This is a genomic window from Aureimonas sp. AU22 (genome assembly GCF_001463745.1).
Lineage (GTDB): Bacteria > Pseudomonadota > Alphaproteobacteria > Rhizobiales > Rhizobiaceae > Aureimonas.
In genome coordinates this window covers 1-56,676 of the sequence record NZ_BBWJ01000019.1, presented here as the reverse complement: position 1 = coordinate 56,676, position 56,676 = coordinate 1, and the positions used below count along the sequence as shown (strand labels likewise).

Here is a 56,676-nt window from a genome sequence, read left to right as displayed (position 1 = left end):
GTGTGGTAGCGGTCCGACAGGTCCTCCGCGAGGACAGGCCGAGCGCCGCCGGTGCATTCCGTCACGTCCTTGCCGGTCATCTCGATATGGATGCCGCCCGCGTGCGTGCCTTCGGCGCGATGAACGTCGAAGAAGCCTTCGACCTCCGAGAGGATACGGTCGAAGGGCCGGGTCTTGTAGTCGTTCACGGTGATCGTGTTGCCGTGCATCGGATCGCACGACCACACGACCTTGCGACCTTCCTTCTGCACGGCGCGGATAAGGCGCGGCAGGTGTTCGCCGACCTTGTCGTGGCCGAAGCGGGTGATCAGCGTCAGCCGTCCCGCTTCGTTCTGCGGGTTCAGGATGTCGATCAGGCGAAGCAGTTCGTCGGACGAAAGCGACGGGCCGCATTTCAGGCCGATCGGGTTCTTGATGCCGCGGCAGTATTCGACATGAGCGTTGTCCGGCTGGCGTGTGCGATCGCCGATCCAGATCATGTGGCCGGAGGTCGCGTACCATTCGCCGCTCGTCGAATCGACGCGCGTCAGCGCCTCCTCGTAGCCGAGAAGCAGAGCCTCGTGGCTGGTGAAGAAGTCGGTCTCGCGCAGCGACGGGTGGCTTTCGGAGTTGATGCCGATCGCCCGCATGAAGTTCATCGTCTCGGAGATGCGGTCGGCCAGCTGGCCATAGCGCTCCGCCTGCGGGCTGCCGGACACGAAGCCGAGCATCCACTGGTGCACGTTGTCGAGATTGGCGTAGCCGCCCTGTGCGAAGGCGCGCAGGAGGTTCAGCGTCGCCGCCGACTGGCGATAGGCCATCTCCTGGCGCTCGGGCGCGGGCACGCGAGAGGTCTCGTCGAACTCGATCCCGTTGATGATGTCGCCCCGGTAGGACGGCAGCGTGATCCCGTCCTTCGTCTCGTTGCCGGACGAGCGCGGCTTGGCGAACTGGCCCGCGATACGGCCGACCTTCACCACGGGCGAGGACGCCGCGAAGGTGAGGACGACGGCCATCTGCAGGAAGGCGCGGAAGAAGTCGCGGATGTTGTCGGCGCCGTGCTCGGCGAAGCTCTCGGCGCAGTCGCCGCCCTGAAGGAGGAAGCTGCGGCCTTCGGCGACTTCGGCGAGCGCCTTCTTCAGCTTGCGCGCCTCACCTGCAAAAACCAGCGGCGGAAAGGAGGCCAGACGCTTCTCGGTTTCCGCGAGCGCCGCGAGGTCGGGATACGCCGGCACTTGCTCGATGGGCTTTGCGCGCCAGCTCGACGGGGTCCAATCCTTGGCCATGACTTCTCCTCTACCGATCGACGGCCCGGTTCCTGTTTCTCGTTCGGGCGAAAAGGCTCGAGGCGGCGAGGGCCGCCCGAGCGATCGGTCGCGGCTTACTGCCACGAACCCATGCGTTTGTCACCAAAGGGTTGACGGCTGCGCGTCAGCCGGCGTCCACGATCCGTGCGCCGCGCTCTCGTACGAGCCGGTCGAAAAGATCGGCTTCCGCCGGAGACACCGTCACCGGGCGCGGATAGCGCGGGTTCGAACGATCGGCCGATATGGCGGTCTCGAACCCTTCCGTTTCCGCGACAAAGCGTGCGACCCCCTCCTCCCCGTAGAGCGACAGGAAACCCTGGAGAACGGCGTCGAGATAGGATTGGAGGATCGTCGCGCCTGCCTCGGCCGCATCCGGCTCCGCCGGCGAGGCCTCGTAGATGAAGAGCGGCACATCTTGGGATGCGGCGTTCTCGATGCGAACATGGCCGGGCATCACGACGCGGCGCGCATAGCCCGCTTCCCGTTCATCCACCGCCGGAAGATGATCGGCGCGGTCGTAGACCACGACACCCTGCGTCTCGAAATCCTCGTGCGGCCGGACCGACAGCAGCGCGGGCATCGGTGCCGCGCGCGGCATCCAGAACCGCCGCCAGCCGGTGACGGACGCCCGTCGGATGCCGAGGAACTTCGTGCGCAGCGTCGCGCGATTGACCAGCGAGCCGTAGCCGAAATAAGCGACGACCCGACCATCGGCAGCCAGCGAGGCGAGGTCCGGATCTTCCGGATGGACGGCGATCCCTTCAGCGGTTTCAGGCATCGATCCGCTGCCCGTCGCGCAGTCGGTAGCTCGGATCGTAGAGCGTGACGAGTTCCTCGGCCGCGCTGGGGTGCAGCGCCATGGTGCGGTCGAAGACGTCCTTGGTCAGCCGTCCCTTCACGCACACGCCCAGGATCTGGACCGTTTCGGCGGCGTCGGGTCCGAAGATGTGCGCGCCGACGACGCGGCGCGACGCAGCGTCGACCAAGAGCTTCATCAACGTGCGGTCCTCGCGACCCGACACGGTGTTGCGCATCGGGCGGAACGAGGTGCGGTAGACTTCGACCTCCGCGAAGGCCTTGGCCGCCTCGGCCTCCGTCATGCCGACCGTGCCGATCTCGGGCTGCGAGAAGACGGCGGTCGGAATGTCCTTGAGGTCGGGCTTGGTCGGCACGCCGCGGTAGACCGTATCGACGAAGCACATGGCCTCGTGGATCGCGACGGGGGTCAGCTGTACGCGATTGGTGATGTCGCCGAGCGCCCAGATATTGTCCGCTGTGGTCTTGGAGTAGTCGTCGACCCGGATCGCGCCCTTCTCGTCCAACTCGACGCCCGCCTTGTCGCAACCGAGATCGAGCGTGTTGGGCATGCGGCCGATCGCGAGCATGACCTCGTCGGCGTCGAGGACGGTGCCGCTCTTCAGCCGGGCCTGGAAGCGGTTGTCCGCCTTCTGGTCCACCTCAACGATCGTGTCCTCGCACAGGACGCGGATACCCTTGCGGACCATCGAGTCCTGCAGTGCGTCGCGGAGGTCGTCGTCGAACCCCTGCAGGATCTTCTTGCCGCGATAGACCAGCGTCACGTCCGATCCGAGCCCGTTGAAGATATGCGCGAACTCGATGGCGATGTATCCGCCGCCGAGGATGACGATCGATTCAGGCAGTCGCTTGAGGTGGAACGCCTCGTTGGAGGTGATGCAGTGTTCGGCGCCCGGCAGCCCCGGGAACGGGTTGGCGCGCCCGCCGGCCGCCAGGAGGATGCGTTCCGCCGTCACCACTTTGTCCGTGGCCAGGAGGCGGATCTCGTGTGGGCCTTCCAGCACGGCCCTGGTCTTCAGGATCTCGGCGCCGGCGTTGGAAACGTTGCGACCGTAGATCTCTTCCAGCCGATGGATCTCGCGGTCCTTGGCTGCGATCAGCTCGGCCCAGTCGAAGCTCCGCTCGCCGAGCGTCCAGCCGAAGCCCTTCGCATCCTCGAACTCTTCGGCGAATTTAGAGGCATAGACCATCAGCTTCTTCGGAACGCACCCGCGAATGACGCAGGTCCCGCCGAACCGATACTCCTCGGCGATCGCGACCTTGTGGCCGAGCGCGGCAGTCTTGCGGGCCGCGCGCACGCCGCCGGAGCCACCACCGATCACGAAGAGATCGAAATCGTATCCGCCAGACGCCATGACCGCTCCTGTTGCATGGAAAAAGGGGCGACCGAAGCCGCCCCTTGCGTTCGATTATAGGGCCGTGATGTCGGCCGTCACTGCGTCGAGGACGCCGTCGCCGGAGGCGCGAGCTTGGCCGCCGCGTTGATCGTGGCGTTGCGCAGATCGCGCACGATGCCGCTCGCCCAGACGTCGGCGGCCGCCATCATGTCGCGCGAGGCGGTCGGCCCCTGCGCCAGAAGCTTCTTGCCCGCTTCGGTCTGGTAGAACTGGCCGATCTCGCGCAGCTCCTGCTCGGTGAAGAGCTTGGCGTAGATGCGGGCGATCTCGCTTTCCAGATCGCCGCGGCGCGGCGCCAGCTTGAGCGCCTCGTCGTCCACCATGTTGGAGATTTCGGCCTGCAGGTTCGGATTGTTGATGATCAGCTCCGCCTTGGCCTGCGTCGCCGCGTTGAGGAGGATCTGATCGAACTGCTCGGTCGTGTCGAGCGCGTCCACCGCTTCCCGCGCGGCCGCCAGGTGCGAGGGGCTGACCTCCTGCGCGAAGGCCGGAGCCGCGGACAGGCCGAGCAGCGCGACGGAAACGCACAGTCCGCGACGCAGTGTTTCGCTAGGAAGCTTCAAGTTCCCACTCCATTCGTCTTGATGAGGCTCTTGCGGCCCAAGTGCCAAACTCTGAAATCCATCGCAAGCCCCACAGGGCCTCCCACGGCCCGGTCAGCGCGGCGCGACGTGTTCGATCCCGTCCGGTCCCGCCAGGAGGGCGGCGTTCGCCAGCCCGAGGAACAGGCCATGCTCGACCACGCCCGGAATTGCATGAAGGGCGGCCGACAGCGCTTCTGGATCGGGAATACGGCCAAAAGATGCGTCCACGATGAGGTGGCCGCCATCGGTGACGAACGGGCTCTCGCCGATCTTGCGCAAAGCGAGACCACCCGTCAGGCCGAGGAGGTTTCCGGCCTTCTCGATGGCGATCAGCGAGGAGACGATGCCGAAACCGTTCACCTCGATCGGCAACGGAAAAGCGCCAAGCGTCTCGACCTTCTTGGATACGTCGGCGATCACGAGCATGCGTGCCGAGGCAGCCGCGACGATCTTCTCGCGCAGGAGCGCCCCGCCGCCGCCCTTCACGAGGCGCAACTGCCCATCCAGCTCGTCCGCGCCGTCGACGGTGAGGTCGAGTTCCGGCAGCTCCTCCAGCGTTGCGATGGGAACGCCGAGTTCGCGGCACAGCGTCGCGGTGCGCTCCGAGGTCGCCACGCCCACGATGCGGAGCCCCTCGCTCACGCGCCGTGCGAGGGCCCGCACGAATGCCGCGGCGGTCGAGCCCGTGCCGATGCCGAGACGCATGCCGGTCTCGACTTCGGCCGCCGCCGCCTGCCCGACCTGTTCCTTCAACGACGCCGCGTCCATGACTGCATTCCTCTCCAGATCCGTGCCCGGCTCTAGTCGATCACGGCGGCGAGGCAAAGCGGCGACGGCGTCGGCGCATGCAACTCTTTGTTGGTGAATCGTGCCTTAACCTGTGGCCCGAATGCTCCAGCGCGGGGTGGAAGCGCGGTTCAGGCGCGGTGAAACCTCGTTCGCCGGCCTCGGTCGCTTGACCCGGCATCAACGCTCGCCAAAGTCCACGACGATGAGTTTCGCACGTTCCGTTCCCCTCGCCCGCCCCGCCCTGCTCGCACCCTCGCGCGGCCATGCGGCGACCCGCGAGCGGCCGCTGGAAGGGGCGACGGTGGTCTTCGATCTCGACGGCACGCTCGTCGACACGGCGCCGGACCTCACTCGCGCGCTGAACCACTGCCTCGCCTTCGCCGACCTTGCGCCGACCACGCTCGAAGCGGTGCGCCCCCACGCCGGACACGGCGCGCGCGCGATGCTGACATCAGCCTATCAACGCGCCGGCCGATCCTTCGACGCCGACGACCTCGACCGGCAGACGGCACGCTTCCTCGCCTATTACGGCGACCATATCTCCGTCGCCTCCACGATGTTCCCCGGCGCGCTCGACACCCTCGATCGGATGACGGACGCCGGCGCGACGCTGGCCGTCTGCACCAACAAGACGGAAGCCCTCGCCATCAAGCTCCTGCGTGAGATGGGTCTCGCGGAGCGTTTCGCCGCGATCTGCGGGGCGGACACGTTCATTGCCCGGAAGCCCGACCCGATCCACCTGTCCGGCACGATCGCGCTGGCCGGCGGCCGGGCAGAGTGCGCCGTCATGATCGGCGACACCGATACCGACATCGAAGCGGCCAAGCGCCTGGGCCTTCCGTCCATTCTTCTCGGCTTCGGCTACGACGCCGACCGTGCGGCGCGCGAGAAGGCGACGGCCATCGTTTCCCATTTCGACGAGATCGACGTCGCCCTCGTGGAGCGTCTCGTCCGATAGCGCCGGAGCGGCAACGAGCGGATTGACGAGCCCGGCGTTGCCCACTATAGGCAGTCTCGTTCGCAGACGGCACCGACCGGCGCGACGGGCGATTAGCTCAGCGGGAGAGCACTGCATTCACACTGCAGGGGTCACTGGTTCAATCCCAGTATCGCCCACCATTCCCCACCTTTCCACGAACTGCCGATGACGCGACGGGCCGGGATCGAACCGTCCCTTTCCGCGTATCCTATTTCCAGGACGGCTCCTCGAGGGGGATTGCCGCGATGTCGGCGGTCCAGGCCTTGTGCGACGCGTCGGATGGCGCGCGCCAATCGCCGCGCGGCGACAGGCTGCCGCCGGCCGAGACCTTCGGGCCGTTCGGCATGGCGGTGCGCTTGAACTGCGCGGTCTGGAAGAATCGCACCAGGAACCGTTCCAGCCAGTGACGGATGGTGGCGAGATCGTATGCGTTCTTCGCCGCTTCCGGGAAGTTCGCGGGCCAGCGTCCGGCCGCTGCATCGCGCCATGCATGCCAGGCCAGAAACGCCACCTTGGACGGAGGCTGGCCGTAGCGCATCGTATGGAACAGGAAGAAGTCGTTGAGTTCGTAGGGGCCGATCTTGGCCTGCGTGCTCTGGATGGCCCCGCTCGCGTCGGCCGGCACCAGCTCGGGCGAAATCTCGGTGGCAAGGATCGCTTCGAGCACTTCGCCTGTCGCCTCGTCGAACTGGCCGCTCGCGACTGTCCAGCGGATCAGGTACTGGATCAGCGTCTTCGGAACGCCTGCGTTGACGTTGTAATGGCTCATCTGGTCGCCGACGCCATAGGTGCACCAGCCGAGCGCCAGTTCCGACAGGTCGCCCGTGCCGATCACGAAGCCGTTGCGCTGGTTGGCGAGGCGGAAGAGGAAGTCGGTTCGAAGCCCCGCCTGCACATTCTCGAAGGTGATGTCGTAGACGGGTTCGCCCTTCGAGAAGGCGTGGCCCATGTCGCCCAGCATCTGGCGTGCCGTCGGGCGGATGTCGATCTCGCCGGCCTCGATGCCGAGCGCGCGCATCAGCGTCCAGGCGTTCGCCTTTGTCTCCTCGCCCGTCGCGAAGCCCGGCAGGGTGAAGCCGAGTATCGCAGTGCGCGGCAGGCCCAGCCAGTCGCAGGCCTTGGCGGCGACGATCAAGGCATGGGTCGAATCGAGACCGCCGGAGACGCCGATCACCATCTTGTCGCCAGGCGTCGACTCGAAGCGCTTCACCAGGCCGTGCACCTGAATGTTGAAGGCCTCGTAGCAGTCGGCGTCGAGGCGATCCTGCGCGTTCGGCACATAGGGGAAGCGCCGAACGGGTCGGCGCAGGCCGACATCGGCAAAACCCGGTTCGTGCGGGAAGCGGACGCGCCGGAACTCCTGCTCCGGGTGCCCGTCGAAAGCGGCCGCGTCGTTGAAGGTCGGGGTGCGCATGCGCTCCAGACGCAAGCGCTGGAGGTCGACGTCGGCCACGGTCAGCTGCGGCTCACGGGCGAAACGCTCGGATTCCACGAGAAGGTCGCCCATCTCGTAGATCACCGCCTGTCCGTCCCAGGACAGATCGTTGGTGCTCTCGCCCGCACCAGCTGCGGAATACATATAGGCCGCCATGCAGCGCATCGCGTGCGCGGCGGTGAGGACATGCCGGTCGGCCGACTTGCCGACGACGATCGGAGACGCCGAAAGATTGCAGAGCAGGAGCGCACCGGCTAGCGCCCCTCGGATCGAGGGCGGGTTCGGCGCCCAGTAGTCCTCGCAGATCTCGATATGGAAGACGAAGTCGCGCAGATCCTCGGCCTCGAAGACGAGGTCCGTACCGAACGGAACGATCTCGCCGGCAATGGCGAGGTCCTCGCCGACGATGCCGTACCCGGAGGCGAACCAGCGCTTCTCGTAGTACTCCCGATAATTGGGCAGGAAGATCTTCGGCACGATCCCGAGGATGCGACCGCGCGCGATCGCGAGTGCGCAGTTGTAGAGACGGCCGTTGCGGCGGAGCGGGGCGCCCACGAGGAGCACCGTGGGCAGCTCGGCGCTGGCATCGCGGATACGGCCGACTGCCTCCTCCACGCGGTCCAGCAGGGCGTCCTGCAGGTGCAGGTCATCGATGGCGTAGGCCGAGATCGACAACTCGGGATAAACCAGGAGATCGACCCCCTCCCCAGCCGCCCGTCGCGCTTCCACCAAGATCGCCTCGGCATTCGCCGCGGGATCCGCCACGTGCACGCGCGGCGTCGAGACCGCGACGCGAATGAAGCCGTGGGCATGCAGGGCTGCGAAACGGCGTGCGCGTTCTTCCGGGTTGGTCAGCGACAAGGCCAAGTCGATCTCCGATACTCGAACGCGGCACTGGGCTCCGCCCGGCCTCTTCGGAAAAGGTTAAGTCCGATTCGGGCGGGCCGTTCCACCCATTCCGCCCACCAGCCATCCGCCTGTTTTGGGCGGAACCGCCGGGCTGACGTCCGCGCCCTCACGACTGGGAGAGACGGGATGAGAGGCGATAGGAAACTTGGTCACGGTCCGTTTGTGGGGAACTTCGCCACTCCGAAGTCGGCGTGCAGCTCAACGTCCGAAGGAATACAGGACGTCATCCTCGCATTGTACCGCCGACGTTACGGGCAGCCGCTTGAAACCGCGTCGATCGAGAGCGCGATCGAGGACCGGGTGCGCGGTCAGGCGTCGATGTAAGGCGCCGGTTCCGGAGACGGAAGGCGCTGGAATGCCGCGAGCCGGTCGAGGGCCTTCGTGCGGGAGGAGGCCAGGTGACGCGCAAGGCTCTGCGTGGCGGCTTGCACCTCGCCCCGCCGAAGCGCCTCGATGACCTCGACATGCTCATCCATGAACCGATCCAACGCGGCGGTCGCGCCCAGTGCGCGCTGGACGTGCTTGCCGGAGAGCATGACCGTCCGGCTCCGGCGCAACGCTTCGCCGATCTCCGGATTCGTCGCAAAGCCGAGGCAGGCGACATGGAGATCCTCCTCCAGTCGGTCGAGTGTCGCCGCGTCGAGATCGGGCCACTTGCCGGACGCCTCGCAATGCCGCGCGTTCACCGTTGCCAGGAGTTCAGGCGGGATGCGCGGTGCGGCCTGCGCGAGGGCCACCGGCTCCAGGAGCAGGCGCAGTTCGTAGAACTGGTCGACGCGCTCATGCCCCAGCGGAACGATGGTCCAGCGGGAATTGTCACCCTTCTCCAGCAGTCCCACCGCCTGCGCACGCAGAAGGATGTCCCGCGCGACGCTGCGGCCGATGTCGAGATGGCGCGACAGGGCCAGTTCGTTGACCCGAAACGCCCCGCGCAGGGAATGAAGGATCAGCTCCCTTTCGACGCCGTAGTAGAGGGCATCCGCGGTTCGCTCGTGGATCGAGCCGAGGGCGATGGCCGAAAGGTTGAGCATCGCGGGTGTGACTGCGGCGCGGTTCGGCGCAGCGTTGCCGACGACGAGGCCCCGACCGTCGAACCGTCGCACGAGACCATCGGCTTCGAGTTGCGCCAGCGCCTGTTTCACCGGCGAGCGGCCGGCGCCGAACAAACGCGAAAGCGGCACCTCGGACAGGACGAGACCCGGCGGGAGGCGACCCGCGTCCATCGCAGAGCGCAGGACCCCGGCGATGCGTTCGTATGTCGGTCGCCTCGCGCTCCCCTCGCCTTGCGGCATGTCGTTCAGGTGATCGCGCCGAGTTGCCAGGGAACGAACTCGTTGTCGCCGTAGTCGTAGATCTCGCTCTGTGTGCGCTTGCCGGACGCCACGGCGAGGATCGTCTCGAACATGCGGGTGCCGGATTGCTCGATCGTCTCCTCGCCGGTGACGATGCCCCCGCAATTGACGTCCATGTCGTCGCTCATGTGCTCGTACATGGCGTTGTTGGTGGCGACCTTGATCGTCGGCACCGGTTTCCAGCCCGACACGGAGCCGCGTCCGGTGGTGAAGACCAGCATGTTGCAGCCGCCGGCGATCTGGCCCGTCACGGCCACCGGGTCGTAGCCCGGGGTGTCCATGAACACGAAGCCCGTCCGGTCGATCGGCTCGGCATATTCGTAGACCGCCTCCAGCGGCATCGAGCCGCCCTTGGCGACGGCGCCGAGCGACTTTTCCAGGATGGTGGTCAGCCCACCGGCCTTGTTGCCATGAGAGGGATTGTTATTCAGCTCCGCGCCGTGACGGGCGGTGTACTCGCGCCACCACTCGATCCGGTCCACCAGTTTCTGGGCCACGGCCGGGGTCGAGGCCCGGCGGGTCAGGAGATGCTCGGCCCCGTAGATCTCCGGCGTTTCCGCCAGACACGCCGTGCCGCCGTTGCGCACGAGAAGGTCGGACGCATAGCCGAGCGCCGGGTTGGCCGAGATGCCGGAGTAGCCGTCCGAACCGCCGCATTCTAGCGCGAGCTTGAGCTTCGAGAGCGGCTGCTCGGTGCGCTCCACGGCGTTGATCGTGGGCAGCATCTCGTTGATGATTGCGCTCGCCTCTTCGACCGTTCTGCGCGTGCCGCCGAGCTGCTGGATCGTCATCGTCCGCATCAGCGGCCCTTCCTCCAGCCCGTATTTCTCGGTGATGAAGGAGATCTGGTTGGTCTCGCATCCCAGACCGATCATCAGGATGCCGCCGAAGTTCGGGTTGCGCGCATAGCCCGAGAGCGTGCGCGCGAGGTAGGTGTAACCCTCCGTCTTCAGATTCAGCGCGCATCCCTGGCCATGCGTCAGTGCCACCACGCCGTCGACGTTCGGGAAACCGTCGAGACCGCCCTTGCGGTTGAAATGGTCCGCGATCGCGCGCGACACCGTGGCCGAGCAGTTCACCGACGAGACGATGCCGATATAGTTGCGCGTGCCGACCTGCCCGTCGGCGCGGGGATAGCCCATGAAGGTGCGTCGCTCGGCTTCGGGCAGAAGCGGCGTCGGCCGCGCATCGGCGGCGAACTCGTGATGCACGTCGCTATCCAGCATGCCGAGATTGTGGAGGTGGACGTGGTCCCCGGGCGCGATCGGCCTCGTCGCATAGCCGATCACCTGCCCGTATTTCAGGACGCGCCCGCCCTCCTCCACGGTCCCGATCGCCACCTTGTGGCCGCTCGGGATTTCCGCCATGGCGCGGATTTCGCCTACGCCCACATGCTCGCCGACGGCGATGGAGCGTCGCGCGACGACGACATTGTCGCTTTCGTTGAGACGGATGGTGGGCGAGACGTCGAGGACAGCCGACATAGCAGACTTCCGGCGCTTGGAATGGTTATTGTCGGCAATGATCATTTCAAGCCGCGGCGGTTAAGTCAATTCATTGCGGGATGACGCACCGGGCGTCGCCTCCCGATGAGATGCATCGAGTTCGGGGGGCACGAAACCAGCGCTTAACGATGACGCGAGAATGGGGGCTCGGCCTAGGGAACCATTCACGCCCGCACGCGACAGTTGCGGGAACGACACTGGACCGTCGATCATGATTCTCTCCATTCCAACACTGCAGTTTACGGACTTCGTCGTCTTCCTGACGTGCGGTGTCGTGCTCGGCTGCTGCTGGCTGCTCCGGCGGGACAAGGTTCATCACCTGTTCTTCGGAGCGAGTTTTCTCGTGTGCGCCGTCATGTCGGTCTGGTTCGTCGACTTCGGCCGCTACGGGAGCGTCTGGTCGCCCCTAGGCTGGTCCACGGCCGGAATGCTGTTCTGGGTCGGCCTGCGCTTGTTCGACGGGCGACCCGCGATGACCAGGTACATGGCCATCTTTGCGGTCCTTCCGACTGGTGTCCACGTGGTGCTCGATCTCGCCGGTTTCGGCGCCGAGGCCATCAACACCGGAAGCACCATCGCCTACGCCGTACACGAGGCTGCGGTCGCAGCTTACGTCCTGTCCACCGGCACCGGCCAATCGCCGATCCGCAAAGTGATCGGCGGTTCGTTGGCCATGATCGGCGTGGTGATCTGCCTGCCGTTGCTGCCCGTATCCATCTGGTCGCCGGAGGTGCCCATCGTCTCGATCTTCGTGGTCGACCAGGTATCGTCGATCCTGCTGACGACGGCGATCCTGGCGCTGGAAGCGGAAAAGGCGCACGCCGCCCTTGCCAGGCAAGCCCTCCACGATCCGCTCACCGGCGCCCTCAATCGCGCGGGCCTGATGCGGACCACCGAAACCGATGACCGCGCCAGCGGCGTCGTCGTGGTCGATCTCGACCACTTCAAGCGCATCAACGACCGCTACGGACATGCGGCGGGTGATCATGTGCTGGTGAGATTCGCCAAGCGCGCGGAATCGATCCTTCCGGTCGGCGGTCGCTTGGCGCGTTTCGGCGGCGAAGAGTTCGTGATGATCCTGCCGGGCCACGACCGAATCGCATCGACGCTATTCGCGGAACGCCTGAGGCTCACGGTCAGCCGGATGCCGATCGATTGGAACGGCGACGTGATCCGGCTTTCGGTGAGCGTCGGTGTCGCTTGGGCCGACCGCGGTATCAGCGTTCCGGCGGCCGTCGAACAGGCCGACAAGGCGATGTACGCAGCCAAGGCGAACGGACGCGACCAGGTGCGGGTGGCCTGACGATTGGATGCGGAGACGGCGCGATCGAATGCGGCCGCTCCTAGACCTCCAGACCTAGCTACGCGCGAGCTTCGGCTGGGTCTTGGCGGGCGTCGTGCTTGGCCAGCAAGGTCACATGACACCGGCGAGGCTCATGCCTTCGCCGATAGGCACATTTCACGACTTCGAAGGGGTCCAGCGGAAAACAGCGGTTCCGCAGCGCGATGCGCGCAGGTACCCTCAAGGGCGGTTGCCCGGCTCTTGCCGGTCGCACCCGCTCTGTTCGATGGGCCGCTGGAAACGGATCACGGTGACTGCCGGATATTGGTCGGAGCGAGAGGATTCGAACCTCCGACCCCCTGAACCCCATTCAGGTGCGCTACCAGGCTGCGCTACGCTCCGACGAGAGTTTCCCTAATCAATGCGAGGCCCCGATGCAAGGGCGAAGACGGTGGGAACGCCGTCAACGCACCTGATCGAGGAGACGCTTGAGTTCCAGAAGCTCGAGGATGACCCCATTCAGCCGATCCACACCGTCGCGCGACAGCGCGGCGCTGGGCGATCCCCCGTGTGCGTCGCGATCCCGACGCAGGAGGTTCGACAAGCCGCTCCGACGCTGCTCCGGCACCGGTTGATCCGACGCGTCGTCTTCCGGTTCCTCGTCGAGCACGTCCGGCACGGCGTTCGGCTCCACGCGTTGCGCCTTGCCGGCCTGTAGTCGATCGAGGCCGGACAGGTCGCCGGCCCCGATCGCCATGACAGCGCGGTGGCCGCTCTCCTTCAGGATTCGCTGGACGCCGCGGATCGTGAAACCGCGGACGTAGAGAAGATACCGGATGCCCTTCAGAAGCTCGACGTCGTCCGGGCGGTAGTACCGTCGGCCGCCGCCTCGCTTCATGGGCTTGATCTGGGGAAAGCGCGTTTCCCAGAAACGCAGGACATGCGGCGGGAGGTCGAGTTCTTCCGCCGCTTCGCTGATGGTGCGGAACGCGTCCGCGCTCTTCTCGGTCATCGGGCGAAGGATGCCGTCACTCGGCCGCTCTCAGCGCAGGCTGCTCGTCGGCACCGCGTTCCTCGTGGGCTTCCAGGATTCGATCCTTCATGACGTTGGATGGCTTGAACACGGCGACGCGGCGTGGAGAGATCGGCACTTCCTCACCGGTCTTCGGATTGCGCCCGACCCGCTCGTTCTTGGCTCGTACGAGAAACGAACCGAAGGAGGAGATCTTCACGGCTTCGCCTCGTGCGATCGTCGCGCAGATCTCTTCCAGGATCGACTCGACCAGATATGCCGACTCGGATCGGGAAAGCCCGATCTTGCGGAAAACCGCTTCGGCGAGATCGGCCCGCGTCACCGTCCTGTCTCCCATGCGAAACCCCTGCTGAAACCGAACCGGAACCCCCGCCCCGAGCGACGAAGCGCTTCGGTTAGCCACCCGGAAAATACCGAAAAGGCAGGGTGAATCAAGCGCGTCCGTCACCAGCGGACGACAACCGCGCCCCATGTGAAGCCGCCGCCCATCGCCTCCAGGAGGACGAGGTCGCCGGCGCGAATGCGTCCGTCGCGAACAGCGTGATCGATCGCCAGCGGGATGGAAGCGGCGGATGTGTTGCCGTGCTGATCGACCGTGATGACCACCTTCTCGATGGCGATGCCGAGCTTCTTGGCCGACGCCTCGATGATGCGCCGGTTCGCCTGATGCGGCACGAACCAGTCGATATCGCCTGGTGTCAGGGAAAGCGCTTCGAGCGATTCCTCGACGACATCGGTGATCATGCCGACGGCGTGCTTGAAGACCTCCCGTCCCTCCATCCTGAGATGGCCGACGGTGCCGGTGGAGGAAGGGCCGCCATCGACGAAGAGCTTGTCGCCATGCGAGCCGTCGGCGCGCAACCGGGAGATGAGCACTCCCGGACCGCTCGGATCGCCTTCCTGTCGCTCGAGCACGAGCGCTCCGGCCCCATCGCCGAAGAGCACGCAGGTCGTGCGATCCGACCAGTCGATGATGCGGCTGAAGGTTTCAGCGCCGATGACCAGCGCGCGCCGCGCCATACCGGCCTTGAGGTAGAGGTCGGCCGTCGTCAGCGCGTAGACGAACCCGCTGCAGACCGCCTGCACGTCGAAGGCGAAACCCTTCGTGATGCCGAGGCGACGCTGGATCTGCGTGGAGGACGCGGGAAACGTGTTGTCCGGCGTGGCCGTCGCGAGGATCACGAGGTCGATGTCCTCGGGAACCAGTCCGGCCGCATCCAGCGCCCGGCGCGCCGCCGCCTCGCCGAGCGAAACCGTGGTCTCGCCGTCGCCGGCGATATAGCGCTGACGGATGCCCGTGCGCTGTTGAATCCACTCGTCGCTGGTGTCGATCCGCGCCTCGAGATCCTTGTTGGTGACGACTGCGCGCGGCAGCGCCGAGCCCGTGCCGCGCACGACGGAACGAAACAGGCTCATGGCACGACCTCTTCCAGGGGGCCGGCCGCGTCGGGCCCGGGCGGCTGCGACACTTCGCTGGCGTAAACCCGACCGAGATCGCTCTCGATCTTGGCGAGAAGACCGTTGGCCGCCATCGCGTAGGCGACGTCGATCGCGGCCGCCGTGCCCTCGGCATCGGAGCCGCCGTGGCTCTTGATGACGACGCCGTTCAGACCGAGGAAGACGCCGCCGTTGACCTTGCGGGGGTCCATCTTGTCACGCAACCGGTCGAAGGCGCTCTTTGCGAGGAGATAGCCGAGCTTCGCCATCCAGGTGCGGGTCATCGCCGCGCGGAGGTATGAGCCGATCTGCCGCGCCGTGCCCTCGGCGGTCTTGAGCGCGATGTTGCCGGTGAACCCTTCGGTGACGACGACGTCCACCGTACCCTTGCCGAGGTCCGTCCCTTCGACGAAGCCGCGATAGTCGAGACCGGCGATCGGGGTTTCCTTCATCAGGCGCCCCGCCTCTCGGATATCCTCCTGGCCCTTCACCTCCTCGACGCCGATGTTGAGGAGACCGACGGTCGGGCGCTCGATCTGGAACAGCGCGCGCGACATGGCCGCGCCCATCACGGAAAAGTCGATGAGCTGCTGGCTATCGGCGCCGATCGTCGCGCCGACATCGAGGACGATGCTTTCGCCCCGCAGGGTGGGCCAGATCGCGGCGATCGCGGGGCGCTCGATGTTGGCCATCGTTCGCAGACAGAACTTCGCCATGGCCATTAGCGCGCCGGTATTGCCGGCCGAAACGGCGACGTCCGCCTCTCCGGTCTTCACCGCCTCGATGGTCTTCCACATCGACGACTTGTACCGCCCCTGCCGCAGCGCCTGCGAAGGCTTGTCGTCCATGCGGATCGACACGTCGCAATGATGAAAAACGGACCGCTCGCGCAACTTCGGGAGCGCGTCCAGCACCGGCCGGACAGCATCCTCCTGACCGAAGATGGCGAACCGCATGTCGGGATGGCGCTCCAGCGCCATTTGCGCGCCAGCGAGCACGACGGAGGGACCATGGTCCCCGCCCATCGCGTCCAGTGCGATCGTTATGGTGGTTTTCGACAACAAAGATAACCTGCCTTCAGATCAGTGCGTTGCCCGTCCCGATGGGCGCGACGGACGAGCGGACCTCAACCGTCGGACCCTTTCAGGCGGCCGAGTGCGGCGAAGGGCGAGACCTTGCCGCCGGAAGGGTCGGGATCGGTATCGAGTTCCGAGAACTCGACGTCCCGCGCCCTCGGGTAGGGGTCGAGCGACAGGCCGACAAGTTCCTCGATGAACGGTCCGAGATCGATCGTGTCGCCGCGGAACGTTTCGGGGATATCGGCGCCGTCGGGGTCGAGATGGAGTTCGCCGTCGCCTTCCGGCTGGATGCGGGCGAGCTTGGAGGTCTCGGGCACGAAGACGAGCTCGACCTTCTCGTCCACCACCTCGCGGACGGGATCGAGGGTCACCACGCAAGCCTGATCGAGCGACCCCGTGATGCGTCCGTCGACGGCGATCCCGTCGCGCTTCCAGCGCCGCACGAGAAGATCGGCCACCAGCTCGCCGATCGCGAGGATGCCGAGCCGTTCGGCGACGCCCGCCCGTTCCGTCTCCGTCGCTTCCAGGCGAACGGGCATCCCGGCCTGCGGCAGGCGAGCGACATGCACGATCAGTTTCAGGGGCGCGGCGCTGTCGGCCTTCGTCATGCGACCTCCGTCACGGGCGGCTCCAGCAGGCGTCCGGCAAGGATGTCCTCGGCCGATAGGTTGGCGTAGCGCGCCTGCTGCCTCAACATATGGTGTGCGAGACGCGGTGCCGCATCGGGCCGCCCGCCGACGGCCTCCGTCAGGACGGTGCGGGCGAGAACCTCGGCGAGCCGATCCTCGTCCGCTTTGGCGAACGCGGGCTCGCAGTCGCGCACGCGAGTATAGAAGCGGGCGGCGAAGCGGCGCATGCGCTTTGGAACGGCGAGGTAGCTGATCCCGATCTGGCGCATCGAGTGATCGAGATCGGTCATGAAGCGGTCGACGAGGTCCTGCGAAAGATCCTTCAGTCGTGGCTCGCCGGCGCACCGCCGCACGAGCACGATCATCTCCAGCGACAGGGACTCGAACCGTCCTTCCAGCGTGTCCGGCAGACCACCTTCGACGAAGCGCGCGGGGTCGCGGGCCGAGGCGACAACCTGGTCCCAGAGCTGATCGACGATCTGCCGATTTCGGCGATCCCGTCGCAGACGGGCCAGAATTCCCACGTCGTTCTCCTAGCGTTTCGCAGGTCGGGTTCGCACGCATGAGGCCGGATTGCAACGGTTGGCAAGGTGCTTTACCAAGTCGCAACCTTCGGGGCGGCGGCGGTGCCTCACTTTCCGACCATTCCGCACCTACGGAACGCAAAACCGATTCCTTCGGGAGGAGTAGCATCCGCGTGATCGAGATCCATCGTCCGTTGCGCCGCGTGGTCCTGGCGACCAGCGTCGGCGCCATGATCGTTCTGGCGGGGTGCCAGACGGCGGAAGTCTACAATCAGGGCTACATCGTGGACGAGCAGGCTCTCGCTCAGGTGCCGGTCGGCTCGAGCCGCGATCAGGTCCTCCTCGCGCTCGGCTCCCCCTCCACCACGGCGACCTTCGATAACGAGGTGTTCTACTACATCTCGCAGAAGCGCGTTCGCCCCGTCGCCTTCATGAAGCCGCGCCTCGTCGACCAGCGTATCCTTGCGGTCTATTTCGGCCCGGACAACACTGTCCGCCAGATCGCCAATTACGGCCTTCAGGACGGCAAGGTCTTCGACTTCATCTCGCGCACCACGCCAACGGGCGGTCGCGACTCCAGCTTCCTCGGCTCGATCCTGTCGGACGACGGTCCGGGTACCGGCAACATCCTGGACTCGATGGGCAGCATGGGCCGCTCGGGCGGCGTATCGGCGGGACGCTGATTGAAGACGCAGAAAAGGCCGGCATTGCCGGCCTTTTTCATATCCGCTGGGAAGGGGACGACGCCTGCGCATCAGTCCTTTTCCTTCGGATCCTGACCACGCCCCTCGCCGCGCGAGCGACGGGCCACGCGGTCGAGCACCGCGTTTACGAGGCGCGCCTCGTCCTCGTCGTAGAAGGCCTTGGCGATGTCGACGTATTCGCTGACGATTACCGCCACGGGCACGTCCTTGCGGGCCGTCACCTCGTAGGTGCCGGCGCGCAGAATGGCGCGCAGCGTCGTGTCGAGACGGGCGAGCGGCCAGTCGGTGGTCAGCGACGAATGGATCAGCGGATCGATGAAGGTCTGGCCGCGCACGACGCCCGACACGATGTCGCGGAACCATGCGGCGTCGGCCTCGCGATAGGTTTCGCCGTCGACCTCCTGTCCGAGCCGGAAGGCCTCGTATTCGGCGACGGTCTCGAGCAGGCCGGTGCCGCCCACATCCATCTGGTAGAGCGCCTGCACGGCCGCGAGACGGGCGGCGCCGCGCTTGTTGGCGGGGCGGAAGTTGCGAAGGGCAGCCTCGGCCATGTCAGGCTCCGAGACGCTTGCGCATGGCGATCATGGCGAGCGCGGCCGCGGCGGCGTCTCCGCCCTTGTTCTTGCGATCCGTCATCGCCCGCTCCAGCGCCTGTTCCTCGTTCTCGACCGTCAGGATGCCGTTGCCGATCGCCAGACCCTCGTGAACCGAGAGATCCATCAGCGCCCGGCAGGATTCATTGGCGACGATATCGAAATGATAGGTCTCGCCGCGGATCACGCAACCCAGTGCGATGAAACCGTCGTAATCGGTTCCGCCCTCGTCCGCGCCCGACAGCGCGAAACCGACGACGGCCGGGATCTCCAACGCACCCGGCACCGTGACGACGTCGTAGGTCGCGCCGGCCGCGTCGAGATGGGCCTTGGCCCCTGCCAGCTGATGGTCCGCGATGTGGTCGTAGAAGCGGGCCTCGATGATGAGCAGGTGCGGAGCGGACATGGCGACTTTCCAAAACGGTACGGAACGCAGATCACCGACGCGCGGGGCGCTGGATCATGCGATGCAAGCGAACGGGAACTTGGGGCGCGGTGGCCTTCGAACTACTCGGCCTGTCCGGGCCCGAACAGACGCTCCGCATAGCGTGCAATCTGATCGACCTCAAGGTTCACGTGGTCGCCTTCGCCCTTTTCACCCCAGGTCGTCACCTCCAGCGAATGCCGGATCAGGAGAACATCGAAGCGGTGACCGCTGACGCCGTTGACCGTCAGCGACGTGCCGTCGAGGCAGACGGACCCCTTAGGCGCGATGAAGCGCGAGAGCGTCGGGGGCGCTTCCAGGGTGAACCGGACGGCCTCCCCCTCCTCCGTGCGCGCGACGATCCGCGCCTGACCGTCGACGTGACCGGAGACGAGGTGGCCGCCGAGTTCGTCGCCGACCTTCAGCGCACGTTCGAGATTCAGTCGCGAACCCTCCGCCCATTGCGACGCGGTGGTGAGACGGAGCGCTTCCTCCCAGGCCTCGACTTCGAACCAGCGATCGTTGGCGTCCTCGGCCGGCAGGCGGGTCACCGTCAGGCAGACGCCCGAACACGCGATCGAGGCGCCGATGGCGATGGTGGCCGGCTCGTAGATGGTTTCGATGCGGTAGCGACGCCCGGCATCCAGCATCCGCACCGAAGCGATCCGCCCGACGTCCGTTACGATCCCGGTGAACATGCGTCGTTCCTTTCCCATTCGGTCCAAACATCGGTCCCGAACCGCTCGCTCCGCCCGAGACGGAACCCTTGCGGTTTCAGGACACCGGCGGGCGCCGGAATGCCGAGCTCGCCGATGACCAGTTCCGAGCGCAGCGCGACGATCCGGTCCACCTGCCCGGCCCAGAGAAAGGCGTTGGCAAGCGCCGGGCCGCCCTCCACCATTACGGTCTGGATTCCGACCGACGGCATGAACCGCAGCATGGCCCGGAGGTGATCGGCATCGTAGCCTTCGAGCGGCAGGAGGCCGCAGCCGGCCTTGCGGTAGGGGTCGGCCGCGGCATCGGCCGCATGCGTCGTCGCGATCAGCGTCGGCACCGCGTCGGCCGTCTGCACCAGGCGCGCGCCGAGCGGCAGGCGAAGCTGGGGATCGACGACGATGCGGATCGGCGAACGGGCTTCGAGGCCCGGCAGCCGGCAGGTCAGGAGCGGATCGTCGGCGATCGCGGTCCCGACGCCCACCATGATCGCATCCATGCCGGCGCGCATCAGATGAACCTGGCGGTTGGCGATCGGTCCGCTGACACCGACGCGGTCGCCCCCCAAACGCCCCACCGCGCCATCGGCCGAAATGGCCATCTTCAGCGTCACATGCGGGCGGCCGCGGCAGAGGCGGGACAGGAACCCCTCGAACGGTCGCCCGGCGTCTTCGCCCTCGAACAGTTCGCGAACGTCGACCCCGGCCCCGCGAAGGGTGGCGATGCCGCGGCCGTTGACACGCGGATCCGGGTCGGCGGCGCCGATCACGACGCGCGTCACGCCCGCCGCGACGAGGGCATTCGCGCAAGGGCCGGTCCGTCCTTGATGGGCACAGGGCTCGAGCGTCACATAGGCCGTCGCGCCGCGCGCCGCCGTCCCGGCGTCTCGCAGGGCGACGCGCTCGGAATGCGGGCGCCCGCCGAGCGCCGTGACGCCACGCCCGACGACCTCGGCGCCCGCTCCCGTCCCCTGCACCAGGATCGTTCCGACCGAAGGGTTCTCGGCCGTCAACCCGACATGCCGCAGCGACAGGCGACGCGCGGCGGCCATGAAACGCCGGTCGTCGGCGTCCTGCCGTGACGATGGCTCAGCCACGGTCGTCCGTCGGGGTTTCGGGCTCGGCGGCGAGTTCGACGATGACGGACTCGAAGTCCCGCGCTTCGCGGAAGTCGCGATACACGGAGGCGAAGCGCACGAAGGCCACGTCGTCGAAGCCGCGCAACGCTTCCATCACCAGCCGCCCGATCGCCTCGGAGGGAATGTCCGCCTCGCCAGTCGATTCGAGTTGCCGCACGATGCCCGAGATCATGCGCTCCACCCGCTCTTCCTCGACGGGGCGTTTGCGAAGTGCCGTGTGGATCGAGCGAGCGAGCTTGTCCCGCTCGAAGGGAACGCGCCGTCCGGACTTCTTCACCACCATCAGGTCGCGAAGCTGGACGCGTTCGAACGTCGTGAAACGCCCGCTGCAATCGGGGCAGACGCGCCGGCGCCGGATCGCCCCGCCATCCTCGGCGGAGCGCGAATCCTTCACCTGGCTGTCCTGCGACCCGCAGAAGGGGCAACGCATGGGACGCGATCAGCCGAGATTGGCGTAGATCGGGAACCGCTCCGTCAGCGCCAGCACCTTCTGCTTCACGCGCGCCTCGGTGGCGGCATTGCCCTCGTCGGAGTTCGACGCCTTGAGGCCGTCCAGGACCTCGACGATGAGCCGTCCGACCTCGCGGAACTCCTCCGTGCCGAAGCCGCGCGTCGTCGCGGCCGGCGTGCCGACGCGGATGCCCGAGGTGATGGCTGGCTTTTCCGGATCGTTGGGCACGCCGTTCTTGTTGCAGGTGATGGCGGCGCGGCCGAGCGCGGCTTCGGTCGCCTTGCCGTTCAGCATCTTCGGACGCAGATCGACCAGCATCAGATGCGTGTCGGTGCCGCCGGAGACGATGTCGACACCACCCGCGCGAAGCGTCTCGGCCAGCGCCTTGGCGTTGTCGGCGACGGCCTTGATGTAGGTGCGGTAGCCCGGCTGCAGCGCCTCGCCGAAGGCCACGGCCTTGCCAGCGATGACGTGCATCAGGGGACCGCCCTGCAGGCCCGGAAAGATCGCCGAGTTGATCTTCTTGGCGATGTCCTCGTCGTTGGTGAGGATCAGGCCGCCGCGCGGACCGCGAAGGGTCTTGTGCGTCGTCGAGGTCGCGACATGGGCGTGCGGGAACGGGCTGGGATGCTGTCCGCCCGCCACGAGGCCGGCGAAATGGGCCATATCCACCCAGAGATAAGCGCCGACGGAATCGGCAATCGCACGGAACCGCGCGAAGTCGATGATGCGCGAATAGGCCGAACCGCCGGCCACGATGATCTCCGGCTTGTGCTCGTGCGCCAGACGCTCGACCTCGTCGTAGTCGATCAGTCCGGTGGCGAGATCCAGGCCGTACTGGACCGCGTTGAACCAGCGCCCGGAAAGGTTGGGCTTGGCGCCGTGCGTCAGGTGGCCGCCGGCATCGAGGCTCATGCCGAGGATGGTCGCGCCCGGCTTGGTGAGAGCGAGAAGCACGCCCTGGTTGGCCTGGCTGCCGGAGTTCGGCTGGACGTTGGCGAAGCCGCAGCCGAACAGCGCCTTGGCGCGGTCGATCGCGAGCTGCTCGACGACGTCCACGAACTCGCAGCCGCCATAGTAGCGCCGTCCGGGATACCCTTCCGCATACTTGTTGGTCAGCACCGAGCCCTGCGCTTCCAGGACGGCGCGCGAGACGATGTTCTCCGAGGCGATGAGTTCGATCTCGTGCTGCTGGCGATGCAACTCGTTACGCATGGCGCCGAAGAGATCGGCGTCGACCGAAGCGATGCCGTCCGTGAAGAAGCCGTTGGGGGCGAACGTCGAATCCATGGCTTGAGCCTGCGACATGACCGGGTGCTCCTCGCTTCGGCGGCGTCTAGCCGCGATTTGGCGGCGCCTTAACACGTTACGTCCCGCTGTGCACGCGGGAACGAAAACGCGAAAGGCCCGGCGTCGCCGCCGGGCCCCTGTTTGTTCGAAAGCCGATGTCGTCAATAAGGCAGATCGGCGTAGGCCTGCTCGCCCGAAGCATAGGCCGTGGGCCGCGCGTCGGTCATCACCAGCTGGTCCGCGCCGTCGCGGGCATAGATGTCGTCGCGGAACTGCACCACGGTCGGATCGGTCGCCCAGGCGGTGAGGTAGGTGAAGTGCAGCGGCACCGGGTTGTTGAAGTTCACGTCCTGACGGGTGCGGGCCGCGATCGTCTTCTCGATCGCCGCGCGGTCCCAGCCCGGCGTGTCGCGCGCCAGCCAGACGATCAGGTCGCGCACGTTCTGGACGCGCACGCAGCCCGACGATTCGAAGCGCATGAGCTGCGAGAACACGCTCTGCTGCGGCGTGTCGTGCATGTAGACGGCGTACGGGTTCGGGAAGTTGATCTTCACCGACGACATCGCGTTCATGCGGCCCGGGTTCTGGCGGAAGAGGTACTTCACCGCCTCGTCCGTCTGCCAGTTGATCGTCTCGGGCGGGATCACGCTCCCGTCGGCCGCATAGATGATGATGTCGTTGCGCTGCAGATAGGTCGGGTCCTTCTGCATCAGCGGGATGATGTCCTTGCGGACGATCGACGCCGGCGCGTGCCAGTACGGGTTGAGGTTGAGGTTGGTGATCTTGGAGTCGAGGATCGGCGTCTGGCGGTCGATCTTGCCGACCACCGCGGTGTGACGCTGCACGACGCGCCCGTTCTCCACCGCCTCGATCGACGCGGCGGGAATGTTGACCATCACGAAGCGGCCGGGATCGACCTGGATGGCCGAGAGGCGCTGGATGTTGGTGTTGAGCTGCGTCACGCGCACGTCGGCCGGTACGTTGAGGGCCTTGAACGTGTACTCGCCGACGGCGCCGTCGGCGGGCAGGCCGTGGCGCGCCTGGAAGCGCTTCACTGCGGCGTCGACATAGGTGTCGAAGGCCTGCGAGGCGCCGGCCGAGCGGTCGAGATCGCCCGAGACGACGAGGCGCTCGCGCAGATACGGCACGGCGGCGTTCTGCACGCCGAGCTCGAGCTTGGAGGAGTCGGGCACGCGCTGCCAACCGCCGGACATGGCGATCTGCAGGTACTGGCCCGCCGCCTGCTGCATGGCGTTCAGCGTCTTGGACGAGAACACCGGCTGGTTCGAGGCGACGTTGCGGACGCTGGCCTGGCGGGTGTCGAACTGGTCGTTCCAGCCGCCCCGGTTGGGCGCCGCCAGCACGCCATCGATCGCCGACTGGGCGCGCGCGGCCCCGGCGAAGGCGCCTGCCCCCAGAATGCTGGCCGCGCCGGCCACGAAGCGCCGGCGGCTGATACGGATCGAACGGTTGTCTGCGCCCTCAGTCATTCTCAAACCCCTTGGCAAGTCTTGCCCACTTGCGCCGCAACATAGGGGCGGCTTGGTAAACCAAAGCGTAACGGGCAATCACGGAACCGACAGGGATTGGACCCCTGGCGCCTGGAAACCCGAATGGCCATCGGATTACGGCGAAAAGGGGGACCGAAAAGGCCAAAGCCCTGACGGGTCGAGATGTTTCGGGTCGGCTGTTGCAAAAAACCCCGCGAGCGGGACGACGCTCGCGGGGTCATGGGACGATCGCGGACCGGAGGCGACGCGATCAGCCGATAGGACCGGTCTAAAGCCGATACATGATCGAATCGTTCCAGAACCGGTCGAGGCGCTGGAGAGACTTGTTCAGCTTCTGGAACTCGCCCTCGTCGAGGCCGCCGACCTTGTCGATCGAGCCGATGTGGCGATCGTAGAGCTCGGCGACGATCTCAGCGACCTCCAGGCCGGACTTCGTCAGCGACACACGGACGGCGCGGCGGTCGACGCGCGAGCGCTGATGGTCGATGAAGCCGAGCTCGACGAGCTTCTTGAGGTTATACGAGACGTTGGAGCCGAGGTAGAAGCCGCGGGTGCGCAACTCACCGGCGGTGAGGACGGAATCGCCGATGTTGAAGAGGAGCAGGGCCTGAACCGCGTTGATGTCGGTCCGACCGGCGCGATCGAACTCGTCCTTGATCACGTCCAGCAACCGGCGGTGGAGACGCTCCACCAGTTGCAGCGTTTCCAGGTACAGCATCTTCAGCTCAGGCTTGTCTTCACGCACAATCTCTGCAGCGCGCTTGGCGACCGTATTCTTCATGATCGATCCCACTGTTGCTTTCCGAGGTTCTTCATGACCTCGTCTTGTCCAGCAACTTACGCGGCGCGTCTAAAATTCGTTTTAAAACGCAGGCTTAACGGGGAGTTTAAGAATTGCGATTGCGATTTTGCTGAACGCGCAGTGAACGCCGGGAGGCAAAAGCAACCGACTTCGGCTCAACGATCGCCGCGCAAACGCTTGCGTCTCTCGAAGGCGCCGACGATCCGGAGCGCCGCCAGCAGGGCCAGTCCGAAGGCGTGACCGCCCAGGATCAGCGGCTCCCCTCCGAAGAGATGCGGGAAGCCCAACCGCATCACGGCCTCGCAGGCCGCCACCAGGATCCAGATCACGCCGCCCCATGACGTCGCGAGCCACAGGCCCGTGCCGGCAACCGGGTAGAGCACGGCGAGGGTCGGACAGGCGATCCGCCACCAGACCGGCATGAGGTCGAAGCGCCACAAGGCGCCATCGAAGACGCCGATCAGCCGGATCCAGTAGACGAGGCCCATGCCGAACATGGCGAGGCCCGCGATCCGGCAAAGCCAGACGACTAATGCGCGGTTGAGCGATGCTTCCCGGTCCCGTTCGAAGATCTCCAGCGTCATGAACGCCGGGGCGGCGCACCGAAAACGGCGCGCGCGAGTTCGAGGGGTGAAGGGGTCATGCCATGTCCTGATCGAGGCTCGAGCGTAACCTTTGAAGGACGCCGCACGATGGACAAAGGCTAGGCACCCTCGCCCGCCGCGTCAATGCGATGGGCTCGCACCCGAGCTTTCGGGGTTGTGCAAGCCTCGATGCCGGGGGCATAGCAGCGCCATGAAGGACGGAAAGGACAGGACCATGGCCGAGCGCAACGCGATGACCGGCAGGATCGACCGCGCCACCGGCGGAACGCGCCTGCGCCGCCTGCGGCAGAACGATTGGACCCGTCGTCTGGTGCGCGAGACCGACGTGCGAGCCGACGACCTCATCTGGCCGATCTTCGTGCGCGAGGGCGACGGCGAGGCGCAGCCGGTCGCCTCCATGCCGGGCGTCTCCCGTTATTCCGTCGCGGGCTGCGTCGAGGCTGCGCGGCGCGCGGCCGATCTCGGTATTCCCGTCGTGGCGCTGTTTCCCTACACGGACGCATCGCTTCGGAACGAGACCGGCAGCGAGGCTCTCAACGAGAACAACCTCGTGTGCCGCGCGACGCGCGCCATGAAGGAGGCGGTGCCCGAGGTCGGCATTCTCTGCGACGTCGCGCTCGATCCCTACACGAGCCACGGCCATGACGGCATCGTGCGGGACGGCGTCATCGTCAACGACGAGACGGTGGAACTCCTCTGTCGCCAGGCGCTCGTTCAGGCGCGTGCCGGCTGCGACATCATCGGCCCGTCCGACATGATGGACGGTCGCGTGGCCTGCATCCGCGAGACGCTGGACACCGAGGGTTTCGGCGACACGATGATCATGTCCTACGCCGCCAAATACGCCTCCGCCTTCTACGGCCCGTTTCGTGATGCGGTCGGGTCGGCGGGCGCTCTGCGCGGCGACAAGCGCACCTACCAGATGGACATGGGCAACGCGTTGGAGGCCCTGCGCGAGGCGGCGCAGGACGTCGCCGAAGGCGCCGACATGATCATGGTCAAGCCCGGCCTGCCCTATCTCGACATCCTCGCCCGCCTCGTCGACGAGTTCCGCATGCCGACCTTCGCCTACCAGACGTCCGGCGAGTACGCGACCATCATGGCGGCCGCGCAGAACGGCTGGATCGATGGGGACAAGGCGATGTTCGAGTCGCTGCGCGCCTTCAAGCGGGCGGGCGCCTCCGGCATCCTCACCTACTTCGCGCCGAAGGTCGCGGAAGCCCTGCACCGGGGCTGAAACCCGCCATTGCGCGTGCAGCAAACCGGCACCATCTCCTGTCTCGAACCGGAATTTCCGGCAGGAATTGGAGAGACGAGACGATGAGCGATGCGACGGTCCTGAACGCCGCACCCCGGACCTGGCTGGACGAGCCGCGAGCCTACGAGGGTGTGCGCACGCGCCGCGTGCTGTCCTTCCTCGTGGACTACACGATCGTGCTCCTCCTCTGCATCCCGTTCGGTCTCATCGTGGGCGTGCTCGGCATCCTGACATTCGGCCTCGGCTGGATGCTCTACGGTGCTCTCTTTCCGCTCGTTGCCCTGCCCTATGTCGCCTTCACCCTGGGCGGAAAGTCCCAGGCGACGCCGGGCATGCGCCTCTTCGGGCTCCGGCTCGAGCGCCTCGACGGGCGACCGACCGACCCGGGTCTCGGCGTCGCGCATTCCGTCCTGTTCTGGGTCGCCGGTGCGCTGACCTCGGGCTTCATCGTGGTGCTCGGCCTCTTCACGGCGCGCAAGCAGCTGATCCAGGATCTGCTGCTGAACACTGTGGTCGTACGACGCACCTGACGGGATAGTTGAGGAATTTTTCGATCGCCGTGTCCGCGAGAGCTTTTCAAGCTGCGCGGCGGTCACCACACTGATGTGGCGCGTGCGGAAGAAAGCCGCGCGCGACACGAGGCGCCAGACCGCATGACCGCTCATCCGCAGAGCCCGCAGTTCTTCCTCACGGCGCCATCGCCCTGCCCCTATCTCGACGGCCAGTTCGAGCGGAAGGTCTTCACCCATCTCGTCGGCGCGCGCGCGTCTGCCCTTCTCGACCTGCTCACCCAGGGCGGATTTCGCCGAAGCCAGAACATCGCCTATCGGCCGGCCTGCGAGCGTTGCCGCGCTTGCGTGTCGGTGCGCATCCTCGTGGATGAATTCGAACCGACGCGATCGATGCGCCGCGTGATGCAGGCGAATGCCGATCTGTTCGGCCACATGGAAACCGCCGAGCCGTCGTCCGAACAGTTCGCCCTGTTCCGCCGCTATCTCGAAGCCCGGCACGCGAATGGCGGCATGGCCGAGATGAGCGCCGGCGACTACGCCATGATGGTGGAGGACAGCCAGGTGGACACGCGGCTGATCCAGTATCGGCGCAAGGGGCCGGACTACCGCATCACCGGTCGCTCCGACGAGCCGCTGATGGCGGTGGCGCTCAGCGACGTCATGGCCGATGGCATGTCGATGGTCTACTCGTACTATCGTCCGGACGAAGTGGACCGGAGCCTCGGCACCTACATGATCCTCGATCATATCCGTCGCACGCGCGAGCTCGGCCTGCCCTATCTCTACCTCGGCTATTGGGTCGAGGGGTCCCGCAAGATGCAGTACAAGATCCGCTTCCAGCCGCAGGAGCACCTGATGGCCAAGGGGTGGGAGCGCTACGCGGCGGGCTGAACAGAGGTCAGACGTGCGCCGAAAGGGCGCGGAGGCGATCCTTGTCGGCTTCGAACGTCAGCGCCAGTTCGGCTCGCGCCAGAGCCTCGCGGGAATGCCGGCGGGCGGCTTCGACGTAGTCCGGATTGCCGAGACGCGACAGGGTGAGCAACGCCTTCTGGAGGCGCGTGCCCACCTCGACCACCGTCGCGCCGTCGCGCGCCATCGCCAGAAACGCGTCGTCGAAAAGATCGTCCGCCCGTAGCGGAGGCACGAAGACGTTGTCGATCTCATCTGTGATCTCGTCGGCGGGTTCGACCCAGGCTGCTAGGACGCGCAGCAGACGGCTGATCACATCGACCGCGGTCCCGAGATCGTTGGTGGCGGGCGACAGCGCTCTGCTGCCGACCTCCGTGAGGACGCAGATACCGAAGCGTGGGTCCTGGTCGAAGGACCTCCGGTCGCCGATGGTGAAGCAGTCCCTCAACGCCGCCTCGTCGATCGAGCCCCCGTTGACCGCTGCAATCGGTTGCGTCGGATCGGCAAGTTCGCCGGGCAGCCGCAGAACGAAGACGCGGGCGTTCGCTTTGGTCGCGAGTTCCGATAAGGCCTCGACGTCGATGTGCTGGACATATCCGATGGCCGTCGGAGCCAACCGGTTCGCGCTTTCGGGCACGTCCTTCGTGCGGTCGAGCAGCGGTCTTGCCCCGAGATGCGGGCGGCGCCGGCGCTCCCGAATGGCAGAAAGCGCCGCCTCCTCCACCCGCTGCGTCGTCTCGGTCACGCGGCCGAGACGCGACAGGTGGTCGATCCAGCGCAGCAGGGTGACGATGATGAAGACGATCACGAGGATCGTCACGCCGAAGAGGATCGCCCGCCCCCGCTCGCCGTACGTGCCCGTCGAAAGGGCGATGATGCCGACAAGGCTGAACAGGAACGTGCCGATGAAGGTCGACAGGACGTTCTGCGTCGTCGAATCCTCCATGATGAGGACGTTGGCGCGCGGCGTGACGTTGCTGGTCGCCGCCGAATAGGCCGAAACCATGGTGGAGAGCGAGAAGGTCGTCACCGTGAGCATCGACGACGCCAGGATGCCGAGAATGTTGTCGACCGCGTCCGACCCGATCTTGGTGGAGATGTTCAGGGGAATGAACGGGCTCGCCCAAGTGCCGAGCAGCGCCGTTACGACGCCGAGCAGCGAGAACAGACCGGCCCGAAACCAGATCCGCCGCGTGATCCGCCGGACGATCCAACCCCACCGTCCGATCATGCGTCGTTCCTTGCTTCGTCCAACCGTCGCCGCCGCAGCGCTTCGGCCACGTAGTCGCGTGACAGGCTGTGGTAGAGCGGCTCGCCCGACACAAGGCGCGCCGTGCCGAAGCCAAGGAGCGCGGTGAGCATCACCGGGACGACGTTGGTCTGGTTGCCCGTCATCTCGATGATGATGACGAAGGCCGTCATCGGCGCCTGCACGACGCCCGCGAAGTAGCCCGTCATGCCGAGGATCGCCGCGAGCCCAGCGCCGCCGCCGATGACGAGGCCGATCGTCGAGCCGAGCCCGGCGCCGACCGCCAGCGAGGGCGCGAAGATGCCGCCGGGGATACCGGACACCATGGACGCCAGGCCCGCCGCGAACTTGCCGACGAAAAAGAGCGGCGACAACGTGCCCCCTTCGATCGCCGCGCGAGCCTGTTCGTATCCCGTGCCGAACGTCGTTCCACCGGATGCGAAGCCGATCAGCGCGACGACAAGCCCGCATAGGGCCGCGGCTCCGACGACCCGTCGCGGCGCTCCCTTCGTCCAGCGGCGGAGACGTCGCAGCAGCCGCAGCGCCCCGGCGCTGAACAAGGCACCGAGCGCGCCGCCGAGGACGCCGCAGACGACCACGAGCACCCAGCCTTCGGCCGACCCGACGACGGCTTCGCTTTCGCCGAAATACGTGTAGTTGCCGGTCAGCGCGAGCGAGGCGAGGCCCGCCACGACGACGGCCGAGATCACGAGCCCGTTGGTGCGCGCCTCGTAGGCTCGCCCCATCTCCTCGATCGCAAAGACGATGCCAGCGAGCGGGGTATTGAACGCCGCTGCGATGCCGGCGGCGGATCCCGCCAGGATCAGCCCCCGCGCATGCATCGCACCGCCTGCCCGGCCCACCGCCATCATGATCGCCGCGCCCACCTGAACGGTCGGCCCCTCGCGCCCGATCGAGGCGCCGGAGAAGAGACCGAGAAGGGTGAGGACGATCTTGCCGAACCCGACCCGCAGCGACAGAAGCCGCCCGCGCTCGGCGTCTGCCTCCAGATGTCGCGCAGCGATGGCCTGCGGGATACCGCTGCCCTGCGAATTCGGAAAGTATGTGAGCGCCAGCCAGCTCGACAGCGCAAAGCCGAGCGGAGGAACCAGCAGCATCGCCACCGTGCCGACGCCCGGAGCCGTGGTCAGCGACGCGAACAGGTGTTGTGCGCCGTCCGCAAGCTTCGCAAAAAGGACGCTGGTCAGGCCCACCGTGAGGGCGCCGAACCAGAACACGAGGCGCGGACGCCATGCGCGCTTCGACCACAGCGCCGCTCGCGAACGGCGCAGCATCGGCGTGCGGCGGAGGCGCGATTTCGATCGAACGGAGGTGGTCTTCGGCATACGGCGTACTCGGGCTCGACGCGACAGGTCGTTCATGCGCAGATGCGCGCGGCTTGTCGACCCTCGGCGACCGCCGACCCCGCTTCCACCCGCCGCGAGCGTCAGCCGAAGCGGCCGCTTTTCGGGAACCCCTTCGGAACCAGTCGACCGGCCTGCGCCCGGTCGCCGCGCCACTCCATCAATTCGGCATCGGAGCGGTTGAAGACGCGTCCGGCCGGGTCCGTCCACGTCAGCCCGTCGGCCGACTTGAACACCTTGAGGTCGAGAAGACCGCCGTCCTTGAAACGCTGCAGCCGAACGCCCTTGCCGCGCACCATCTCGGGCACCTGCGCGAGCGGGAAGACCAGCATCTTCCGGTTGTCGCCGACCACGGCCACCGCGTCGCCGGCGCCGACTCGCTCGGCGCGCAGGAGGCGCACCGGCTCCGCGACGTTCAGGATCTGCTTGCCCTTGCGAGTGGACGACACGAGTTCGCCTTCGGCGACCACGAACCCGTTGCCGTCGCTCGAGGCCAGAAGTCGTTTGCCGGCCGGATCGGGCACGAAACCGAGGGCAATATCCTGATCGTCCTCCAATTCGATGGCGAGACGGATGGGATCGCCGTGCCCGCGTCCACCGGGCAGCTTGTCGGCACCCAGCGTGAACGCGCGTCCGTTGGTCGAGAGAAACACCAGCTTGTCGGTCGTCAGTGCCGGGAACGACAGCTTCAGCGCGTCGCCCTCGCGGAAGGTCAGGCCGGAAAGGTCGGCCAGATGCCCGCGCATCGCGCGAAGGAAGCCCTTCTGCGACAGGACGATGGTCACCGGCTCCTTCTCGATCAGCGCAACGGCGATGTCGTCCGACGAGTGCTCGGGCGCATCGGCGAAGAGGGTACGTCGCTTGCCCAGCCTGGTCTTCTTGGAGAAGGTCTCGCGAACCTCGCGGATCTCGCCTGCGACCTTCGCCCACTGAAGTTCGGTCGAGCCGAGCAGCGCCTGCTTCTCGGCGCGCTCCTCGCTCAGGGTGTCGAACTCGCGCTTGAGCTCGAACTCCTCCAGCTTGCGCAGGCTGCGCAAGCGCATGTTGAGGATCGCCTCGGCCTGGACGTCGGTGAGCTTGAACGTCGCCATCAGGACGGCCTTCGGCTCGTCCTCCTCGCGGATGATGCGGATCACCTCGTCGAGGTTGAGGAAGGCGATGATGTAGCCGCCGAGGATCTCGAGCCGCCGCTCGATCTGGTCGAGTCGGTACTGCGAACGGCGGACCAGCACCTCGCGCTGGTGCGCCAGCCATTCGACGAGCACCTCGCGCAGCGACATGACCCTCGGCACCTTGCCGCCCGAGAGCACGTTCATGTTCATCGGGATGCGCGATTCGAGATCCGTCAGGCGGAAGAGCGATTCCATCAGCAGCACCGGATCCACGGTGCGGGCCTTGGGTTCGAGGACGATGCGCACGTCCTCGGCCGATTCGTCCCGGATGTCGGCCAGCAGCGGCAGGCGCTTGGCCGTCAGAAGGTCCGCGATCTTCTCGATCAGGCGCGACTTCTGGACCTGATAGGGGATCTCGGTGACCACTACGACATAGCCGCCCCGCCCCTGCTCCTCGCGCTCCCAGCGGGCGCGCACTCGGAACGAGCCCCGTCCGGTCGCATAGGCCTCGCGGATCGTCTCGCGCCCGTCCACCACGACGCCGCCTGTCGGGAAATCCGGTCCCTGAACGAACTTCAGCAGCGCGTCCGTGTCCGCGTCCGGCTGCTCGATCAGCTTGAGAGCGGCGTCGCAGACCTCGGCGGCATTGTGCGGCGGGATGGAGGTCGCCATGCCGACCGCGATGCCGGACGAGCCGTTGGCGAGGAGGTTCGGGAAGGCGCCCGGCAGGACGATCGGCTCCTGGTCCTCCTCGTTGTAGGTCGGACGGAAATCGACGGCGTTCTCGTCGATGCCGCGTAGAAGCAGCGTGGCAACGTCGGTCATCCGCGCTTCGGTGTAGCGCATGGCCGCTGCGCTATCGCCGTCGACATTGCCGAAGTTGCCCTGCCCGTCGATCAGCGGGTAGCGGATCGAGAAGTCCTGCGCGAGTCGCACCAGGGCATCGTAGATCGAGGCGTCGCCGTGCGGATGGAACTTGCCCATCACGTCGCCGACGATGCGCGCGCACTTCTTGTAGCCCTGGCCGGGATCAAGCTTGAGCACGCGCATGGCATGCACGATGCGCCGATGCACCGGCTTCAGCCCGTCGCGCACGTCGGGCAGCGCGCGGCCCATGATCGTCGACAGCGCATAGGCGAGGTATCGCTCCTCCAGCGCCGCCTTGAGGTCGATCGGTTCGATATCGCCGCCGTTCGGCGGGGTGTCCACTGGCTTGCCCATGGCCTCGGGCCATATCGCAAACCGCAAACCGGAACAAGAGGAGAACAAACCGCGATCGATCATCGCAGCGGTCCGGGTTCTCCCTTTCCCCGCCGATGAGACTGTCCATATTAGCGGCGTCCTCCGCGGGTCCGCTAGGCCCGGTCGCTTCGGCGCTTCGGTTTCGTCACGGTCAGAAAGGTGTCTTCATGCGTGTGCATCCGTCCCGCCGCATCCTCGCGGGTCTCGCTTTCGTGCTGGCGGGCACGACTTCTTCGCTGGCGGCCGACGCCCAAGCCTTCGGCGAGCGGCTGAAGGGCCTGATGGCGGAGCAGCAGGTCACCCTCGCTTACGCCGGCGCCACGAGCGAAGGCGACGACGTCCTTCTGTCCGGCGCCACCGTGCGTGGCAGCGAACCGGGCGAGGACGCGGTCGCCCTCGGCGATCTGCGGTTCGAGAACGTGACCGGCTCGACGCCGGAAGGCTGGCGGGTCCAGCGCCTCGCCCCGGCCGATATCGACCGAACGGACGGACCCACGCGCACGCGCGTGTCCGGCATCGTGGTCGAAGGTCTTCAGATTTCCCCTGCCGGCGCAACCGCACCGGCCGCCGCTTCTCCGATGTTCTTCGACCGCGCGGCGGTGGGTTCCCTGACGGCGGAACGAGACGGCCGCCCCGTGGTGACCGCCGAATCGATCGAACTGCGCACCGCCGGCGGTGCCGAAGCCGGCTACAGCGGCACGTTCGGCGTACAGCGTTTCACTGCCGACACGCAGGCGTCCGGCGGCGGTCGTGGATCCACCGTGATGGCCGACCTCGGCTATCCGCAACTAACCGGCAACGTATCTGGCACCGGATCCTGGAACCCACAGTCCGGCGCGCTGACGCTCGATCCGCTGCAGGTCGCCGTGGACGATGCCGGAACCCTGAATTTCGCCTACACGATCACGGGTTACACGCCGAGCTTCATCCAGTCTCTCGGCCAGATCAGCCAGCAGATGCAGGCAAGCGGCGGCCAGAACGAGGGCGCCGGCATGGCGGTGATCGGGCTGATCTCGCAGCTCTACCTCCAATCGGCCGAGCTTGCCTTCACCGACAACTCGCTGACGAACCGCCTTCTCGACTACTATGCCAAGCAGAACAACCAGACGCGCGAGCAGATGGTCACCGGCCTCGTCGGTTCGCTGCCGCTGGCGCTCGGCTATCTGCAGAACCCGGAATTCCAGGCCGAGGTCACCGCGGCCGTCAAGGATTTCCTGGAGAACCCGAAGGCGCTGCGGATCGCGATCGCGCCCGCCGCTCCGGTGCCGGCGACGCAAATTCTAGGTGCTGCCATGGGGGCGCCGCAGACACTGCCGCAGGTCCTGAACCTGTCGGTGCGTTCGGGCAACTGACGCTGCGGGGATCGGCGTGGAACCCGACCCGCTGATCCTGACGCTGCGCTTCGACGCGGCGAGCTTCGAGCATTTCGACACGATGCGCCGGCGGCACTTCCCGCCGGCGCGCAATATGATCCCGGCGCATCTGACCTTGTTCCACAAGCTGCCGGGTGATCGCTGGCCGGAGATCCATCGCGACCTCACGGCGATCGCTGCTGAGAACGAAGAGATCCGGCTGTGGGCGGAATCGATCCGCTTCCTCGGCTATGGCTCGGCCTACGCGATCGCGTCGGATCCGCTGAAGAGACTGCGCGCGAGACTTGCCGAGCGATGGCACGCCCTTCTCGAGCGGCAGGACCTTGCGGGCTTCTCGCCGCACGTCACCATTCAGAACAAGGCACCGGCTCCCGAAGCAAAAGCGCTCTGCGCCGAGTTGAAGGCCACCTTCTCGCCGTTCGAGGCCGCGGGCACCGGCCTTCTCCTCTGGCACTATCGCGGAGGTCCCTGGGCGTTGGCGGGCGAATACGGCTTCCAAGCCGCGCCATGAAAAAGGGCGCCGCGGCGCCCTCCTTCGTTCCGTAGTCGTTCGAGCCGCCTCAGCCCTTCGGGGGCTGCGGGATCGTGCGGATGCCGAGATCGCGGAGCTGCGCCGGGGTCGCCTCCGCGGGCGCGCCCATAAGCAAGTCGTGCGCCTGCTGGTTCATGGGGAACAGCGCGATCTCGCGCAGGTTCTTGGCCCCGCACAGAAGCATGACGATGCGGTCGACGCCCGCCGCCATGCCGCCATGCGGCGGCGCCCCGTACTGGAACGCGCGGTAGAGACCGCCGAACCGTTCCTCGACGTCGGCCTGGGAATAGCCGGCGATCTCGAAGGCCTTGACCATCACCTCGGGCAGCTGGTTGCGGATGCCGCCGGACGCGATCTCGAAACCGTTGCAGACGATGTCGTACTGGAACGCCTTGATGGCCAGCGGCTCGCCGCCCTGCAGCGCCTCCATGCCGCCCTGAGGCATGGAGAACGGGTTGTGCGCGAAGTCGACCTTCTTGTTGTCCTCGTCCCATTCGTAGAACGGAAAGTCGATGATCCAGGCGAGCTCGAAGCGGTCGCGGTCCACGAGGTTCAGCTCCTCGCCGACGCGCGTGCGCGCCGAGCCCGCGAAGGCGTAGAACTTCTCCGGGCGTCCTGCGACGAAGAAGCAGGCGTCGCCGGCTTCCAGGCCGAGCTGGGTCCGCACGGCCTCCGTACGCTCCTCGCCGATGTTCTTCGCGAGCGGCCCGGCGCCGCCGAGCGCCCCGTTCTCCTCGCGCCAGAAGATGTAGCCGAGGCCCGGCTGGCCCTCGCCCTGCGCCCAGGCGTTCATGCGGTCGCAGAAGGCGCGGCTTCCGCCCGTCTTGGCCGGGATCGCCCAGACCTCGACCGCCGGATCGCTGGCGATCATGCCGGCGAAGACCTTGAAGCCCGAGCCCGCGAAATGCTCGGTCACCGCCTGCATTTCGATCGGGTTGCGCAGGTCCGGCTTGTCGGAGCCGTAGCGGCGGATCGAGTCGGCGTAAGGGATGCGACGGAAGGTTTGGCTGACGGGCTTGCCGTCGGCGAACTCCTCGAAGATGCCCCGGATCACCGGCTCCATCGTCTGGAAGATGTCCTCCTGCTCGACGAAGCTCATCTCGAGGTCGAGCTGGTAGAACTCGCCGTAGAAACGATCGGCGCGCGGATCTTCGTCGCGGAAGCAGGGCGCGATCTGGAAATAGCGGTCGAAGCCCGACATCATCAGCAGCTGCTTGTACTGCTGGGGTGCCTGCGGCAGCGCGTAGAACATGCCGTTGTGGAGGCGCGACGGCACCAGGAAGTCGCGCGCGCCCTCCGGGCTCGACGCCGTCAGGATCGGCGTCTGGAATTCGTTGAAGCCGATCTCGTTCATGCGGCGGCGCATCGATGCCACGACCTGCGTGCGCCGCATGATGTTGCGGTGGAGCGTCTCGCGACGCAGGTCGAGGAAGCGGTAGCGCAGGCGCACGTCCTCGGGATACTCGGGCTCGCCGAAGACCGGCAACGGCAGTTCCTTCGCCGGACCCAGCACCTCGATCTCGCGTGCGAAGACTTCGACCTCGCCGGTCGGAAGCTTCGCGTTGACGGTCTCCGCCGTCCTCGCCTTCACCTCGCCGTCGATGCGGATCACCCATTCGCCGCGCACTGTCTCGGCCGTCTTGAAGGCAGGAGACTCGGGATCCACCACGATCTGCGTCAGGCCGTAGTGATCGCGCAGATCGATGAACAGGAGCCCGCCGTGGTCGCGGATGCGATGCGCCCAACCCGACAGGCGCACCGTGTTCCCGACATGCTCAGGGCGAAGCGCGGCGCAGGTATGGGAACGGTAGCGATGCATGGCAGTCTTCTTTCGGCTGATCCGGCGGGTCGCGGGCGGACGCGTGGGACGGCGCTCCAGCCCGAAATTCGCGCGGACAAGCGCATGCAGGTGCCATCCTGTCAAGAATCTTGGGTCCCGGCGCTACGGGGCGCGCTGCCGAGATGCGCCGGAAAGTAGTGGAAAGCGCATCGGCGGCCGGCCAACCGATGCAAAGCGGCGAGAACTCGTCCTATAAGACTGCATGGAGCCGATTACCACGACAGCCGCCCTCCAAGAGGCGTGCAACACCCTGTCCCGCGCCGAGTTCGTCACGGTCGACACCGAATTCATTCGCGAGACGACGTTCTGGCCGGAGCTTTGTCTGATCCAGATGGCCACGGACGATCTGGCCGTTCTGGTGGATCCGCTGGCCGACGGCATCGACCTCCAGCCCTTCTTCGCATTGATGGCCGATACGAACATCATCAAGGTGTTCCATGCAGCCCGCCAGGACGTCGAAATCGTCCACAAGCTGGGCGGCCTCATTCCGGAGCCTTTGTTCGACACGCAGGTCGCCGCGATGGTGTGCGGCTTCGGCGAATCGATCGCCTACGACCAGCTCGTGGCCCGCACCTCCCAGGGTCGGATCGACAAGACGTCGCGGTTCACGGACTGGCGTCGGCGGCCCCTTTCGAACGACCAGCTGGAATACGCACTGGCCGACGTCACCTATCTGCGCGACGCCTATCGCTTCCTCAAAGCCGCGCTTGCGGTCGAGGGGCGCGAGGGTTGGCTGGCGGATGAAATGGCGGTGCTGACCGACCCGGCAACCTACGACATCCACCCGGACGATGCATGGCGGCGGCTGAAGTTGCGCGTGAGGAAGCCGATCGAACTGGCTGTCCTGAAAGAGGTGGCCGCATGGCGCGAGCGCGAAGCGCGGCAGCGCGACCAGCCTCGCTCGCGCATCCTGAAGGATGACGCCGTCTACGAGATCGCGCAGCAGCAGCCGAAGGACGAGGCGGCGTTGTCCCGTCTTCGGACCGTCTCGAAGGGTTTCGAGCGTTCGAACGCGGGACGCGAGATCCTGGCGGCGGTCGGGCGGGCGCTCGCCATCCCGAAGAGCGAGCTTCCGGCCATTCCCCGTCCGCCCAACCAGCCGGAGGGTACAGCCTCGGCTGTCGAGTTCCTGCGGGTGCTGCTCAAGATCGTGGTGGACGAGCGCGGCGTCGCAGGGCGCCTGATCGCGTCGGGCGACGATCTGGAGAAACTCGCGGTGAACGGGCCGGACGCCGACGTCCCCGCATTGGAAGGTTGGCGCCGGGAGCTCTTCGGCAATCGTGCGCTGGAGCTTCTGGAGGGACAGTCCGCCCTCGTCTACCGCAACCGCCGCGTCGAGGTGGTGAAGCTCTGATCCGAAGCGACGTCGGCCCGCATCGACGGGCCGACCCCGCAGTCCTTCAGCGAACTTCCAGCCGGAGCGTGCGTTCGACGACGCGCGCGAACGCCTGCAGGCGCGCCTCGGGACGCTCGCCGACAAGGCCGCCGAGGTCTTTCGGCACGACAAGCGTGAACCCGCCGCGCGGGTCCTGCGCCCAGCGTAGGCGCTCGAGGACCCCCGGCATCGCCGCAGTCAGGAGGTAGGTGACGCGGAACAGCGCGGCCAGGACGCGGGCGAGATGAAGCATCCGCGGATCGACGATGCTGCTCATCCGCTCGACATCGGCGGGGTCGAACTCGCCCTCGTAGCGATAGTAGTTCGCGAGGCTGAGATAGGCGCGGCCGGGATGATCGATCGCCGGGAACGCGGCGTTCAGGACCAGGGAAAAGGCCTGCGTGCCGCGGTAGTCGGGATGGGCTCGCCAAGCGATGTCGGTGAGAAGGCAGGCCGCCTTGCGCAGTCGCTGCTCGCTCACCGATTCTGCGATCCCGAGCGCGGTGAACGTGCGGGTCGACCAGTCGATGAGTTCCTCGTTATGGCGCGGCGAGCGCGAGCGCAGGAATGACAACTCGTGCGCGGCCTCCAGAAGCGGGTCCTTCGCCTTCTCTTCATCCGAAAGGCGCTCGTGCAGGTAGCCTTCCCGCACACCATAGGCCGACATGACGATGTCGGACGGCTTCAGGGTCTGGATGACGGCTTGGAGGGCGACGGCGCCAAAGGCGAGGAGCGAGCGGCGGTTGCGCGAGATGGCGGCAATGCCCGGCAGCTTGTCCGGATCGTTCTTCACGACCGCGGCGAGAAAGTCCCCGAGGTCGGAAGCTTTCACGGAATAGCCGTGCATGACGTGGATCGGGTAGCCGGTCTGCTCCATGTGGAGCTTCATCAGGTTCCGCCACGTTCCACCGACGGCGTAGAACGGCCGACCGCCGGCGATCGGCGCGAAGCCGCTCGCGATCATGTGACTGTCGGCGATCTGCCTCGCCTTGGAAAGATCGCCGCTCGACATGTCCTGCAGGCGCAGTCCACCGAGCGGCATCGTCACGCCGTTGCCGATGCGCCCGTCCGCGACGTCCACGATCTCGAGGCTGCCGCCTCCAAGATCACCCGTGATGCCGTTGGGAGCGTGGAACCCCGCCAACACGCCCTCGGCAGCATATTTCGCCTCGTCGGCGCCGGACAGGATGGTGATCGGGCAGCCGATCGCCTTCTCCGCGGCGGCGACGAAATCGGGGCCGTTGGTCGCTTCACGAGCGGCGGCCGTCGCGATCGGGTGGATCTCGCCGACCCGGAACTGGTCGCACAGGGCGCGGAAGCGTTTCAGCGCCGATATGGCGTTCGCGACCGCCTTGTCGTCCAGCCGGTTGGTCGCCGCAAGACCGCGACCGAGGCCGCTCAGCACCTTCTCGTTGAAGAGCATGGTCGGTGCGCGGCTGTTGCCCTCGTAAACGACGAGGCGCACGGAATTCGATCCGATATCCACGACGGCCACCGGCACGCGGCCAGGCAGCCGCCCGTGGGCCGCTTCCTCAGTCGAAGCGGGAATGCTCCGCACGTTGTCTCGCGATGAGCTTGGGAGCATTCGTTTTCAAGGCCTTTCCGCGTCCCGACAGGCTTGGATTGGTCATGAAATAGCGCTGGGCATTGAACGGCTGCTCGCCTTCCGACGGAGCGATCCGCCGCGAGGTTCCGTCGGAAAGTACCGACCAACTCTGCTGGTTGTCCAGGATGTTGGCCAGCATGATCTGCGACAGGACCTGGCTGTGGACGGTGGGCGTCGTGATAGGCACCAGCGCTTCGACCCGCCGATCGAGATTTCGGGGCATCATGTCGGCAGAGCCCATGTAGACGATCGCCTTTTCGGAAGGCAACCCATGGCCCGCGCCGAAGCAGAAGATGCGGCTGTGCTCCAGGAAGCGACCGACGATCGACTTGACGCGGATATTGTCCGAAAGCCCGGGCACGCGCGGTTTCAGGCAGCAGATGCCGCGCACCACGAGATCGATCTCCACCCCCGCCTGGCTGGCGCGGTAAAGGGCATCGATGATCTGCGGATCGACCAGCGAGTTCATCTTGAACCAGATCTGCCCCTGCCGGCCGGCCTTCTCGTGCGCGATCTCTTCGTCGATGAGTTGGAGAATGCGCTTGCGCAGGTTCAGCGGCGAGATGGCGATCTTGCGCAGGTCCGTCGGTTCGGCATAGCCGGTGATGTAGTTGAAGATCAGGGAGACGTCGTGCGCGATGTCCGGGTCCGCCGTGAAGTAGGACAGGTCGGTGTAGATCTTCGCGGTGATCGGGTGATAGTTGCCCGTGCCGATATGGCAGAAGGACACGATCTTCCCTTCTTCGCGTCGCACGACGAGCGACAGCTTCGAGTGGGTCTTCTTCTCGATGAAGCCGAAGACGACCTGCACGCCCGCGCGCTCCAGATCGCGCGCCCAGCGGATGTTGGCCTCCTCGTCGAACCGCGCCTTGAGTTCGACGAGCGCCGTCACCGACTTGCCGGCTTCGGCCGCGTCGATCAGGGCGCGCACGATGGGCGAGTCGTTCGAGGTCCGGTAGAGCGTCTGCTTGATGGCGACGACGTTGGGGTCGGAGGCCGCCTGCCGCAGGAACTGCACCACCACGTCGAACGACTCGTACGGGTGGTGGATGACGATGTCCTTCTCGCGGATCGCCGCGAAGCAGTCGCCGTTGTGCTCGCGGATGCGCTCGGGAAAGCGCGGGATGTAGGGCGAGAACTTGAGGTCGTCGCGCGGCAGCTTCACGATCTGCGACACGGCGTCCAGCGCCAGCATGCCGTCCATCACCGAGACGCGCGACTCCGAGACGTTGAGCTCGCTCGCCACGAAGTTGCGCAAGCTCTCGGGCATGACATGATCGAACTCGATGCGGATCACCGAGCCGCGACGACGGCGCTTCAGCGCGCTTTCGAACGTGCGCACGAGGTCTTCGGCCTCTTCCGCCACTTCCATGTCCGAGTCGCGGATGATGCGGAACGTGCCCTGCCCGCGCACCCGGTAGCCCGGGAACAGCTTCGAGATGAAGAGCGCGACCACGCTTTCCAGCGGTACGAAGCGATAGACGCCGGCCTCGGTGATCGGCATCTCGACGAAGCGCTGCAGCGCCGTCGGCAGGCGCAGGAGTGCGTTCATGGTCTGCGAATCGCGCTCGCGGATGAGCGCCAGCGCCATGGAGAAGCCGAGGTTCGGGATGAACGGAAATGGATGCGCCGGATCGACGGAGAGCGGCGTCAGGACCGGGAAGATCGCCTCGTCGAAATGCCGCTCCAGCCAGGCCCGGTCTTCCTTCTTCAGCTCGCCCGCACCCACGATCAGGATGTTCTCGGTGCGCAGCGCCTTGACCAGTTCGGCGAGCGAGGCCTGCTGCTCCTCCTGGAGCTGGCCGACTTCCGTCAGCACGCGGTCGAGCTGTTCCTGCGGCAGGAGGCCGTCGTCGCTGCGCACGGAAAGGCTGGCACGCACCTGCCCCGCAAGACCCGCGACGCGCACCATGAAGAACTCGTCGAGATTGCCGGCCGAGATCGACAGGAAGCGAACGCGCTCCAGCAGCGGATGGTTGAGGTTCTGCGCCTCCTCCAGAACCCGTCGGTTGAACTGGAGCCAGGACACTTCGCGGTTGACGTAGCGATCGGCGGGAAGCTCCTCGGCCGTCGAGACCTGCACGGGCGGAACGGGCGCCGGCAGGATGCCGATCGCCTCCATCAGTGGCTGATCCGGCTCCGGCGCGGCAGCATCCGGCTCGGTCGTCTCGACCGTCACCGTCTCGGCCTGGCCGTTCGGCTGCATACCGTCGCGTCCGGTGAGTTTACGGCGAGCCGTGGGACGGCTGGACTTGGACTGGTCGGAGGCGCGGGTCTCGCTCATGGAATGCTCTAGGTTCGAAGGCGGCAGGTCGGGGTCGCTTATCCTCGTCCGACGACTGTTTCATGACGCTCGATTCGATTCCACAGCCATGTCCTCCAGAATGCGCTGGGCGAGGGTCCGTCCGATCCGCTCCTTGCCGGCCAGGGCTGCACGATCCAGGCGCTGCACGAAATCGGCCGCCGCCTCGAAGGAGCGTTCCATGCGCGAAAGAGCGTAGGCGACGACCTTCGGGTCGATCGCGATCTGCCGATCGGCCGCGAGCTTCATGATGACGCCGGTCAGCAACTCCTCGTCAGGCGCACGCAGTTCGACGGCCGTCGCGGCCCGCAGGCGCGAGCGCAGGTCGGCGAGCGCGACGGTGATCGCGCCCGCCCCGACGCGCGACGTGAGAAGCACCGTGCCGCCGCCGAGCCGCGCCGCATTGAGGAGTGCGAAGAGGCCGCCCTCGTCGTAGCCGCTCCGATCGACATCCTCCACGAGGACCGCGAACAGGTCGGGGTCACCTGGGAGTTCCGACCGGCTCGGATGCCAGCGCTGCGCGCCGGACAGTTCGCTCCACGCGGCACCGAGATGCGTCTTGCCCGACCCCGGCGGTCCGGAGATCAGGACGACCGGATGCGGCCAGTGCGGCCATGCGTCGACGGCCTCCGCAGCCAGGGCGTTCGCCGGACCCGTCACGAGATCGTCGCGCGCCAGCGACGAGCGCGCGGGAAGGTCCAGGGGAAGCTGCGCGGGCTTTCGCACGCGATCAGTCGCCCTGGCCGCCGCGCGGGTCGAACTGGTTGCGGATCGCGGCATTCAGGCCCTCGCCTTCGATCTGGATGGGTTGGGGCGTCGCCGCCAACTCGCGTCCGAAATACATCTCGCTCTCCAGATACTTCTGAAGGGCGAAACGAACGAGGACGCCGACCGCCGCCGCCGCAGGCACGGCGATCAGCAGGCCCACGAAGCCGAACACCGCGCCGAACGCGAAGAGCGCGAACATGAGCCACACCGGATGGAGGCCGACCGACGCACCGACGAGCTTGGGCTGCAGGATGTTGCCTTCGATGAACTGGCCGGAAAAGAAGACGCCCGCCGCCGCAGCCACCCAGACCCAATCCGGCGAGAACTGCACGAGCGCGACGCCGAGCGCGATCACGAGGCCGACCGCGGAGCCGACATAGGGCACGAACGAGATGAGCCCGGCGAAGAAGCCGATGAGAAGGCCGAAGTTCAGCCCGACGAGCGTGAGGCCGACGGCGTAGTAGGTGCCGAGGATCAGGCAGACGCTACCCTGGCCTCGCACGAACCCGGCCACCGAGCGATCGATCTCGCGCGCCAGGCGCCGGACCGTGCCCACATGCTGACGCGGCACCAGCGCGTCGATCTTCTCGATCATCCGGTCCCAGTCGAGAAGAAGGTAGAAGGCGACCACCGGCGTCACCACGAACAGCGACAGGAAATTCACGACCGCGAGGCTGGAGGTCCAGAGCGAGGCCACCAGCGATGTGACGAAGCCGGAGAGCTGGCGCACCACCGACTGGAAGTCCTGCTGCACCGATTGCTGATCGCTTTCGATGAAACGCGAGAGGGGACCCTTTCGCAGATCGTCGGCGAGTTCCTGCAGGCGACCGAGATATTGCGGCAGCCGCGCGACGAACCCGGCCACCTGCCCGCCTATGACGGGAACGAGAACCAGGAGAACCAGCGCAATCAGGATCAGGAACATGATCAGGATCGTGATGCTGGCGGTCAGCCTTGAGAAACCACGGCGCACGAGCCAATCGGCGATCGGATCGAGAAAATAGGCCATCACCATGCCCAGCACGAAGGGCAGCAGGATTCCGCGGAAAAGCCAGATGAACAGGATGACGCCAACCGCGGCGAGGCTCCAGAAGAGAACCTGACGCTTGAGAAGCCGGCTTCGATCGCGAACCATGCAGTGCCTCCGTTCGCGGGCGCGGTATGAACTTGCGCACGAGCGAACGGAATCGAGATAGGCAGGCATGCCGAAACCGGTCAAGAGGGCCGCAAGGACGGGAGATGGCAATGGACAGGCTCGAAACCGCTGGCGAATGCCGCTGTGGACGGCTCCGCATTTCCATTCGAGGCAAGCCGTTGATCACGATGGCTTGTCACTGCACGGGCTGCCAGAAGATGACGGCCAGCGCCTTCTCGCTGTCGGCGCTGTTCCCGAGTGCGGCTTTCGCCGTGACGGCGGGGGAGACCGTGATCGGCGGCCTGCATGGAGGGCATCGGCATGCCTTCTGCGCCCACTGCCTCACCTGGGCCTTCACGCGGCCGGAGGGCATGGACGACTTCGTGAACGTGCGCACCCCGATGCTGGACGACGGCGCGTCGCTTGTTCCCTTCATCGAGACGTGGACGACGGAGAAGCTTCCCTGGGCGCGCGTGCCCGCCGCGCACAGCTTCGCGCGCTTTCCGCCGCCAGCCGAGTTCCCTGCCCTCCTGGCGGATTACGCGGCGCAAAACCCATGAAAACGGCCGACGAAAGCCTTGCCCGTATGGCCCGATCATGCGAACTCGCGACCCAAAGAGGGCCTTGCCATGACCGCTGATCCCAAGATCGGTTTGACCTATGCCGCGGCCGGCGTCGACATCGACGCCGGCAACGAGCTCGTGCGTCGGATCAAGCCGCTGGTCCGCTCCACCCGGCGTCCCGGCGCGGACGGGGAGATCGGCGGTTTCGGCGGCCTGTTCGATCTGAAGGCGGCGGGCTTCACCGACCCGGTTCTCGTTGCGGCGAACGACGGGGTCGGCACCAAGCTGAAGATCGCGATCGATACCGGCCTGCACGACACGATCGGCATCGACCTCGTGGCCATGTGCGTCAACGACCTCGTGGTGCAGGGCGCGGAGCCGCTGTTCTTCCTCGACTACTTCGCGACGGGAAAGCTCGATCCGGCGCAGGGCGAGGCGATCGTCGCAGGCATCGCCGAGGGGTGCCGCCAGGCGGGCTGCGCGCTGATCGGCGGCGAGACCGCCGAGATGCCGGGCCTCTACGCCGAGAAGGACTACGATCTCGCAGGCTTCGCGGTCGGCGCGGCCGAGCGCGGCCGCCTTCTGCCGAGCGCCGACCTCGTGTCCGGCGACATGATCCTCGGGCTGGCGTCGTCGGGCGTCCACTCCAACGGCTACTCGCTGGTGCGGCGCGTGGTCGAGATGGCGGGCGCACGCTACGACGCCCCTGCCCCGTTCGAGGCGGACGGCGCGAGCCTGGCCGGGGCCTTGATCGCACCGACGCGGATCTACGTGAAGCCGTTGCTGGCCGCCATCCGCGGGGGTGACGGGATCAAGGCGCTCGCGCACATCACGGGCGGCGGCTTCCCGGAAAACATCCCGCGCGTCTTGCCGGACCATCTGCGCGCCGACATCGACCTCCACGCCATCCCCGTGCCGCCGGTCTTCCGCTGGCTCGCGGCGCAAGGCGGCATCGCGGAGGCCGAGATGCTGCGGACCTTCAACTGCGGCGTCGGCATGATCGTGGTCGTCAGCGAGGCAGAGGCCGCGTCGGTCGCGGCCGTGCTGCAGAGCGAGGGCGAAACCGTCGTGCCGCTCGGGCGGATCCTGCCGCGCGAAGCCGAAGACGCCGTCACGTTCAACGGTCAGCTCGCGCTGTGAGCGACGTGCCGACCCGCAAACGCGTCGCGGTGCTGATCTCCGGTCGCGGCTCCAACATGAGCGCGCTGATCGGCGCGGCGATGGACCCGGCCTATCCCGGCGAGATCGTGGCCGTCCTCTCGAACAAGCCGGACGCCGGCGGGCTCGCGACGGCCGCGCGCTACGGCATCCCGGCGCAGGCGGTGGACCAGCGCGCGTATGCCGACCGCGCTGCGCACGAGCGCGCCCTGATCGAGGCGCTCGACGCCCACAAACCGGACATCGTCTGTCTCGCGGGATACATGCGCCTGCTGACGCCGCTCTTCGTCGGACACTACGCTGGGCGAATGATCAACATCCACCCGTCCCTGCTGCCGTTGTTTCCGGGACTGCACACGCATGACCGCGTGTTGGAAGCCGGCATGCGCATCCATGGCTGCACGGTCCATTTCGTCACCGACGACATGGACGAAGGCCCGATCGTCGCCCAGGCCGCGATCACGGTGGAGCGCGACGACACACCGGACAGCCTGGCCAACCGGCTGCTTCGCGCCGAGCATCGGCTCTATCCGCATGCGCTGCGGCTGGTGCTCGACGGCACAGTGCGGCAGAGCGGCGCCAGGACGACGTTCGACAGCTCGAGTTCGGGCTCTCCGCGGTCGGCCAGCCCGACCATCCTCGTCGCTCCGGACGGACGCGAGAGCTAGAGCAGTTCCAGCGAAAGCCGAGCCGGCTTTCGCGTCCGGACAATGCGACGAACGAGGAACACAGAACGCGTCGGGTGAACCGGCGTCCACCGGACGTGTTCTAGGCCGCTCGCACCCAGACCTTGTTGTCGTGAAAGGCCGCCCCGCCGAACGGCGCGACCGGATCGGCGCCGGTCAGAACATTGATGCCTTCGCCTCGCTCGAAGGCACCGTTCGGCCAGAGCCCTTCGTGGATCACGACGCCGGGCTTTGCTGCCGCATCCATCTTGAGCGGCAGGACGACTTCGCCGCGCGCATTGCCGATCTCCAGCCGTTGACCATCGGTGAAACCAAGGCGCGCCGCGTCGTCGGGGTGCATGCGCAGCTCGGGGCGACCCTCCCGCTTGCGCGACCCTTCCGTCTCGGCGAAGGACGAGTTCAGGAACTGTCGCGCCGGCGGCGTGGCCAGCCGGAACGGATGCTCGGCATCCGTCTCCTCGATCAGGGCGGCATGGTCGGGGAAGGACGGCAGGGCTTCGACGGGGCCGAGAAGGCCCATCGATGGCGGCGGACGGTTCGGCGCCACGAGACCCGCCCAATCGACGCGGAAGCGGAACTTGCGGTCCGCCGTGGCGAACCCGCCGAGATAGTGCGCCTCGTTGAAACCGGGCTGAACGTCGAGCCACCGCTCCCGCTCGAGGGTTTCCAGCCCCTCATAGCCGCTGCGGCGGAGGAGATCGTCGATGAGCGCCCGCTCGGTCATGCCGAAGCCAGGCCGGTCGGCGACGCCGAGCCGCTTGGCCAGTTCCTCGATGACGAAATGGTTGGTCCGCACCGTATCGGGATGCTCGATCAGCTTGGGACCGAACAGGATGTGGCTCTGCCCGCCGCCCCGATAGATGTCGTCGTATTCCATCGAGGTCGCGGCAGGCAGCACGAGGTCGGCGAGCTTCGCGGTGTCGGTCATGAACTGCTCGTGGACCGCGACGAAGAGGTCATCCCGCATGAGGCCGCGCACGACGTCTCGCTGCTCGGGCGCGACATTGGCAGGGTTGGTGTTCTGCACAAGCATCGCCGTCACCGGCGGGCCGCCGGCCAGCGCCCCGGCATCGCCGGTCAGGACCGCGCCGATCCGCGACTGGTCGAGATGGCGGATCGAATGGTCGAGATCGTCGAGACCCTCGATCAACGCCTTGTCGAAACGCCACAGGGCGCCGTTGTTGTGGAAGGCGCCGCCTCCTTCGTGCTGCCAGTGACCATACACCGTCGGTACGGACAGAGCGGCGTGCATGGCCACGGCGCCGTTGCGCTGCCGCGAGAAGCCGTAGCCGAGGCGGAAGAACGTGCGGGGCGTGCGCCCGATGAGAGCCGCGAAGCTTTCGATCTCGGCGACGGTCAGCCCGGTGATCCCGCTCGCCCATTCCGGCGTGCGGCTGGCGAGATGCGCCTCGAGCCCGGCGGGATCGTCGCCGTAGCGGTCGAGATAGGCGCGATCCGCCGTCCCGTCCCGAAAGGCGATATGCATGAGAGCGCAGGCGAGCGCGCCGTCCGTGCCCGGCCGGAGCTTCAGCGCGACGTCCGCTTGGCGCATCGTCGGATTGTCGTAGATGTCGATCACGACGATCGGAGCGCCGCGCTCCTTCCGGGCGCGCACCGCGTGGGTCATGACGTTGACCTGCGTCGCCACGGCATTGGTGCCCCAGATCACGACGCAATCGGACTTTGCCATTTCGCGCGGATCGACGCCGGCCAGCCGCCCCGTGCCGGCGACGAAACCGGTCCAGGCGGTGTTGGTGCAGATCGTGTCGAACTCGCCTGAATAGCGTTTGGCGTGGCGCAGGCGGTTGATGCCGTCGCGCTGCACGAGCCCCATGGTTCCCGCGTAATAATAGGGCCAGACCGCCTCCGAGCCGTAGCGGGCCTCGGCAGCCAAGAACTTCTCCGCCACGAGATCGAGTGCGTCGTCCCAGTCAATCTCCCGCCAAGTGCCCTCACCCTTGCCGCCGACCCTTTGAAGCGGCTTCATGAGACGGTCGGGATGGTGCACCCGTTCGGCATATCGGGCGACCTTGGCGCAGATGACGCCGGCCGTGTAGCTGTTGTCCTCGGCTCCGCGCACGCGGCCGATCGTGCGCTCGTCGATGATCTCGACCTCGAGCGCGCAGGTGGACGGGCAGTCGTGCGGACAGGCGGTATAGCCCTTGCGGGCGGGGACGTGCTGGTTCATGCGCGCGACCATAATCGACGCCGCGAAGCACCGCCCATTCTTTTTCGCAATGTCAGCGATGCGCCGGCGTGATCGTAGCGAAGAGGCCGGACGTTCCCGCCCGGCCCCCGGTCAGTTTGCCCGATCAGGCGGCCTGCGCGTAGCGCGCCCGCTCTTCCGGCGTCAGCGCGGGGTAGTCGGTGTATCCGCGCTCGTCGCCACCGTAGAACGTGTCGTTGTTCCACTCGTTGAGCGGCGCGCCGACCTCGACCCGCGCGACGAGATCGGGATTTGAGATGAACAGCTTGCCGAAGCAGGCAAGGTCGATCTCGCCCTTCTCGATCTGCTCGATCGCGAATTGCGGGTCGTAGTTGTTGTTGCCCATGTAGACGCCGTCGAAACGCTGGCGGAGGGCCGCGTAGTCGAAACCGTCCTTTTTGCGATCGCCGCCGGTCTGGCCCTCGATGACGTGAAGATACAGCGGCTTGCGCTTGTTGAGCTCCACCACGTAGGCGTTGAAGAGACCCTGCTGATCGCTTTCGCTCGAACCGCCCATCACCGTCACCGGCGAGATGCGCACGCCGACATGATCGGCGTCCCAGGCCGCGATCACGGCATCCAGCACCTCCAGCGGGAAGCGCATGCGATTCTCGATCGATCCGCCGTAGCGGTCGGTGCGGGTGTTGGTGCCGTCGCGCAGGAACTGGTCGAGAAGGTAGCCGTTGGCCGAGTGCAGCTCGACGCCGTCGAAGCCGGCTGCGCGCGCATTGCGGGTCGCCTTGACGTAGTCCTCGATCACACGCGGGAGCTCGCTCTCATCCAGCGCACGCGGCGTCTCGTGATCCTTGAAACCTTCCTCCGTGAAGGCCTTGCCGCTGGGCTTCACCGCCGAGGGCGCGACCGGCGGCTGGTGGTTCTCCTGCAGATCGGGGTGCGAGATGCGTCCGACATGCCAGAGCTGCAGCACGATCTTGCCGCCCTCCGCGTGAACGGCGTCCGTCACCTTCTTCCAGGCGGTCACCTGACTGTCGGTGTAGATGCCGGGCGTCCAGGCGTAGCCGCGGCCTTCGACCGAGATGTTGGTGGCCTCCGAGATGATGAGACCTGCGCCGGCGCGCTGGCGATAGTACTCGACGTGCATGTCCTTGGGGACGCCGTCGCTGGTGGCGCGGCTGCGGGTCAGCGGCGCCATGACGGCGCGGTTCGCGAGGTGGAGCGGTCCGAGGTCGAACGGCTGGAAAAACTTCTTTTCGGCCATGAAAGGTGTCCCGATTTCAATTCGCGGCGGGGCGCGTTTCGCGCTACCAACGCGCAATATGGGGTGGGTGTGCGCATTGCAGCATCCCCCTTTTGCGAATGCTGTGTTCACGGAGCGCTGAAACTTGAACTACCGGCACGCCTTTCACGCGGGAAATTTCGCCGACGTCGTGAAGCACGCCCTTCTGTGCCGGCTGATCGAGTACCTGAAGCACAAGGACAAGGCGTTCCGGGTGATGGACACGCACGCCGGACGCGGGCGCTACGACCTTGCGGCCGACGAGGCCCGGCGCACCGGCGAGCACGAGGCGGGCATCGCGGCCCTTCGCGCTTCGCCGGCCTGGGACGATCCGCTCCTCCTGCCCTATCGGCAAACGGTGGAAGCCGCGGAAGTGGCCCTCGGCACGAGCGCCTACCCCGGCAGCCCATGGATCGCCCGCCATCTCCTGCGCCGCCAGGACAGGCTCTCGGCCTACGAGCTTCATCCGGTGGACTCCGCGGCCCTTGCGGCGGAGTTTGCGGGCGACGTCCAGGTCAAGACGATTGAACTCGACGGATGGCTGGCGCTGGGGGCCCACCTTCCGCCCAAGGAGAAGCGCGGCCTGGTGCTGATCGACCCGCCCTTCGAGGAGGTCGGCGAGTTCGAACGGATCGCAGCGCGGGTGGGCGAGGCGTGGCGGCGGTGGCCGGGCGGCACATATGCCGTGTGGTATCCGATCAAGAGGCGTGCGCAATACGAGGGCTTCCACGAAGCCCTGCGCGAAAGCGGCATTCGCAACGTCATCGCCGCCGACTTCTTCCGCGAGCCTTTCTCGACGGACGAGCGCCTCGTGGGCACCGGCTTCGCGGTCGTTAACCCGCCGTACACCTTCGCGGCGGAAGCCGACGCCATCATGCGCGCGTTGTTGCCGGTGCTGGGCGTGTCGGATCGCGCCGATTGTGGCATCATTGCGCTGGTCGCCGAATGATCCGGGTGCAATATAACCCTTAACAATCCTTGCTTCGCATGGCGAAGCCGCCTGTCCATCGAAGGATCCGACGCATGCGCTCCCGCCTCGCCGCCGTCTCCGCCCTGGTCGCCGCATCCTGCGCCACGCCCGCGCTCGCGGCGGACTACTATCAGGCCGCCCCGGCTCCGGCCGTGATCGTCACGACGGCCAAGGTGCCCGCCTGTGACGATTCGCGTGTGCTCGCGCAGGTCGAGGATCAGTTCGAGTACGGTGCGCCCCGCACGATCCCGGCGGCGCTGGCCGTCGTGGAGTTCAGCGGGCTGTTCGAGAAGGCCTATCAGCCGATGGGCGGACACAAGGAGATCGAACGCCGCTACTGCCAGGGCACGGCTCTCATTTCCAGCGGCGAGCAGCGCACATTCTACTACGTGATCGAATATCCGCTGGGCTTCGCCGGCGTCGGCTGGCGCGCCGAGGGCTGCGTGCTCGGCCTCGATCCGTGGAAGATCTACGGCGCCAACTGCGAATCGCTGCGCCGCTTCTGATCGGGCGGAGACCTCCGATGCGTCTTCTGTATTCGAAGCCCTCGCCCTACTCGTCGAAGGTGCGCATGGCCGCGCACCTGTGCGACCTCCATCTCGATCTGGTGCCGACCAACACGGGCGACGAGGCGGCGGAACTGACGGAGGCGAACCCGCTCGGCAAGATCCCGGCGCTGATCCTCGACGACGGCTCCACCCTCTACGACAGCCGGGTCATCTGCGAATATCTCGATCGGCTCACCGGCAATCCGATCATCCCGCAGGCCGCGGACGCCTGGGCCGCCACCAAGCGCATCGAAGCACTGGCGGACGGCATGACGGAAGCTGCCATGGCGGCGCTCTACGAGAAACGCTACCGGCCTGAGCCGATGTGGTACGAGCCCTGGATGGACAAGCAGTGGCGCCGAGCACACCGCGCCCTCGATGCCCTGGAGCGCGAGGTGACGGCGCTTCCCGAGAAGCCGAATCTGGCCCACCTCGCGGTTTCGTCGGATCTCGCCTGGGTGCAGCTGCGATTTCCCGAGGAACTGAACGGACGCCATCCCAAGCTTGCCGGATGGCTCGGACGGTTCTTCGCGTCACATCCCGAACTCGCCGCGCTCGCGCCGCAGGCCTGAACGCAGCTTCGACGACGAAGAAAAAGGGCGGCCCGCCGGTGCGGAGCCGCCCTTTTTCTTGACTGAAGGCTTTTGGCGTCAGAACTTCAGAGCCAGGCCGGCGCGGATGGAATGCTCGTCGAAACCGGACGAGACCGTGACGTTGCCGAGGTCGTAGTCCTTCGATTCGAAATCGGAGTAGCGATACTCGACGCGTGACGTCACGCTGTCGGTCACCTTGGCCTGGACGCCTGCGCCGATCGTGTATCCGAGATGGGTCTGGTCGTCCGAAACGTTGCCGAGCGACAGTTCCTTGTTCGCCACGGCGACGCCGCCGGTGGCGAACAGCATGATGGGATCGAAGGCGACGCCAACGAGCGCACGCAGCGATCCGAACGCGGTGGAATCGGCCGAGATCGGAACGCCGGTCGCCGCGTTGAAGCCGCCGGCCGTCACGTCGGAGGCCCCCACATCGCCTTCCGCGCCGTAGACGAGGCTGCCGTCCTGCAGCGAGTATCCGGCGTATACGCCGCCGACCACGCCCTCGCCATCGAACTTGGCGCCACCGGACTGATCCACGTTGGCGAAATTGTACCCGACGAAGCCGCCGGCATAGGGACCCGACCAGGTGTAGACCGAGGCTTCGGGCGCAAAGGCCGGCGCGGGCTCAGCCACCACCGCGTCGGCAGCCACGACGTGCCCCGCCGTCATCGAAAGCAGTCCGCTCAAGGCCAAGGTGCGAAACACCTTCATGGTCCGAACTCCGGGAAAGGCGACGCTCATGCCTTCCGACAACACCTTGGGACGCAACGCCGACAGAGCTTCGGCGTTCCGGCTCCGGCAGCCGCTCGAAAATCCCGAGGGTGCCGACATCCGACATTCGTCATCTAATAGGCACCGGACCTCCGCGCCAATTGCACGACGGTGACACTTGCCCTTTTCTCGCACCGCCCCAGTGGTACGCGCCGCCTTTCTCGCGCCGGATTACCCCTGCAAAGCGCGGACATGGTGAATCATATAAGGGGACGAACAGCTGAGGACGCGGCCCGCCGGGCGGCTCCGCTTCGGCGCAGGCGCCGCCGGCCCATCCGGCAGGGCCGTGGCATCCAACCCCGCTTTCCCGGCGAAGACGACATGGCAGACGAACTGACACCCGAAATCGACGACGACTTCGAGACCGATGACGACTTTGCGGAAGGCGATGCCGAAGCCGGCGCGGAGCCGAGCCCGGCTGCCTCGCTCGTCGCGTCCATCGAGTGGCACGACGGCGGCCGCGAGGTCGACCAGACGCTGGCCGGTGCCGAGCTGATCTCGGAGTTTCAGAAGCGACTGCCCAACAGTCCCGGCGTCTATCGCATGTTCGACGAGGCCAACGAGGTGCTCTACGTCGGCAAGGCCAAGTCGCTGAAGAAGCGGGTTGCGAGCTACACGCGGCTTGCCGGCCACAACAACCGGATCCTGCGCATGATCCGGGCGACGCGGCACATGGAGTTCGTCACCACCCGCACCGAAACCGAGGCGCTTCTGCTCGAGGCCAACCTCATCAAGCGCCTGCGCCCGCGCTTCAACGTCCTGATGCGGGACGACAAGTCGTTCCCCTACATCCTCGTGTCCGACGACCACAAGGCGCCTGCGATCTTCAAGCATCGCGGCGCCCGTTCGCGGAAAGGCAGCTATTTCGGGCCGTTCGCCTCCGGGGGCGCGGTTGGGCGCACGGTGGCCTCACTCCAGCGCGCGTTCCTTCTGCGCACCTGCACCGACAGTGTGTTCGAGACGCGCACGCGGCCCTGCCTGCTCTACCAGATCAAGCGGTGCTCCGGCCCATGCACCGGCGAAATCTCGCTGGAGGGGTACGCCGGCCTCGTCGGCGAGGCAAAGGCGTTCCTGTCCGGCCGGTCGGGGCAAGTGAAGCAGTCCATCGCGCGCGCCATGCAGGAAGCATCGGACGATCTCGACTTCGAACGGGCGGCCGTCTACCGCGACCGCCTCTCGGCGCTCTCGCACATCCAGTCGCACCAGGGCATCAACCCGCACGGCGTCGAGGAAGCGGACGTGTTCGCGATCCATCAGGAAGGCGGGCTGACCTGCATCCAGGTCTTCTTCTTCCGCACCGGCCAGAACTGGGGCAACCGCGCCTACTTCCCGAAGGCCGACCCTTCGCTGGAGCCCGGTGAAGTGCTGGGCGCGTTCCTGGCGCAGTTCTACGACGACAAGCCGCCGGCCGCGCTCGTCCTGCTTCCGGTGGACGTCGAGGACCGCGAGCTCCTGTCCGACGCACTGGGCGCGAAGGCGGAGCGCCGCGTCGAGATCGCGATCCCGAAGCGCGGCGAGAAGAAGGACCTGGTCGATCACGCGACGAGCAATGCCCGGGAGGCCCTGGGGCGGCGTCTGGCGGAAACCTCCTCGCAGGCGCGCCTCCTAGCTGGCCTGAAGGAAACGTTCGGCCTTGCCGCGGCGCCGCGCCGGATCGAGGTCTTCGACAACTCGCATATCATGGGCACAAACGCCGTGGGCGCGATGATCGTGGCCGGGCCGCAGGGCTTTGCGAAGAACCAGTATCGCAAGTTCAACATCCGCGGTGCCGACATCACGCCGGGCGACGACTTCGGCATGATGCGCGAGGTGATGACACGCCGCTTCTCGCGCCTCATCAAGGAGCACGGCGACGCGGGCCCCCAGCCCTCCCCGGCCGTCGAGGCGGATGCGGATGCGGACGAGCCGGCGGATACGGCGGAGATGCCGGCCTGGCCCGATCTCGTGCTGATCGACGGCGGCAAGGGTCAGATTTCGGCGGTGCGCACGATCCTCGGCGAACTCGGCATCGCCGACAAGGTGACGACCATCGGCGTCGCGAAAGGGGTCGACCGCGACGCGGGGCGCGAACGGTTCATCGTGGAGGGGCGCGAGCCCTTCTCGCTGCCGCCGCGCGATCCGGTCCTCTACTTCCTGCAACGCCTGCGCGACGAAGCCCACCGGTTCGCGATCGGCACGCATCGCGCCAAACGCAAGAAGGAACTGACCAAGAACCCGCTCGACGAGATCGGCGGCATCGGCCCGTCTCGCAAACGAGCGCTGCTTCATCATTTCGGTACGGCCAAGGCCGTCTCCCGCGCCGCATTCGACGACCTCTTGAAGGTCGAGGGCATTTCGGCCGCGATGGCGAAGACGATCTACGACCATTTCCACGAACGCCAGTAGGCGGATCGAGCCGATCGGCGTGCCTTTTTCGTCCACCTGTGTTGACGGGGAAAGCCTGCCGCGTTTGAACCGTCACCGAACGTGCGTATCCCTCGGCCGACTCTCTCCTCCAACCGGACCGAACCCATGGCATCCCAGGCGTACAGCCTTCCCAACATCCTGACCTACGCCCGGATCGCTGCCGTTCCCCTCGTGGTCCTCTGCTTCTTTCTCGAAGGCCGCCTGCACGGGTCCGACGCCGCCCGCTGGTCGGCGCTCGCCCTGTTCGTCGTGGCCAGCGTGACGGATTGGCTCGATGGCTACCTCGCCCGCATGTGGCAGCAGACGTCGACCATCGGTCGCATGCTGGACCCGATCGCCGACAAGCTGCTCGTGGCGGCCGCGCTTCTCGTTCTGGCGGCGGACGGCACGATCGCGGGCTGGACCATCTGGGCGGCCATCGTGATCCTGTGCCGCGAGATCCTGGTGTCGGGTCTGCGCGAGTATCTTGCCGAACTGAAGGTCTCCGTGCCCGTCACGCGCCTCGCCAAATGGAAGACGGCGACGCAGATGGTGGCGATCTCGTTCCTGCTCGCCGGGCCGGCGGGCGACCAGATCGTTCCCCACGTCACGCAGGCGGGAATCGTGCTTCTCTGGATCGCGGCGATCATCACGCTTTACACGGGCTACGATTACTTCCGGGCCGGGCTGCGCCATATCGACGTGTGAAGGCGGACATTGCCCGCCGACGGACCGGGAGGCTTGCCATGAAGATCGTCTACTTCGCCTGGGTTCGCGAGCGCATCGGGATCGGCGAGGAGGAGGTCGCCCTCCCCGCCGGCATCGTGACCGTCGACGATCTCCTGCACTGGCTGAAGGGGCGCGGCGAAGGCTACGACGCGGCGCTGCAGGCGCCGGAAATGATCCGGGTCGCGATCGACCAGGAACACGTGCCGCATTCCCAACCGATCGGAAACTGCAGCGAGATCGCGATCTTCCCGCCGATGACGGGCGGCTGACATGGCCGAGATTTCCGTTGCGATCCAATCCGACCGCATCGATCTCGCCCGGGAAGCGCACGAGATGTCGCCGGGCGGCGAGGCCGGGGCGGCGGTCACCTTCGCGGGTTACTGCCGCGACGAAGGCCGCCGGCTTCGGGCGCTCGAAATCGAGCACTATCCCGGCATGGCCGAGCGCGCTATCGGCAACATCGCCGCTCAGGCGGCCGAGCGGTGGCCGCTCCTGCGTCTTCGCTGCGTCCACCGCTACGGCATGATCGCGCCGGGCGAGGAGATCGTGTTCGTCGCCTGCACTTCGGTCCACCGACAGGCGGCGTTCGAAGCCGCCTCCTTCGTGATGGACTTCATGAAGTCGCGGGCCCCCTTCTGGAAGCGCGAACATCTCGCTGATGGCGCGATCGGCGGATGGGTCGAGGCTAGGGATACCGACGATCTCGCAGCGGACCGCTGGCATCGGCTATAGCGCTTACGCGGAAGACACGCCCGATCGCCCGCATCGCGTTTGCGACCGGGTTGATGGGGCTGTCCTTTGGGTCGCCCCGGATGGAACGGGCGACGGGCCGCCGGAGGCGAACCTCCTGGGGTCGTTGATTAGAGTGGTCCGCCTCCGGCGACCCGCGCGGTGGTTGCGGTTCGGCAGGGTGTGCGAGACCCCGCCACAGAGCTTCTCCGGTTGCCCGCCGCCTCGGCCCTTTTGGCGCTCCCCTCTGACGGGT

Annotated in this window: 53 protein-coding genes and 2 tRNA genes (1 of these 55 only partly in view); 20 read left to right on the top strand and 35 right to left on the bottom strand. The window is 66.6% G+C overall.

Annotated elements, in window-relative coordinates:
* From AUL34_RS07705 to rpiA, 5 genes are all read right to left on the bottom strand, one after another.
* A protein-coding gene (locus AUL34_RS07705; RefSeq protein ID WP_061932864.1) for a class II 3-deoxy-7-phosphoheptulonate synthase crosses the window boundary here: on the bottom strand, positions 1-1,265 show its 5' portion. It extends 115 nt beyond the left edge of the window; only the first 1,265 of its 1,380 coding nucleotides appear in the window; it begins with the start codon at positions 1,263-1,265; its stop codon lies beyond the left edge, outside the window.
* 145 nt (positions 1,266-1,410) lie between these two features.
* Positions 1,411-2,064 carry a gamma-glutamylcyclotransferase family protein gene (locus AUL34_RS07700; protein WP_082653228.1) on the bottom strand — a complete coding sequence of 218 codons (654 nt, stop codon included), beginning with the start codon at positions 2,062-2,064 and terminating at the stop codon, positions 1,411-1,413.
* Positions 2,057-3,457 carry a glutathione-disulfide reductase gene (gene gor / locus AUL34_RS07695; RefSeq protein WP_061932862.1) on the bottom strand — a complete coding sequence of 467 codons (1,401 nt, stop codon included), beginning with the start codon at positions 3,455-3,457 and terminating at the stop codon, positions 2,057-2,059. The genes AUL34_RS07700 and gor overlap by 8 nt, the downstream gene beginning before the upstream one ends.
* A gap of 77 nt (positions 3,458-3,534) precedes the next feature.
* Positions 3,535-4,062, bottom strand: a complete 528-nt coding sequence (locus tag AUL34_RS07690) for a DUF2059 domain-containing protein (protein ID WP_061932860.1) — start codon at positions 4,060-4,062, stop codon at positions 3,535-3,537.
* Between the two features lie 93 nt (positions 4,063-4,155).
* On the bottom strand, positions 4,156-4,851 hold the full coding sequence (rpiA, locus tag AUL34_RS07685; protein WP_061932858.1) for a ribose-5-phosphate isomerase RpiA: 696 nt from the start codon (positions 4,849-4,851) through the stop codon (positions 4,156-4,158).
* 223 nt (positions 4,852-5,074) lie between these two features.
* Between rpiA and AUL34_RS07680 the strand changes: the two genes are divergently transcribed.
* Together AUL34_RS07680 and AUL34_RS07675 are read left to right on the top strand one after the other, a co-directional pair.
* Complete coding sequence (locus tag AUL34_RS07680; RefSeq protein ID WP_061932968.1) at positions 5,075-5,830, top strand: HAD hydrolase-like protein; 756 nt, start codon at positions 5,075-5,077, stop codon at positions 5,828-5,830.
* An 86-nt stretch (positions 5,831-5,916) separates the two neighbouring features.
* A tRNA-Val gene (locus AUL34_RS07675) sits at positions 5,917-5,991 on the top strand.
* Positions 5,992-6,059: 68 nt separating this feature from the next.
* Here AUL34_RS07675 and AUL34_RS07670 read toward each other — a convergent pair.
* The 3 genes from AUL34_RS07670 to AUL34_RS07655 form a co-directional block, all read right to left on the bottom strand.
* The gene (locus AUL34_RS07670) at positions 6,060-8,153 is read right to left on the bottom strand and encodes an NAD(+) synthase (RefSeq protein ID WP_244492480.1); all 2,094 of its coding nucleotides are present in this window, start codon (positions 8,151-8,153) and stop codon (positions 6,060-6,062) included.
* Positions 8,154-8,503: 350 nt separating this feature from the next.
* Entirely contained in the window at positions 8,504-9,487 is a 984-nt protein-coding gene (locus AUL34_RS07660) for a GntR family transcriptional regulator (protein WP_061932854.1), read from the bottom strand.
* A 5-nt stretch (positions 9,488-9,492) separates the two neighbouring features.
* Complete coding sequence (locus AUL34_RS07655; RefSeq protein WP_061932852.1) at positions 9,493-11,031, bottom strand: UxaA family hydrolase; 1,539 nt, start codon at positions 11,029-11,031, stop codon at positions 9,493-9,495.
* Positions 11,032-11,263: 232 nt separating this feature from the next.
* On the opposite strand from AUL34_RS07655, the gene AUL34_RS07650 reads away from it, so the two are divergent.
* Positions 11,264-12,355: a GGDEF domain-containing protein gene (locus AUL34_RS07650; RefSeq protein ID WP_061932850.1), complete on the top strand. Its 1,092-nt coding sequence runs from the start codon at positions 11,264-11,266 to the stop codon at positions 12,353-12,355.
* Between the two features lie 304 nt (positions 12,356-12,659).
* On the opposite strand, the gene AUL34_RS07645 is transcribed toward AUL34_RS07650, so the two are convergent.
* From AUL34_RS07645 to AUL34_RS07615, 7 genes are all read right to left on the bottom strand, one after another.
* Positions 12,660-12,736: transfer RNA gene (locus AUL34_RS07645), tRNA-Pro, on the bottom strand.
* Between the two features lie 61 nt (positions 12,737-12,797).
* Positions 12,798-13,346, bottom strand: coding sequence for a MerR family transcriptional regulator (locus AUL34_RS07640; protein WP_061932848.1), 549 nt, complete (start codon positions 13,344-13,346; stop codon positions 12,798-12,800).
* Positions 13,347-13,362: 16 nt separating this feature from the next.
* The gene (locus AUL34_RS07635) at positions 13,363-13,704 is read right to left on the bottom strand and encodes an integration host factor subunit alpha (protein WP_061932846.1); all 342 of its coding nucleotides are present in this window, start codon (positions 13,702-13,704) and stop codon (positions 13,363-13,365) included.
* Between the two features lie 107 nt (positions 13,705-13,811).
* Entirely contained in the window at positions 13,812-14,777 is a 966-nt protein-coding gene (locus tag AUL34_RS07630; RefSeq protein ID WP_061932965.1) for a beta-ketoacyl-ACP synthase III, read from the bottom strand.
* A 2-nt stretch (positions 14,778-14,779) separates the two neighbouring features.
* Positions 14,780-15,868 carry a phosphate acyltransferase PlsX gene (plsX, locus tag AUL34_RS07625; protein WP_082653227.1) on the bottom strand — a complete coding sequence of 363 codons (1,089 nt, stop codon included), beginning with the start codon at positions 15,866-15,868 and terminating at the stop codon, positions 14,780-14,782.
* A 62-nt stretch (positions 15,869-15,930) separates the two neighbouring features.
* Positions 15,931-16,491, bottom strand: coding sequence for a DUF177 domain-containing protein (locus AUL34_RS07620; RefSeq protein ID WP_061932842.1), 561 nt, complete (start codon positions 16,489-16,491; stop codon positions 15,931-15,933).
* A complete protein-coding gene (locus tag AUL34_RS07615; protein ID WP_061932840.1) occupies positions 16,488-17,036 on the bottom strand; it encodes a ubiquinol-cytochrome C chaperone family protein in 549 nt (182 codons plus the stop codon). The genes AUL34_RS07620 and AUL34_RS07615 overlap by 4 nt, the downstream gene beginning before the upstream one ends.
* Before the next feature lie 230 nt (positions 17,037-17,266).
* On the opposite strand from AUL34_RS07615, the gene AUL34_RS07610 reads away from it, so the two are divergent.
* Positions 17,267-17,719 (top strand): outer membrane protein assembly factor BamE, encoded by a 453-nt coding sequence (locus tag AUL34_RS07610; protein WP_192845717.1) that lies wholly within the window; start codon positions 17,267-17,269, stop codon positions 17,717-17,719.
* 71 nt (positions 17,720-17,790) lie between these two features.
* Here AUL34_RS07610 and nusB read toward each other — a convergent pair whose 3' ends face one another.
* The 9 genes from nusB to AUL34_RS07565 all read right to left on the bottom strand — a co-directional run bounded on the left by nusB (position 17,791) and on the right by AUL34_RS07565 (position 25,247).
* Positions 17,791-18,291 carry a transcription antitermination factor NusB gene (gene nusB / locus AUL34_RS07605; RefSeq protein WP_061932837.1) on the bottom strand — a complete coding sequence of 167 codons (501 nt, stop codon included), beginning with the start codon at positions 18,289-18,291 and terminating at the stop codon, positions 17,791-17,793.
* A gap of 1 nt (position 18,292) precedes the next feature.
* Complete coding sequence (locus AUL34_RS07600) at positions 18,293-18,739, bottom strand: 6,7-dimethyl-8-ribityllumazine synthase (RefSeq protein ID WP_061932835.1); 447 nt, start codon at positions 18,737-18,739, stop codon at positions 18,293-18,295.
* 101 nt (positions 18,740-18,840) lie between these two features.
* Positions 18,841-19,455, bottom strand: a complete 615-nt coding sequence (locus AUL34_RS07595; protein ID WP_061932833.1) for a riboflavin synthase — start codon at positions 19,453-19,455, stop codon at positions 18,841-18,843.
* On the bottom strand, positions 19,437-20,567 hold the full coding sequence (ribD, locus tag AUL34_RS07590; RefSeq protein WP_244492479.1) for a bifunctional diaminohydroxyphosphoribosylaminopyrimidine deaminase/5-amino-6-(5-phosphoribosylamino)uracil reductase RibD: 1,131 nt from the start codon (positions 20,565-20,567) through the stop codon (positions 19,437-19,439). The genes AUL34_RS07595 and ribD overlap by 19 nt, the downstream gene beginning before the upstream one ends.
* Positions 20,560-21,039 (bottom strand): transcriptional regulator NrdR, encoded by a 480-nt coding sequence (gene nrdR / locus AUL34_RS07585; RefSeq protein WP_061932830.1) that lies wholly within the window; start codon positions 21,037-21,039, stop codon positions 20,560-20,562. Before nrdR ends, ribD begins: the two co-directional genes overlap by 8 nt.
* Before the next feature lie 9 nt (positions 21,040-21,048).
* Complete coding sequence (gene glyA, locus AUL34_RS07580) at positions 21,049-22,350, bottom strand: serine hydroxymethyltransferase (protein WP_192845713.1); 1,302 nt, start codon at positions 22,348-22,350, stop codon at positions 21,049-21,051.
* Positions 22,351-22,511: 161 nt separating this feature from the next.
* Positions 22,512-23,846 (bottom strand): murein L,D-transpeptidase, encoded by a 1,335-nt coding sequence (locus AUL34_RS07575; protein ID WP_370539033.1) that lies wholly within the window; start codon positions 23,844-23,846, stop codon positions 22,512-22,514.
* Positions 23,847-24,129: 283 nt separating this feature from the next.
* Positions 24,130-24,642, bottom strand: coding sequence for a transcriptional regulator LdtR (gene ldtR, locus AUL34_RS07570; RefSeq protein ID WP_156420828.1), 513 nt, complete (start codon positions 24,640-24,642; stop codon positions 24,130-24,132).
* Positions 24,643-24,818: 176 nt separating this feature from the next.
* A complete protein-coding gene (locus AUL34_RS07565) occupies positions 24,819-25,247 on the bottom strand; it encodes a DUF6163 family protein (protein WP_061932824.1) in 429 nt (142 codons plus the stop codon).
* A 235-nt stretch (positions 25,248-25,482) separates the two neighbouring features.
* Here AUL34_RS07565 and hemB point away from each other — a divergent pair, with 235 nt between their 5' ends.
* The 3 genes from hemB (at position 25,483) to AUL34_RS07550 (ending at position 27,929) form a co-directional block, all read left to right on the top strand.
* On the top strand, positions 25,483-26,505 hold the full coding sequence (gene hemB / locus AUL34_RS07560; protein WP_061932822.1) for a porphobilinogen synthase: 1,023 nt from the start codon (positions 25,483-25,485) through the stop codon (positions 26,503-26,505).
* Between the two features lie 83 nt (positions 26,506-26,588).
* The gene (locus AUL34_RS07555; RefSeq protein WP_061932820.1) at positions 26,589-27,056 is read left to right on the top strand and encodes an RDD family protein; all 468 of its coding nucleotides are present in this window, start codon (positions 26,589-26,591) and stop codon (positions 27,054-27,056) included.
* A 123-nt stretch (positions 27,057-27,179) separates the two neighbouring features.
* A complete protein-coding gene (locus AUL34_RS07550; RefSeq protein WP_061932818.1) occupies positions 27,180-27,929 on the top strand; it encodes an arginyltransferase in 750 nt (249 codons plus the stop codon).
* A gap of 7 nt (positions 27,930-27,936) precedes the next feature.
* Here the strand turns inward: AUL34_RS07550 and AUL34_RS07545 are convergent, their stop codons facing one another.
* The 3 genes from AUL34_RS07545 to parC form a co-directional block, all read right to left on the bottom strand.
* Positions 27,937-29,178, bottom strand: coding sequence for a DUF2254 domain-containing protein (locus AUL34_RS07545; RefSeq protein ID WP_192845712.1), 1,242 nt, complete (start codon positions 29,176-29,178; stop codon positions 27,937-27,939).
* Positions 29,175-30,542, bottom strand: coding sequence for a chloride channel protein (locus tag AUL34_RS07540; protein WP_061932816.1), 1,368 nt, complete (start codon positions 30,540-30,542; stop codon positions 29,175-29,177). The genes AUL34_RS07545 and AUL34_RS07540 overlap by 4 nt, the downstream gene beginning before the upstream one ends.
* Before the next feature lie 101 nt (positions 30,543-30,643).
* Positions 30,644-32,893 carry a DNA topoisomerase IV subunit A gene (gene parC, locus AUL34_RS07535; protein ID WP_061932814.1) on the bottom strand — a complete coding sequence of 750 codons (2,250 nt, stop codon included), beginning with the start codon at positions 32,891-32,893 and terminating at the stop codon, positions 30,644-30,646.
* Between the two features lie 188 nt (positions 32,894-33,081).
* Here parC and AUL34_RS07530 point away from each other — a divergent pair, with 188 nt between their 5' ends.
* Complete coding sequence (locus AUL34_RS07530) at positions 33,082-34,266, top strand: hypothetical protein (protein ID WP_061932811.1); 1,185 nt, start codon at positions 33,082-33,084, stop codon at positions 34,264-34,266.
* Between the two features lie 16 nt (positions 34,267-34,282).
* A complete protein-coding gene (locus AUL34_RS07525; protein ID WP_061932809.1) occupies positions 34,283-34,798 on the top strand; it encodes a 2'-5' RNA ligase family protein in 516 nt (171 codons plus the stop codon).
* Between the two features lie 49 nt (positions 34,799-34,847).
* Here the strand turns inward: AUL34_RS07525 and aspS are convergent, their stop codons facing one another.
* Complete coding sequence (aspS, locus tag AUL34_RS07520; RefSeq protein ID WP_061932807.1) at positions 34,848-36,638, bottom strand: aspartate--tRNA ligase; 1,791 nt, start codon at positions 36,636-36,638, stop codon at positions 34,848-34,850.
* A gap of 223 nt (positions 36,639-36,861) precedes the next feature.
* On the opposite strand from aspS, the gene rnd reads away from it, so the two are divergent.
* Positions 36,862-38,013, top strand: coding sequence for a ribonuclease D (gene rnd, locus AUL34_RS07515; RefSeq protein WP_061932805.1), 1,152 nt, complete (start codon positions 36,862-36,864; stop codon positions 38,011-38,013).
* Positions 38,014-38,059: 46 nt separating this feature from the next.
* Here rnd and ppx read toward each other — a convergent pair whose 3' ends face one another.
* The 4 genes from ppx to AUL34_RS07495 form a co-directional block, all read right to left on the bottom strand.
* Complete coding sequence (gene ppx, locus AUL34_RS07510; protein ID WP_061932803.1) at positions 38,060-39,619, bottom strand: exopolyphosphatase; 1,560 nt, start codon at positions 39,617-39,619, stop codon at positions 38,060-38,062.
* Positions 39,567-41,846: an RNA degradosome polyphosphate kinase gene (locus AUL34_RS07505; protein WP_082653224.1), complete on the bottom strand. Its 2,280-nt coding sequence runs from the start codon at positions 41,844-41,846 to the stop codon at positions 39,567-39,569. Before AUL34_RS07505 ends, ppx begins: the two co-directional genes overlap by 53 nt.
* A 138-nt stretch (positions 41,847-41,984) precedes the next feature.
* The gene (locus AUL34_RS07500) at positions 41,985-42,668 is read right to left on the bottom strand and encodes a hypothetical protein (protein ID WP_061932955.1); all 684 of its coding nucleotides are present in this window, start codon (positions 42,666-42,668) and stop codon (positions 41,985-41,987) included.
* A gap of 4 nt (positions 42,669-42,672) precedes the next feature.
* Positions 42,673-43,845: an AI-2E family transporter gene (locus AUL34_RS07495; RefSeq protein ID WP_061932801.1), complete on the bottom strand. Its 1,173-nt coding sequence runs from the start codon at positions 43,843-43,845 to the stop codon at positions 42,673-42,675.
* 104 nt (positions 43,846-43,949) lie between these two features.
* Here AUL34_RS07495 and AUL34_RS07490 point away from each other — a divergent pair, with 104 nt between their 5' ends.
* From AUL34_RS07490 to purN, 3 genes are all read left to right on the top strand, one after another.
* Positions 43,950-44,405, top strand: a complete 456-nt coding sequence (locus AUL34_RS07490; protein ID WP_061932799.1) for a GFA family protein — start codon at positions 43,950-43,952, stop codon at positions 44,403-44,405.
* A gap of 69 nt (positions 44,406-44,474) precedes the next feature.
* Positions 44,475-45,548, top strand: coding sequence for a phosphoribosylformylglycinamidine cyclo-ligase (purM, locus tag AUL34_RS07485; RefSeq protein WP_061932796.1), 1,074 nt, complete (start codon positions 44,475-44,477; stop codon positions 45,546-45,548).
* Positions 45,549-45,604: 56 nt separating this feature from the next.
* Complete coding sequence (gene purN, locus AUL34_RS07480; protein WP_061932953.1) at positions 45,605-46,234, top strand: phosphoribosylglycinamide formyltransferase; 630 nt, start codon at positions 45,605-45,607, stop codon at positions 46,232-46,234.
* A 100-nt stretch (positions 46,235-46,334) separates the two neighbouring features.
* Here the strand turns inward: purN and AUL34_RS07475 are convergent, their stop codons facing one another.
* Positions 46,335-48,440, bottom strand: coding sequence for a molybdopterin-dependent oxidoreductase (locus AUL34_RS07475; protein WP_061932951.1), 2,106 nt, complete (start codon positions 48,438-48,440; stop codon positions 46,335-46,337).
* A gap of 124 nt (positions 48,441-48,564) precedes the next feature.
* Positions 48,565-49,677, bottom strand: a complete 1,113-nt coding sequence (locus AUL34_RS07470) for an alkene reductase (RefSeq protein ID WP_061932794.1) — start codon at positions 49,675-49,677, stop codon at positions 48,565-48,567.
* Positions 49,678-49,801: 124 nt separating this feature from the next.
* On the opposite strand from AUL34_RS07470, the gene AUL34_RS07465 reads away from it, so the two are divergent.
* From AUL34_RS07465 to AUL34_RS07455, 3 genes are all read left to right on the top strand, one after another.
* Positions 49,802-50,644: a 23S rRNA (adenine(2030)-N(6))-methyltransferase RlmJ gene (locus tag AUL34_RS07465; protein WP_061932792.1), complete on the top strand. Its 843-nt coding sequence runs from the start codon at positions 49,802-49,804 to the stop codon at positions 50,642-50,644.
* A gap of 74 nt (positions 50,645-50,718) precedes the next feature.
* Positions 50,719-51,171, top strand: a complete 453-nt coding sequence (locus tag AUL34_RS07460) for a hypothetical protein (RefSeq protein ID WP_061932790.1) — start codon at positions 50,719-50,721, stop codon at positions 51,169-51,171.
* 17 nt (positions 51,172-51,188) lie between these two features.
* On the top strand, positions 51,189-51,785 hold the full coding sequence (locus AUL34_RS07455) for a glutathione S-transferase family protein (protein ID WP_061932783.1): 597 nt from the start codon (positions 51,189-51,191) through the stop codon (positions 51,783-51,785).
* A gap of 78 nt (positions 51,786-51,863) precedes the next feature.
* Here AUL34_RS07455 and AUL34_RS07450 read toward each other — a convergent pair whose 3' ends face one another.
* Complete coding sequence (locus AUL34_RS07450) at positions 51,864-52,517, bottom strand: outer membrane protein (protein WP_061932949.1); 654 nt, start codon at positions 52,515-52,517, stop codon at positions 51,864-51,866.
* A 381-nt stretch (positions 52,518-52,898) separates the two neighbouring features.
* Between AUL34_RS07450 and uvrC the strand changes: the two genes are divergently transcribed.
* The 4 genes from uvrC to AUL34_RS07430 all read left to right on the top strand — a co-directional run bounded on the left by uvrC (position 52,899) and on the right by AUL34_RS07430 (position 56,423).
* Positions 52,899-54,962, top strand: a complete 2,064-nt coding sequence (uvrC, locus tag AUL34_RS07445; protein ID WP_061932781.1) for an excinuclease ABC subunit UvrC — start codon at positions 52,899-52,901, stop codon at positions 54,960-54,962.
* Positions 54,963-55,088: 126 nt separating this feature from the next.
* The gene (gene pgsA / locus AUL34_RS07440; protein ID WP_061932779.1) at positions 55,089-55,670 is read left to right on the top strand and encodes a CDP-diacylglycerol--glycerol-3-phosphate 3-phosphatidyltransferase; all 582 of its coding nucleotides are present in this window, start codon (positions 55,089-55,091) and stop codon (positions 55,668-55,670) included.
* A 38-nt stretch (positions 55,671-55,708) separates the two neighbouring features.
* On the top strand, positions 55,709-55,960 hold the full coding sequence (gene moaD, locus AUL34_RS07435; RefSeq protein WP_061932777.1) for a molybdopterin converting factor subunit 1: 252 nt from the start codon (positions 55,709-55,711) through the stop codon (positions 55,958-55,960).
* Position 55,961: 1 nt separating this feature from the next.
* Positions 55,962-56,423 carry a molybdenum cofactor biosynthesis protein MoaE gene (locus tag AUL34_RS07430; protein WP_061932775.1) on the top strand — a complete coding sequence of 154 codons (462 nt, stop codon included), beginning with the start codon at positions 55,962-55,964 and terminating at the stop codon, positions 56,421-56,423.
* The last annotated feature ends 253 nt before the right edge of the window (positions 56,424-56,676 follow it).

Coding starts and splice junctions, on each gene's coding strand:
- ppx (WP_061932803.1), bottom strand. CDS start 39,619: ATGCTCCCAAGCTCATCGCGAGACAACGTGCGGAGCATTCCCGCTTCG.
- nusB (WP_061932837.1), bottom strand. CDS start 18,291: ATGGCCGAGGCTGCCCTTCGCAACTTCCGCCCCGCCAACAAGCGCGGC.
- glyA (WP_192845713.1), bottom strand. CDS start 22,350: ATGGATTCGACGTTCGCCCCCAACGGCTTCTTCACGGACGGCATCGCT.
- AUL34_RS07610 (WP_192845717.1), top strand. CDS start 17,267: ATGATCGTTCTGGCGGGGTGCCAGACGGCGGAAGTCTACAATCAGGGC.
- AUL34_RS07600 (WP_061932835.1), bottom strand. CDS start 18,739: ATGTCCGCTCCGCACCTGCTCATCATCGAGGCCCGCTTCTACGACCAC.
- AUL34_RS07475 (WP_061932951.1), bottom strand. CDS start 48,440: ATGAACCAGCACGTCCCCGCCCGCAAGGGCTATACCGCCTGTCCGCAC.
- moaD (WP_061932777.1), top strand. CDS start 55,709: ATGAAGATCGTCTACTTCGCCTGGGTTCGCGAGCGCATCGGGATCGGC.
- AUL34_RS07595 (WP_061932833.1), bottom strand. CDS start 19,455: ATGTTCACCGGGATCGTAACGGACGTCGGGCGGATCGCTTCGGTGCGG.
- hemB (WP_061932822.1), top strand. CDS start 25,483: ATGGCCGAGCGCAACGCGATGACCGGCAGGATCGACCGCGCCACCGGC.
- AUL34_RS07680 (WP_061932968.1), top strand. CDS start 5,075: ATGAGTTTCGCACGTTCCGTTCCCCTCGCCCGCCCCGCCCTGCTCGCA.
- AUL34_RS07550 (WP_061932818.1), top strand. CDS start 27,180: ATGACCGCTCATCCGCAGAGCCCGCAGTTCTTCCTCACGGCGCCATCG.
- AUL34_RS07470 (WP_061932794.1), bottom strand. CDS start 49,677: ATGGCCGAAAAGAAGTTTTTCCAGCCGTTCGACCTCGGACCGCTCCAC.
- aspS (WP_061932807.1), bottom strand. CDS start 36,638: ATGCATCGCTACCGTTCCCATACCTGCGCCGCGCTTCGCCCTGAGCAT.
- uvrC (WP_061932781.1), top strand. CDS start 52,899: ATGGCAGACGAACTGACACCCGAAATCGACGACGACTTCGAGACCGAT.
- rpiA (WP_061932858.1), bottom strand. CDS start 4,851: ATGGACGCGGCGTCGTTGAAGGAACAGGTCGGGCAGGCGGCGGCGGCC.
- AUL34_RS07505 (WP_082653224.1), bottom strand. CDS start 41,846: ATGCAGCCGAACGGCCAGGCCGAGACGGTGACGGTCGAGACGACCGAG.
- rnd (WP_061932805.1), top strand. CDS start 36,862: ATGGAGCCGATTACCACGACAGCCGCCCTCCAAGAGGCGTGCAACACC.
- AUL34_RS07450 (WP_061932949.1), bottom strand. CDS start 52,517: ATGAAGGTGTTTCGCACCTTGGCCTTGAGCGGACTGCTTTCGATGACG.
- AUL34_RS07655 (WP_061932852.1), bottom strand. CDS start 11,031: ATGTCGGCTGTCCTCGACGTCTCGCCCACCATCCGTCTCAACGAAAGC.
- AUL34_RS07495 (WP_061932801.1), bottom strand. CDS start 43,845: ATGGTTCGCGATCGAAGCCGGCTTCTCAAGCGTCAGGTTCTCTTCTGG.
- AUL34_RS07455 (WP_061932783.1), top strand. CDS start 51,189: ATGCGTCTTCTGTATTCGAAGCCCTCGCCCTACTCGTCGAAGGTGCGC.
- AUL34_RS07555 (WP_061932820.1), top strand. CDS start 26,589: ATGAGCGATGCGACGGTCCTGAACGCCGCACCCCGGACCTGGCTGGAC.
- AUL34_RS07540 (WP_061932816.1), bottom strand. CDS start 30,542: ATGCCGAAGACCACCTCCGTTCGATCGAAATCGCGCCTCCGCCGCACG.
- AUL34_RS07700 (WP_082653228.1), bottom strand. CDS start 2,064: ATGCCTGAAACCGCTGAAGGGATCGCCGTCCATCCGGAAGATCCGGAC.
- purN (WP_061932953.1), top strand. CDS start 45,605: ATGAGCGCGCTGATCGGCGCGGCGATGGACCCGGCCTATCCCGGCGAG.
- AUL34_RS07490 (WP_061932799.1), top strand. CDS start 43,950: ATGGCAATGGACAGGCTCGAAACCGCTGGCGAATGCCGCTGTGGACGG.
- gor (WP_061932862.1), bottom strand. CDS start 3,457: ATGGCGTCTGGCGGATACGATTTCGATCTCTTCGTGATCGGTGGTGGC.
- nrdR (WP_061932830.1), bottom strand. CDS start 21,039: ATGCGTTGCCCCTTCTGCGGGTCGCAGGACAGCCAGGTGAAGGATTCG.
- AUL34_RS07530 (WP_061932811.1), top strand. CDS start 33,082: ATGCGTGTGCATCCGTCCCGCCGCATCCTCGCGGGTCTCGCTTTCGTG.
- AUL34_RS07545 (WP_192845712.1), bottom strand. CDS start 29,178: ATGATCGGACGGTGGGGTTGGATCGTCCGGCGGATCACGCGGCGGATC.
- AUL34_RS07460 (WP_061932790.1), top strand. CDS start 50,719: ATGCGCTCCCGCCTCGCCGCCGTCTCCGCCCTGGTCGCCGCATCCTGC.
- AUL34_RS07620 (WP_061932842.1), bottom strand. CDS start 16,491: ATGACGAAGGCCGACAGCGCCGCGCCCCTGAAACTGATCGTGCATGTC.
- parC (WP_061932814.1), bottom strand. CDS start 32,893: ATGGGCAAGCCAGTGGACACCCCGCCGAACGGCGGCGATATCGAACCG.
- AUL34_RS07635 (WP_061932846.1), bottom strand. CDS start 13,704: ATGGGAGACAGGACGGTGACGCGGGCCGATCTCGCCGAAGCGGTTTTC.
- ldtR (WP_156420828.1), bottom strand. CDS start 24,642: ATGAAGAATACGGTCGCCAAGCGCGCTGCAGAGATTGTGCGTGAAGAC.
- AUL34_RS07565 (WP_061932824.1), bottom strand. CDS start 25,247: ATGACGCTGGAGATCTTCGAACGGGACCGGGAAGCATCGCTCAACCGC.
- purM (WP_061932796.1), top strand. CDS start 44,475: ATGACCGCTGATCCCAAGATCGGTTTGACCTATGCCGCGGCCGGCGTC.
- AUL34_RS07430 (WP_061932775.1), top strand. CDS start 55,962: ATGGCCGAGATTTCCGTTGCGATCCAATCCGACCGCATCGATCTCGCC.
- AUL34_RS07660 (WP_061932854.1), bottom strand. CDS start 9,487: ATGCCGCAAGGCGAGGGGAGCGCGAGGCGACCGACATACGAACGCATC.
- AUL34_RS07650 (WP_061932850.1), top strand. CDS start 11,264: ATGATTCTCTCCATTCCAACACTGCAGTTTACGGACTTCGTCGTCTTC.
- AUL34_RS07640 (WP_061932848.1), bottom strand. CDS start 13,346: ATGACCGAGAAGAGCGCGGACGCGTTCCGCACCATCAGCGAAGCGGCG.
- pgsA (WP_061932779.1), top strand. CDS start 55,089: ATGGCATCCCAGGCGTACAGCCTTCCCAACATCCTGACCTACGCCCGG.